Genomic DNA, 56,950 nt, shown 5'->3' with positions numbered 1-56,950 from the left:
TACGATTGGAGAGATCACCGGAACGGCGCTCGACATTGGCGAAGGTGCTGTCGATCGTCGTATTGGCCTCGTCGCCGGCGCGGGTGATCGCCTCGCGCATCGTTTCGGCCGCTTCCTGGGCGCGCTTCTCGGTTTCCGTCAGAACGCGACCGATATCGGCAAAGGAGGACTGAATGCCCTGGCGCAGATTGCCGGTGACCTGGTTGGAGCGCTGCTCGGCCCGCTCGAACACGGTCTCGATCATGCCGCCGAGCCCGCGCATGGTCTTTTCGATCTCGTCGGAGCGTTGGACCAAGCTGACGGAGAGGGCTTGCAGCGCGCCTTCACGCTCTTCGAGCGTTGAGGCGAGGTTGGATTGGGCGGCACCCAGAAGTTGTGAAGCTTGGGTCAGAACCTTGGAATGGTCGTCGAAGCGGCCGATGATGCTGCCGACCTGGGCCAGAGTCTGGCCAGAGATGTCGGAGAGGCGGTCGACCTTGCCTTCGAGAAGCCTGGTCGAGGCGCTGACCATTTCGGCAGCCTTGGTGGCGGAGTCGGCAAAGCGGGTCGTGGTTTCGCCGAGACGCCCGTCGACGCTCGTCAGCTGCTCGGCGGCGCGGTTCATCATCATTGCCATTGCCGCGCTGCTTTCCGACATGCGCTGAACCAGGCCGTTGACGTTGCCGACCAGGCTGTTCTCGATGGCGCTGACGGCGTTGGCAACATTCTCGGTGCGGGCGGCCACGGCGCTGGCGAGCGCTTCGTTCTCGGCGCGCAGGCGATCGGCGCTGAGATTGGCTGCAGCGGTGATGCGGGCAGCGGCCTGCTCGCCAGCATCGGTGTAGCGATCGATGATCGGGCGGGCCGTTTCATCGAGTATGCGGGTCAATTCGACAGAGCGGCCTGATAGCATCGAGTTGAGGTCGCGGGTGCGTTCCTCAAGCGTCGAGCGGATCGAGTTGCCACGCGCTTCGAGCGCCCGGTCGACATCGGAGAGGGAGGTATCGATCTCGCGGACACGCTCCTCGAGATTGGAGCGGATGGCGCTGCTGCGCGCTTCGAGCGCCCGCTCGACATCCGCCATGGTGGCGGAAATCTCGCTGCCGGCCCCCGACAGCGTCGTGCGGATGGCATTGCCGCGCGCCTCGAGAGACTGGCCGGCCTCCGACAGCGCCCTAGAAATGGCATTGACCTGCGTGCCGACAATCGTCTCGGCCTCGGCGACCTTGTTGACGATGGCATTGCCGGCTTCCGAGAAGGTCTGGGCGACGGCAGCGGCCTGGGTTGCCAGGCGGTTCTGAGCTTCGGCAACCCGCGTGACGATCTGCGACGAGCGCTCATCCATGGTGCGGGTGAATTCGTCGCTTTTTGCATTGAGATCCTCGGCGAACTGCTGGCCGGTCTTGCCGAGCAGTTCCGTGGTTCTCGTCGCTTCGCCTTCCATTCCCTGGGCTGCTTCGGCCACCGCGCTGCGCAGCGTCGAGGCGAGGCCGGCGGCCTTGCCCTCGATGGTGCGGTTGACGGCTTCGAGGCCGACGGTCAAAGCGCGATCCATGGTGGAGAGGCGTTCCTCGATGCGTTCGTTGCCGCGGTCCAGGGTTTCGCCGAGACTTGCCGTGCGGCCCTCGATGGCGCCTGCAAGCGTGGTCGTGCGGCTGTCCAGCGTCTCGGCCAGATTGGCGGTGCGGCTATCGATTGCCTGTGTAAGATTGGCGGCGCTGCCTTCGAGCGTCGCCGAGATGCGCCGGGTGGCGTCGTCACCGAGCGCGCCGAGCCGGGAAATGCCGTCGGTAAGCACGCCGGAGAGCTGGTTGTTGGCGGCCTCGACCTTTTCGGCAACGCCGCCGACGCCGTCACGGATGCGGGTCTCGATCGCCGTAAGGCCGGCTTCCATACGAGAACCGGTTTCTTCAAGACGTCCCGCAAGATTTTCAACCGACTGGTCGAGATGGGCCGAAAGGTTCTGGGCGGAGCTCGAAATCGTGTTCGCCGCCTCCTGGAAGCGGCCGGCAATCTGACCGGCGCCGGCACGCATGCGATCTTCCAATGTCTGGGCGCCGGCATCGATCGCCCGGCGAATCGAGGCTTCACGATCTTCAAGCGACATTTCGAGCATGCTGACGCTCGTCGCCACCGAAGTGCCGATGCTGGTCGCCTGTTCGGTGAGCGTATCGCTGATCTGCGCATGCGCCTGGCTCAGCGACAGCTCGATGGCATTGCCGCGATCCTCAAGCGTCGTGCGGATGCGCTCATGGGCAGAAGCGAGCCCGCCTTCGATGCGCGCCGCGGCCTCCTCGGCCATGCTCCCGAGTCGCGAATGGGCATCGCTGAGGCGGCCTTCGATGCGGCCGGTCAAGCCGCCGACGAGATCCTCGAAGCGGGCACCGCCCGCATCGAGAACGCCCGAAAGCGCCGCGCTGTGCTCGGAGAGGGCGGATTCAAGCCGCCGCTGATTGTCGGCATAGGCGTTGTGGATGGCGTCTGTCTTGTCGGCAAAGGCGCCGGCGACGCGGGCCTCTGCACTGGTGACGGCCTCCATGATCGCATTGCTGCGGGCTTCGAGGGCGCTGTCGAAGCGGCTCTGGTTGTCGTCGAGCGAAATGGCGAGCGCCATGGTCTTTTCATCGAGCGTATCGGTAAGCCGGTCATGGCTTGCCGTTACGGCACCGACGAGCGCGGCGGCGCGGTGTCCCAGGGCTTCCTCGAGGCGGACCTGACCTTCGTTCAACGAGGCTGCCAGCGCGCTGGCCTTCTGGTCGAGCACGCCGTTCAGACGTTCATGTGTGCCGGAGACCGCGTTGGTGATCGCATCGGCGCCTGATGTCAGCGTCTCCTCGAGGCGGCTCTGGCTCTCGTTCAGCGAAATGGCAAGGGCCATCGCCCGATCGTCGAGCGTCTCGGACAGGCGGTCATGGGTGGCGGAAACCGCATTGAGGAAGGATTCCGAGCGGCTCTCCAGCGTGTCCTGCAGGCGGCTCTGGCCTTCGTTCAAGGAGGCGGTAAGTGCCGATGCCTTCTCGTCAAGGGTTTCGGCGATGCGCTCATGCGTACCGGAGACGGCCTTGAGGAAAGCTTCGGAGCGAGCTTCCAGCGTGTCTTCGATCCGCGTCTGGTTCTCGTTGAGAGAGATTGCGAGCGCCATCGCCTTCTCGTCCAGCGTTTCCGACAGGCGGTCATGCGTGCCGGAAACGGCATTCAGCAGCGCCGACGACCGGGTCTGCAGCGTGTCCTCGATGCGGGCCTGGCCTTCGCTCAGCGAGATGGCAAGCGCCATCGCCTTTTCATCGAGCGTCTCGGAGAGACGGTCATGAGTGCCGGATACGGCATTCAGCAGGGCCGCGGAGCGGGTTTCGAGCGTATTTTCGATGCGTGCCTGGGTCTCGTTCAGCGAGTTGGCAAAAGCTGCCGCCTTACCTTGCAGCGTCTCGGCAAACCGGTCATGCGTGCCGGAGACGACGTTCAGCAGGCCTGCGGAACCGTTTTCCAGCGTTTCCTCGATCCGGGCCTGGCTCTCGTTCAAGGAAATAGCAAGTGCCATCGCCTTTTCATCAAGGGTCTCCGCAAGGCGCTCGCTCGTGCCGGACACGCTGTTCAACAATGCTTCGGCGCGGGTTCCGAGCGCGTCCTCGATCCGGGCATGGCGCTCGTCCAACGAGGTCGTCAGGGCCGCTGCCTTGGTATCAAGCGTTCCCGACAGCCGATCATGCGTGCCCGAGACGGCGTTGAGGAAGGCTGCGGAACGGGTCTCCAGCGTGTCTTCGATGCGGCTCTGGCTTTCGTTCAACGAGATGGCGAGCGCCATTGCCTTTTCGTCGAGCGTCTCGGAGAGGCGGTCATGAGTGCCGGAAACGGCGTTGATGATGGCGTCGGAGCGGGTCGTCAGCGCTTCCTCGAAGCGGCCGTGATGGGTGGTCAGCGCATCGATCAGCGCTCCGCCGCGCTCCGTCATGACGCTGTCGATACGCTCATGGGCTGTGCCAACCGCGTCCCGGATTTCTGCGGCGCGCGCTGTCAATACGCTGGTCAGTTCCTCGGCGCGGCCGCCGAAGGCCGTCGTGACCTGCTCGGTGCCAGCGGCAACGGCGGCGGTCAAATCGGTGGTGGTTGAGCGCAGGGTGTCGCGGAATTCGGCCGAGCGGGCCTGAAGATTGTTCTGCAGGTCGGAGGTGCCGGATGCAAGCGCCAGCGCGATGTCCGACGTGGCGCTCTGCAGCGCCGAGGTCAGCTCGCCGGTGCGGCTGGTGAGTGCGGTGGTGATTTCTTCGGTGCGGCTGCTGAGCGTGCTCTCCAGCACTTCATGACCGGTTGCGAGCGCCGCCGCGAGCGCCAGCGACTGGTCGGTCATCGAGGAGCCGAGCCGGTCGATGTTGGAGCTCAAAATGCCTTCGATCGAATCCGACCCGCCGGTCAGCGTTTCGTTGATGCGGGCGAGGCTCTCCATCAGCTTGGTGTCGAGCGAGCCGGTGCGCTTGTCGAAAGCGCTGGTGAATTCGGCGACACGCTCGTCAAAGGCGGTCGACAGCTGGGCAACGGTCGTCTGCAGGCGCTCTTCGAAGAAGCCGGAGCGCAGGTCGAGATCCATCACGGCGTCGTCGGCAGTGTTCTGCAGGCTCTGGCGGAAGGTTGCGCCCTTCTCATCGAGCGCGCTGTTCAGCTTTGAGAGCACATCGTCGAGCGTCCCGCTGATGGTGCGTTCGCCCGATGTCAGGCTCTCGTTGATCTCGCGGGTGCGGGCGATCAGGATCTCGTTCAGTTGATGCGTGCGCTCGTTCAGCGCCGCGTTCAGCTTCTCGGTGCTGCTGTCCATGGTCGAGGCGCGCGTCTCGAACTGGCTTAGCAGTTTTTCGCCGTGTTCGTTGAGGTTGACGGAGAGCGCCTCGAGGCGGTTGTCGAATTCGGTGGCGAGCGCAAAACCGGAGGCGTTGAGGGTCTGGAGCAGGCTGTCGGTCTTGGCGGCAAGCAGGCTGCCCATGGACTGCAGGGCGCTGTCCGATTTTTCCAGGATGGTCGCCGCCCGCGTGTCGATCAGCGAGGCGAAGGCTTCGCCCGATGTGGCGAGCCGCACGGCGATCTCTTCGGTCGCCAGCGACAGTTCTTCCTTCAGCTGGTCGTGGACGCTGCCGATCGAGGTGCGGATGCGGTCGGCATGGTTGACGATCGCCTCCCGCTCCGAACCGAGTTCATGGACAAGACCGCGCACACGCAACTCGTTGTCCGCATAGGAGCGTTCGAGAGCGTTGACTTCGGAATGGACCAGCGTTTCCAGCTCGGAAGCGCGCGCGATGGTGCGCTCGATGCCTTCGTTCATGGCCGAGACTTCGCGGCGCACCGCCTGGCCAACGGTCATGATGCGTTCGGAGGCGATGGTTTCCGGCTCCGCCAGGCGCAATGCCACCTCTGCCATCGAGCGGGCGGCGTTGCGCATGTCCTGGGCGCGGGAGATCATGATGGCGAAAGCATAGAACATCATCACCGGAATGATGATGCCGACCAGGCCGGCAATGACGCCGGGCAGGGCGACGAGATCGGCGATCGAGCGGATCTGCCAGATCTGCGGCGCATATAGCAGCGACATCAGGCCGAGGCCCGCCATGACCCAAAGCACGGAAAACAGGGTAGCGGTGCGCATGGCCGAGCGGCTGGAAGCGCCGTCGAAAGATTTCAGGATCGAGGCGGGCGTATTGCGGCTGGCATCATTGGCGGGCGCGAAGGACGAAGCCCTGGAAGCCTGCTCGGCCCCGGCGCCGCGGCGGCTGCGGCGCTGCGCTTCTTCCTGGGCTTGCTGATTGCGCGCATTCGATGGATCAGACACATTACCCTCCGGCGCCTGGGGCGCGTCGCCGCGGCGAGACGGCACGTTATCCTTGCCGAAGTCGATCTGGAGCGCCTCGTCCAACGCCTTGAACGCCTTGTCCTCGATCGACTCGTTATATTTGTTATTCGCCATTCGGTTACGCCTCGTTACTGTCGGCCGGCCCGGCAGCACATCCCCGGCTTCCACCTTGTCCGGGAACAACTTTGCCGTAACGGCCCTCCATCCCAACCGCGGACGGATAAGCATGTCATTTCAGAGTAGATAGCCGCTTTTTCAAACGGAAGGTATCAAAACACTACCATTATCCACTCACTCGGCAAAGGCGCGTACCATAAACCCGCTCCACCAGTATCGTAGTGACACATCTGGGCTCTGCACACAATTAATGAAGGCTTGAGATTCATGGCTCGTTAACCTGTTGTTAACATCTTTGAATCCGAGGCCCTGCTTAAAAACCAATAATTTAGGGATATTTAACGGATGTTAACCATATGGTGAGATTTCCGCGCCCGATGTGCCGGAATTTAACGCGATGGCCACCCTTCTGACGCAGAACTGTAGCAAGTGCGGACGATCTGAGACGGGAGAAATGGCAAATGGCGGCCCAGCTGGCAGCATTGAAGATCGTATTCGAGGCGCCTGATAATGCAAAGGGGTCGTGCCCCTCGAAGGTCCGGCCGATCGATCTTGTCCATCTCGCAAAGCAGACGATGGGCGACAAGTCTCTGGAAATCGAAGTCCTTCAAATGTTTGCGCGCCAGGCGCGGGCGTGCCTCCAGGACATGGCGAGCGGTGAGACCGTGCGTGTCGGCGCGGCCGCGCACCGGCTGAAGGGCGCGGCGAGTTCGGTCGGCGCATTCCGCGTGTCGCAGACGGCTGAGGTCGTAGAGGAGACCGGCGGCGATGCCAGCGCAATGGCGGCGCTCGGCGCTGCCGTCCTCGATGCCGAGAACTTCATTCTCAAGCTCTGCCGCGGCTGACCTCCAAGTCTTCTTTCGTTGATCGAACGAGACCCGTTGTTTCATTGCGGAACCACGGGTCTTTTTGCGACGTCCCAGATGACGCTTTGAAGACGGCGGGCGAAGGCCCGATCTGCGAGGTTATGGCGGATTTCCGAATGTTGACTGACGCGTCGAATTGTCGGAAGAAACTTCGCCCACCCATTTGAAGACCGGAAATAGTCCTGATGCCCAAACTTACCATCGTCGCCTTCGACGGCACGCGCTTCGACCTCGACGTCGACCAAGGCTCCACCGTGATGGAGAATGCCGTGCGCAATTCGGTGCCCGGCATCGAGGCCGAATGCGGCGGCGCCTGCGCCTGCGCCACCTGTCACGTCTATGTCGACGAGGAATGGACGGAGAAGGTCGGCCAGCCGGAAGCGATGGAAGAGGATATGCTCGACTTCGCCTTCGACGTGCGCCCGACCTCGCGGCTCTCCTGCCAGATCCGGATGAAGGCCGCTTATGACGGGCTCGTCGTGCACGTGCCCGAACGCCAGGCCTGAGGCGCCCCGCGTTTCGCGCCAGCGGATCGGCCCGAAAATCGGAACCGATTTTCGGAGTTGAATAACCGACACCATCACCCCAAAAAAGACGCCTCGCGCGCTGGTGCGAGCGAGGCGAGGCGGGCGCATTACCAACGGATGAGGGAGGAACATCCGCGGCTTCGGAACGCGCCAGGAGAACCCAGCGAGGAAAGTCCAGACGCCGTAGCTGAACTTTCGAATGTGTTCATATTAACGCGTTCCGGTTGAGTCTGCCAGGATGAAAAATTACCATTAAAACGCTGGGGAAGGGGCAAGTTTCGCACAAGTTTCGTTGCGCAGCTAAGTTTTTCCGCTCGGCACCAGTCCGAAAAAGCCTTATTTTCCGCCGGCTCGACCGTTGATTCGATTTCTCAGCAATCTCAGCATGCGCTTCTGGAAGTTGACCGCCTCAACCCGGTCGAATCGCGCCTGCAGCCGATCGTGCTCCTCTATGCCGCGAGTTGATTCGTTGGAGACGAGCTCCTGCATGGCCTCGCAGCTGCGCTGCTGCGGCAATGCGCGGATGGCGCGCTCCATGGCGCGGGCCTGATCTCTGGCGATCTCGGCGTGACGCTCCTCGTGGCGCTTGATGTCACTCGACAGTGCGTCCCATATCATCGACAGCTCCTTACTGGCGCCTCTGCGGCTATTCCAGCGCGGCAGGATGATCTGGGTGTGAACGGTGACCTTGACATTGCCGACGCGGCATCTGCCATTATCCTGGATATAGGTGGCCTCGCCGCCGAAGCGAATCTTGGTGGCCCCGGGATGGCGTGCCGACGAACCGCTCGCCGTCGGGCCGCGCCGGCCGAGTTCCCGGTCTAGCTCATCGGCGGTTTTGCCGCGGATGTCGAAATAGGAATAACTTTTCGATGCGATCACTTCAGCTGCCGCTGGACTGCTGAGAGAAAGAGCAATGGAAAAGGCGACAGGAAGGCACATATAACGCATTGCAAGCGGCATTCTGAAGGCAACCCATGTTGAAATCGGCAGGAGCTTGGGGCATAGCCACCATAAGCGCAATATCGGATGGCGGCTTTTTTCGTCATCAATAGGACAAGTTTGGTGACAGGGCTCGAAGGCAGTTTCTGGCGTGTCGGCCATGGCCGGGAAATCGAACTCGGCCGTCGGTCGGCGATCATGGCGATCGTCAATGTGACGCCGGACTCCTTCTCCGACGGCGGACGTTTTGAAACCGTCGATGCCGCCGTCGAACACGCATTGCAGGCGGTCAGCGACGGTGCTGCGATCGTCGACATCGGTGGCGAATCGACCCGGCCGGGTGCGGCGTCGGTCAGCCCTTCGGAAGAGCAGGCGCGGGTGTTGCCGGTCATCGAGGCGCTGCGCGGTCGCACCGAGGCGCTGATCTCGATCGATACCTATCGCGCCGAGACGGCGCGGCTGGCCGTCGGCGCCGGCGCCCATATTGTCAACGACGTCTTCGGACTGCAGAAAGATGCAGGTATCGCGGATCTGGTCGCGGCCACTGGGGCGGGGCTCTGCATCATGCATACCGGCCGCGACAGGGCCAAACTTGCCGATGTGATCGCCGACCAGGCGCATTTCCTCGAACGGTCGCTGGCGATCGCCGCCGCGGCCGGAGTCAACAGCGACCGGATCGTGCTCGATCCGGGTTTCGGCTTCGCCAAGGAGACGGCGGAGGAGAACCTGGAGCTGATGGCGCGGTTTTCCGAACTGTCGCGCTTCGGCCTGCCGCTGCTTGCCGGCACCTCACGCAAACGCTTCCTCGGCGCGGTCACAGGGCGCGAGGCGCCGGAGAGGGATGCGGCGACGGCCGCATCAAGCGCGCTGCTCAGGCTTCAAGGAGCTGCGGTTTTCCGGGTGCACAATGTCGCAATCAACAGGGATGCGCTTGCTATCGCCGATGCTATGCTCAATGCGCGCCAGGAATTCGAGAGGAAGCGGCCGACATGACGACCTACACGATCACGCTGCAGAACTGCGCCTTCTTCGCGCGCCACGGCGTGCATGACGAGGAGGAATTCCTCGGCCAGCGCTTCTTCGTCGATGCCGAGCTCGATGTCGTCGCGGGCGAGGCGCTGGAAAGCGATTCGATCAACGACACCGTCAATTACGGCATTGCCTTCACGGTGATCGAGGAGATCGTCACCGGCAAGCGACGCTATCTCATCGAAGCCCTGGCGCTCGATATCGCCAAGGGCCTCTGTCAGACGTTCCCGCAGGTGCGGCGGGCGAAGATCACGGTGCGCAAGCCGAATGCGCCGGTGCCCGGCGTGCTCGATTTCGTGCAGGTGAGTGTTGAACATTTTGCCTGAGGCTGCATCGCAATCAGCCACACTCGGCCTCGGCGGCAATATCGGCGATCCGGTAAAGGCGATGGCCGCGGCGCTACAGAGACTGGACGGGCGCGCCGACTGTCGTGTCACCGCCGTGTCGCGGCTCTATCGCACGCCGCCGTGGGGCAAAACCGACCAATCGTTCTTCTTCAATGCCTGCGCCGCCGTCGAAACCCGGCTCCCTCCAGAGGCGCTGCTCGACGTCTGCCTGTCGATCGAGCGCGAGATGAAACGCGAGCGTGTCGAACGCTGGGGGCCGCGCACGCTCGATATTGACGTGCTGACCTATGGCGACGTCGTCCAGCAGGCGCCGCGGCTGGAGTTGCCGCATCCCCGTATGACCGATCGCGGTTTCGTCCTGATGCCGCTTGCCGATATCGCCCCAGGCCTTCTCGTCAGGGGCCGGCCGGTAAGCGACTGGCTGCTCGACGTTGACGTGACCGGCATCGAGGTCGCCGATGACAGCGGCGACTGGTGGCGGAACGCCTAAGGCTCTAAAATGCGAAACGGCGGGAAACCCGCCGCTTCAAGAAAACCCGCCATGCAGTCCGTCTACTGAATGGAGCCAACCGCCATTTCGTCGACCTGACGAGTCAATGTCAGGCCGATAACCGGGATCATCTGGCTTTCGACCTTGACCGACACGGTGACGTTCATCGTCTTGTCGTCACGCACGCGAGCGATCATCGCGCCATTTAGCTTGGCGCGGTTGATGCCGACCACGACGGTATCCTCGGTTACGGCGCCGGAGACGACGTCAAGACCCTTGCCGGCGGCGCCGTCGAGGAACTTGCCCGTGTAGGTGGAGCCCGACTGCGAGATGACGGCGCTCATCGGCTGCTTGAAGACGCCGACGCGGCAGGTTCCATCGAGCTTGATGCCAGCAGTGCCGTCGCCGGTGGGTTCACCGGTCAGATTGCAGGTGAATTTCGTGCCCTTGTACTTGCCGGCGACGATCTCGCCGGGGCCCTTCCAGGAGCCAGTGACGGATTCGAAGAAGGCCTTGTCGCGGGTTGCGGCAGTGGCTGCCGGAGCGACGTCTGCGACAGGAGACAATGCCGCGGCGGCGAGGCCGCATAAGAAGAGAAACTGGCGCGAATACATGGATTTTCCTTGGCAAACACCACTCACGAACTGGTGCCAAGTTTTGCCGAAAAATGGTTAATCCTTCCTTTCGATTGTACCGAATGCGAAGGACCTGGATTTCTGTCGCGCCGCGCGGATCTTAGGATCCGGCGGCTACGGTGTTGAATCTGCTTAATTTCGCCAACTTCACCTACGGGAAGGTGAGAGCTACGGAATCGCCTCGTCAGTTAAGGATTGTTGCCGCGCGGCGACATTGAAGGTGTGAGATCGCCGATAAAATCGCCGATTCCCGGTCGCTTCACCGCACGAAAGGCAAGCGGGCGACAGAGATCCATCGCCGCGATTCCGATGCGAGCAGTCATCAGACCATTGATCACGCCCTCGCCGAGTCGGGCCGATAGCTTCGAGGCAAGCCCATGGCCGAGCACCTGCTGGACGAGACTGTCGCCGACGGCGATCGAGCCGGTGACGGCGAGGTGGGCCAGCACGTCACGCAGGAGGCGGAACATGCCGAGCGTGCCGGGGCGGCCGCCGTAGAGCTCGGCCATGGCGCGGATGAGGCGCACGGATTCGTAGAGGACATAAAGCAGATCGACGATCGCGCGCGGGCTGACGGCGGTGACGATCGAGACGCGCTTGGAGGCGTTGACGATGAGCGCCCGCGCTTTGCGGTCGAGTGGGGCCAGCAGCTCGCGTTCGGCCAAGGCGATCAGATGCGGGGGGTCGATGACCTCACCCTCGGTCGCCTTCAGCGTCGCGCGACCCTTCGATGTCTCGGGATTGGCCGCAAGAAGCGTGGTGAGGCGCGCAACGACCGCGCGCGCTTTCGCCGGCCGTGTATCGAGGATCGCCGCCTCTGCTTCCGCCTTGATCGCCTGAACAGCGGCAAGGCGCATCATGCCCGCGGTCTCGCGGATGACGAGGGCAAGCACGGCGAGGACGCCGATCGCCAGCACGCCAAGAGCTGCATAACCCAGCCAGTCGGCGCGGGTGAAGAGATCGCGGATCAGGCGGTCGGTCCAGAGGCCGATGCCGAGCGATAGCAGGATCCCGAAGGCGCCTAGCGCAATCTTGCCGAAAGAGGTGCGCCGCTTGCGCGGTGTTGCCACCGGCACTGCGCTCGCATCCCTGTCAGGATTGAAGGGATCATCGTCGTCGGGCGTCAAGATGATCTCGTCCGAGAAGCTTTCCGGTTTGCGCCGGCCTTGCTGTTGCCGACCATTGTCGCGCGGCACGGCAGCCTCATCCTCATAGGCGAAGGCGGCGGGTGGGCGGTGCGGCAAATCGGAGGGGGGCTTACTCATGCGAGACGGTCTCCGAACAGGAACTGCATGGCGCGGTCAAGGCGGATATGCGGCACCGACAGCTTGATGCCGCCGCCGGTCTCCTCGAGATGCGGCGGACGGAACCTGACGACGTTGACCTCGGGCAGGGTATCGGCGGTCTCGCCCGAGGCGATGTGATTGAACAGGCTTTCCGGATCCTGCGGCAGGTCTCCGGGGAAGATTGCGGTCTTTCTCTGGCCGTCGAATCGCTCGCCGGCAATGGTTTCGCCCTCCATCGGCGTGCCGACGATGACAGGCAGTTCATGGCCGTCGCGCTTGACCGATGCCTCGCGCGTGGCGCGCACGGAAGCGAGCGCCATCACGTCGATGCCAGCTCCGGCCATGCCGATGCGGGCGATGGCGCGATCGACGAGGCGGCGGGTCAGCGCATCGAGCCGATCATGGCTCTCATGATGGAGATGGTCGGCCTTGGTTGCGGCGACCAGCACACGGTCGATGCGGCGCCCCAGCAGCGACGAGAGCAGCGAATTGGTGCCCGGGCGGAAGCAGGCGAGCACGTCGGTCAGCGCGCGTTCCAGATCCTGGACGGCTTCGGGGCCGCGGTTCATCGCCTGCAGTGCGTCGACCAGCACGATCTGCCGGTCGAGCCGGGCGAAATGTTCGCGGAAGAAAGGTTTGACGACGACCGATTTATAGGACTCGTAACGCCGCTCCATCATCGTCCAGAGTGAGCCGCGATCGGGACGCGCGCCCGGCGGCAGGACGAGCGGGGCGAAGGTCAGCGCCGGCGAGCCGTCGAGATCGCCGGGCAGAAGCAGGCGCCCGGGCGGCAAGGTGGAGAGCGAGCGTTCGTCGGCCTTGCAGGCCTTGAGGTAATCGGCAAAGGCGGTGGCAAGCTCGCGGGCTGCCATCTCGTCGGCGCCGGCATTTATATCGGCGGCACGGGTCAGCGCCAACCATTCCCGCGACAGTTCGGAGCGCACGCCATTTTGCGCAAGCGCGATCGTTTCCTCGCTGAAGGTGCGGTAATCCTTGCCGAGCAACGGCAGGTCGAGCAGCCATTCGCCTGGATAATCGACGATATCGATCGACAGCCGGCCGGGCGAGAACAGGCGGTTCCAGCCGCTGGCGCTCTGATAATCGAGCGTGATGCGCAGTTCGGAAATGGCGCGAGTGGAATCCGGCCAGACGCGGTCCTTCACCAGCGCCCGGATATGATCCTCATATTGGAAACGGGGCACGGCGTCATCCGGCTGAGGCTCCAGCCGCACGGCTGAAACGCGGCCCGACTGCACCGGCTCGAACAGCGGCAGTCGGCCGCCATGCAGGAGATTGTGGACAAGCGAGGAGATGAAGACCGTCTTTCCGGAACGGAAGAGGCCGGTGACGCCGAGCCGTACGGTCGGATTGACGAGGCCGCTTGCCCTGTCGGCGAGATTGTCAAAGGCGATGCGGGCGTCGTCGGCGAGGGATGTCAGGCGTGGCGGCAAGGCGCAATTCCGGTTGATGACTGCCGGCAATATAGGAAGACTGCGCTGCTCGCAAAAGAAGCGGAGCGAAAGACTTCAGACGACGAGGAAATCGATAAGGCGCCAGCCGCTGGCGGAAGCGTCGAAATCGATAACGGCGAGACCTGCCGTCGGAAAGCCGGCGGGAAGTGCGTTCACCATGGCCTCGTGGCCGATCAGCGCCTCAAGCGCCTGCTCGATCGTCGGGTTGTGGCCGACCAGCATGACGGCGGCATTATCCTGCGCGTCGACGATTTCGACATAGGTATCGACGGTGGCATTGTAGAGCGCATCGACGTAACTCACGTCCAGTGCTACACCCATCGCCCGATGGACGGCATCGGCGGTATCGCGGCAGCGCAGCGCCGTCGAACTGATCAGAAGATCGGGACGGTAGCCCTTATCGGCGGCTTTGTCGGCGATAACCTCGGCATCGCCGTAACCTTTTTCGTTGAGCGGCCGGTCGAAATCGCGCTGTCCGGGTTCGGCCCAGGCGGCCTCGGCATGACGCAGGAGATAGATGCGATTGGGCGGAGGCAGCGGTACGGTCATGGGCAAATCCAGGATCGGCGGGTCTTTTCAGTAGCGGTTGCGATCATCCGCCGTCAACCGCCAGCCATGCCGCAACGGCCCAAAACGTGGCCGACAACACGGCGTTTTGAAGACCGAACGAAAATTGCGAACGCGAATAATCATGAGAAAATAGTCCGTTAGCCGAAAATTGTAACAGATTTAAAAATCTGTTTAGCTGTCGTATTTGGCTTGAATCGCGGCTAGCGCTTGGGATATACACCCCGCCAGATGAGATGTTCTTCAGGAGAATCGCGTTGAGTGAGAAGATCGATCTTAGCAATTACGTTCCCTCGGAAGAGGAAGAATTCATGAACGTAAACCAGCGTGCCTACTTCAGGGCAAAGCTGGTCGCCTGGAAAAACGATATCCTTAGAGAAGCGCGCGAAACACTCGACCATCTGGCCGAGGAAAGCGCAAACCATCCCGATCTCGCCGACAGGGCGTCGTCGGAAACCGACAGGGCGATCGAACTTCGCGCCCGCGACCGGCAGAGAAAATTGATCTCCAAGATCGACGCGGCGCTGCAGCGCATCGAAGACGGCACTTACGGCTATTGCGAGGAAACTGGCGAACCGATCGGTCTCAAGCGTCTCGACGCCCGTCCGATCGCGACGCTGTCGATCGAGGCGCAGGAACGCCACGAACGTCGCGAAAAGGTCTACCGCGACGAATGACCTTTCCCATGCAGAGATGGGACACATTCAGCGCCGCGATCCGATCGCGGCGCTTTTTGTTGAGCCATCTCCGGCGTGTCGAAGAGGCGGTTACGGGAAAGCGTCGGTCGCCAGAGCTTTCCAGAATGGCTCCCGCGCCGCCTGCGTGGCGAGATCGATTGTGACGAGGGTGCCATTCATGATCCGCCGCCGCATGATGTCGGCCCGCTCGGGTTCCGTTCGACAGAGGCCCCGATCGTGAAGAGCCTGCAGGCGGGAGCGTGACATCTTCAACTCGCCGGCCAGCAACCGGTCCAGGCGTAGGCTTGTTGGAAACGGGGCCGTCAGTTCGATTTCCAGGCTCGTCCAGCCTTCGGTCTCGTGCCGAATTTCCTTGGCGATCTCGAATTCGGCGAACTCGTCCACGCGCTGTGACTTGCGCCGCAGCGCATCAAGATTGAAGGTTTCCGCCCGAATCCAGTCCGGGTCGTTGGACTGCAGCGCGTCGAGAATCATCGGATCGACGTCTCGGATATTTCGGCGTTCGAAGATTGGTCGGTTCCACGTCCTGTCGCAGATCAGGCATTTGTAGATCAGCCAGGCGTCGAGCTTGCGACCGTTGGCATTGACCCGGATCTTGCCGCTGGATCGGAAAGCTCTGAGGCCCCCGCATCCGCCGCAGGCGATCCATGGCTGGGGCGCCGTCTTGGGAGTGATGGTCCATCGGACCCGAAGTGTCTTGCACATATCGTCTTGGTCTTCCATTCGGAAGTCCACCAAGATGGTGCATGAGAAAACCCTTGCGGGCGCGGTATGGCGATGTTGTGGGCGGCTGAAGAGCTGAGACAGCGGAGCTGCACATGGCACATTGTAACAATGCCAAACCGGTCTCTCGCCACCACCCGATGAACATGTTCGCATGCCGCCAGCGCGTCGCTTGCGACAATACGGGTGAAACTGGGGTGAGACCGGTATTTACTTAGGCAAAGTCTACCTCGAATGCGCCAACGCTCTTCAGCCTGATCGATAGCAAATGATCAGTGAGATAGGGAGTCCCCGAGGCATCGGTGACGTGAAAGCCGCAGCATTGCGGCTTTTATGCAACTTCATGACGAAGGCTGAGCGACGGCAACCGGATGTAAGCGCTGTCTTACTTGTCGCGATTGACACTCATTTCGCCGAAGATGCGGGCAACTTCTTTCTGCAGGTCGGTGTCGGCACCAGTGATGGGGGCAAGCTCGGGATCGCGGCGCGGCAGGTTGGCTGGCTGCGGTGCGGCCTGGCGAGGGGCCTGGTTTGCCGGGGCCGGCACGATGCGCTCGGCGGTCAGATTGTTCGACATTTCCTCTTCCAGCACCCGTTGGAAATCACGGCGGATCGCCGCTGCCGATTGCGCAGCCGCATCGTCCTCGGCCGTAGCGGCTGCGGCGCGGGGCGCCGGCATGTCCGGGGCAGAGACCTCGGGCTCGATGCGCTGCTGCGGCAGCACGCGCTGGCGGGCGGCATCCAGGATTTCGGCGGCGCTTGCGGTATCGCGGAACGATGCCGGTTGCACACCGGCGGGAGCAGAGGGACGCTCCGGCGCGCCCGCCAGGGGCGGGACAGCTCGTAGTGGTTGGTCGCGTTCGGCCGATAGAGGTGCCGTCGCGGGTTCTGGCGGAAGAGGGCTGGTGGCCACCGGCGGCGGCATGGTGGGTGGTGCCGGCGGCTCGGGACGCGGCCGCGGCTCCACGGCGGCAGGCGCAGCGAAGGAGGGCTCGGCGGCCGGCTCGGCGGCGGGGGTGACCGGCGCACGGGCGGCGGAAACAGGCGGCGTTTCCGGCCGCGGGACTGCAATCGGCCGCTCGGCGGCAGACTCCGGGCGTGAGAGGCTTTCCGGCTGTTCGGCCGGCTCCGGGAGGATGCGGCTTTCGATGACGATATCGGTCGGCCCGCCGATCATGATAAGATGCTCGACATCATCGCGGCGCACGAGCACCAGCCGGCGGCGGGCATCGACGGCTGCCGCATCCAGCACCTGCAGGCGGGGCTGACGGTTGCGGCCGCCGCGCACGAAGGGCGACGGAGCGCGGCCTCGCATCAGCCAGAGTGCCAGAATGAGCAGGAGGAGCGCCAAGCCGACGCCACCGGCCGCAAGCAGGAAACGGCTGCCATAGGCTGCGACAAGATCATCGAACATAGTTACTCACTCCATTTCACATTCGGCACATATTGACGACTTTTCCGTTCCTTAGGCAAGGGCAGCCGGTCCTGTCCAGCCATGCACGAAGGCGATTTCGTGTTATGCCGAATTGCAGCTGCCGGCTTGGCGCGAGCACTTGCCGCGGGCATCAGGCGCAGATGGCGCTCTTGCCTGTGAATTCAAGCGATCTTGCCGGCGACCGGTGTTTTTGCCGGCGTGGCAAATTGCTAAGAAGGAAAGAGCGCCTGATTCCCGCTTCTTGTTCGTGCTACGAGGTGGGAGGGGCTTATGCGAGGAATATATGACGAAACCGCGTCAGGTCGACGACTATAACGCACCGCTTGTGGATCGTGGGGGGCGTTCTGGCACGGTTTTGCGCATTCTTCTTCTGGCGCTCGTGCTGATCGCGGCCGCCGGGGCTTTTGTCGTCTTCAAGCGATCGCTCGACAACGAGATGGTGCTCGGCGGTCTCGGCGTTCTCGCCATGGTCGGCATCTTCTTCCTGGTATCTTCCGTTATCGGCTTCATCGAAGTGATGCCGCAGCGCCAGTCCGACAGCCTGGCGCGCACCTTCCTCAACAGCCACCCGGACGGCACGCTGATCACCGACGATAAGGGCCGGATCATCTATGCCAACGCCGCCTATGGCGCGCTGACCGGCGCGCGCAAGGCAACAGAAGTGCAGACGCTGGAAACGCTGCTGTCGCGGCACCGTGAATCCAACGAGGCGCTCTACCGGCTGGTCAATGGTCTGCGCGAGGGCAAGGAGGGTCGGGAGGAATTCCGCCTGCTGCGCGCCGTCGGGCCCGGCAGCAACAGCTCGGGCGCGCATTGGTACCGGCTGAAGGTGCGGCTGCTGCAGCCGGAGGATGATGGCGGCAAGCCGCTGCAGATCTGGCAAATCACCGACATCACCGCCGAACGCGACGATCAGGAGCGCTTCTTCAAGGAGCTGCAGAATGCGATCGACTATCTCGACCACGCGCCGGCCGGCTTCTTCTCCGCCGGCAGGAAGGGCGAGATCTTCTACCTGAATGCGACGCTTGCGGAGTGGCTGGGTCTCGACCTGACCAAGTTCCTGCCGGGCTCGATGTCGATCGGCGACCTGGTGGCGGGCGAGGGGCTGGCGCTGATCCAGTCGGTGCAGGCCGAGCCCGGCCTGAAAAAAACCGTGACGCTGGATCTCGATCTGCGTAAGACCAACGGCCAGAGTCTGCCGGTGCAGATCCTCCACAGCGTCACCTCGATGCGCGACGGCGCGCCGGGCGAAAGCCGGACGATCGTGCTGGCGCGTGGAAAGAGCAGCGAGAGCGGCCAGTCCGCTTCGGCTGCGGCCATGCGCTTCACCCGCTTCTTCAACAATACCCCGATGGCGATCGCCTCGGTCGACGGCGACGGACGCATCCTGCGCACCAACGCTCCGTTCCTGAAGCTGTTCTCCGGCATCGTCTCGCGCGACGACCTGGAAAAGGCGCCGTATCTCGAAACCATCGTGCAGGAGAGCGACCGACCGCAACTGGCCGCGGCGCTGACGGCCGCCAAGGACCGGCAGGGTGACATCCCGCCACTCGATACCCGCACGCCGACCGACGAGGCGCGCTATTTCCGCTTTTATGTCAACGCCGTCATCGATCAGAGCGACGAAGCGCCAGAAGAGGCGGCGATCGTCTATGCGGTCGAGGTGACCGAGCAGAAGGCGCTGGAAGCGCAGATGGCGCAGACGCAGAAGATGAACGCTGTCGGAACGCTCGCCGGCGGTATTGCGCATGACTTCAACAACGTCTTGACGGCGATCCTGCTTTCTTCCGATCATCTGCTGCTGCAGGCGCGTCCTTCCGATGCAAGCTTCGCCGATCTGATGGAGATCAAACGCAACGCCAACCGCGCCGCGGTGCTGGTGCGCCAGTTGCTTGCCTTCTCACGCAAGCAGACGATGCGGCCCTCGGTGCTGAACCTCACCGATGTCGTCGGCGACCTGCGCATGCTGGTCGATCGGCTGCTCTCGGGCACGAATGTCAAGCTCGATGTGCAATATGGCCGCGATCTCTGGCCCGTCAAAACGGACCTTTCGCAATTCGAGCAGGTGCTGATCAATCTCTGCGTCAATGCGCGCGACGCCATGCCCGACGGCGGAACGCTGACGTTGCGCACCCGCAATCTGACCGCTGCCGACGTCGCGGCCTTCAACTATTCTTACATGCCGGCCGAGGACATGGTGCTGGTCGAAGTCGCCGATACCGGTACAGGCATCGCGCCCGAGATCATGGACAAGATTTTCGAGCCCTTCTTCACCACCAAGGATGTCGGCAAGGGCACCGGGCTCGGTCTCGCCATGGTCTACGGTATCGTCAAACAGTCTGGCGGCTACATCCAGCCGGAATCCGAAGTCGGCAAAGGCACGACCTTCCGGGTCTTCCTACCGCGCCACGTCCCCGAGCCGGCGATTGCCGCGGAGGCGGGTTCGATCGACAACGCGATCAATGAAGTCCCAGCCGCCCCCGCGGTGGCCGCGCAGCAGCCGGAGGACCTGACCGGCTCGGCCGTCGTCCTTCTCGTCGAAGACGAGGAAGCGGTGCGCCGCGGCGGCAAGCGCATGCTGGAAACGCGTGGCTACACCGTGCACGAGGCGGGCTCGGGCGTCGAGGCGCTGAGCATCATGGAAGAGCTTGAGGGCAAGGTAGACATCGTCGTTTCCGACGTCGTCATGCCGGAAATGGACGGCCCGACGCTGCTGCGTGAGCTGCGTAAGAACTATCCCGATCTGAAATTCATCTTCGTCTCCGGCTACGCCGAGGACGCCTTTGCCCGCAACCTGCCGCCGGATGCGAAATTCGGGTTCCTGCCGAAGCCGTTTTCGCTGAAGCAGCTGGCTGTTGTCGTGAAGGAGACGCTGGACGGGTGAGGGAAGTGAGTGTTGAAGGGCACGCTGTGCCGTGCCGCACCCCCCTCTGCCCTGCCGGGCATCTCCCCCACAAGGAGGGAGATCGGCTGGGCGCAGCGGCTTCCCCAACCAAGTATCCATTGCAGCTTGGCGAAACGTTGATGTGAACCGAAGGTTTCGCAGCTTGTAATCTCCCCACCTGTGGGGGAGATGCCCGGCAGGGCAGAGGGGGGCTGGAACGGCACCACCTATCTGGGCAAGGCGGTTCCGGCCAGCCCCGTAGGCCTCACTCCCCCAGCGCCACGGCAATCTCTGCCGCCAGCCGCGCATTGTTTTCGACAAGCGCAATATTCGTTTTCAGGCTCTGGCCGTCCGTGAGATCGAAGATCGTCGAGAGCAGATACGGCGTCACCGCCTTGCCGGTCACTTCGTCGCGTTCAGCACTGTCGAGCGCGCGCTCGATATAGATCTCCATCTCTTCGCGCGGGATCTCGTCGGCTTCCGGCACCGGATTGGCGACGAGCATGCCGCCGTCGATACCGAGCTGTTCGCGCACCGTCTGGAAATTGGCGATGGCGGCCGGGCTGTTCAGAGACAGCGGGCTTGCTATGCCCGATGAGCGCGACCAGAAAGCCGGGAATTCTTCGCTCTCATAGGTGACAACAGGCACGCCGCGGGTTTCCAGCACTTCCAGCGTCTTCGGAATGTCGAGGATCGCCTTTGCGCCGGCGCAGACGACGATAACGCCGGTGCGCGCTAGCTCCTCGAGATCGGCTGATATATCGAAGCTTTCCTCGGCGCCGCGATGCACGCCGCCGATGCCGCCTGTGGCAAAGACACGAATGCCGGCGCGGGCCGCCGCGATCATCGTCGCCGCGACCGTGGTGGCGCCGGTGCGGCGCTCGGCGATCGCGAAGGCAAGATCGGCGCGCGACACCTTCATCACCTCGGTTGCCTTGGCAAGCTGCTCCAGTTGCGCGGCTTCAAGGCCGATATGCAGCGTGCCGTGGATGACCGCGATCGTCGCCGGCACCGCGCCCTGTTCGCGAATGATCGTCTCGACGCTGCGCGCCATTTCGATATTGCCGGGATAGGGCATGCCATGGGTGATGATGGTCGATTCCAGCGCCACCAGCGGCGCGCCGCGCTGCTTGGCGCTGGCGACCTCCTTCGAATAGGCGATCGGCAGAAGAGGGGAGATGGGCTTGGTCATGATCTTGTCCTGTGATCGGGAGAGCATGATAGCGAAAAGCGTGGCGGCTCTCGAACGGCATCATGCTCAACTCTTTAATTCAGTCGCTTCAATGTAGAATTCTGACCTCGGGAACAAGGGCAAGCGCCTCATTCAAGAGGTCCGGCGTCAGATTTTCGTTGACGGCGTGCCGCGACTGCACCGTGAGCGCTGCCGCCGCCGCGCCGTGGCGAATGGCCTCCTCAAGCGGCAGGCCTGATATCAAGGCGGCGAGCGTGCCGGCAGCAAGGGAATCGCCGGCGCCCGTAACATCGGCGACGGTATCGGCGATTGGCGGCTGCAGCGCCACGGCGCGGTCTTTGCAAATCGCAACGAGCTCGCGCCGGCCGCGGGTGACGACGGCGTTTCTGATGCCGATCTCGTTCAGGAGCGGCAGCCAGCCGCCCGAATCCTCCGGCTGCACGCCGGTAACGGCAGCGGCTTCGGCCTCGTTCAGGAACAGATAGTCGATATCTCCAATGCAGGGTTTCAGCCGGACCACCTTGGCCGGCGAGATGGCGATGGCCGCGACGGGTTTGGCCAGGGAGTTCGCCTTGGCGACAATCGCCGCGATCGTCTCTTCCGGCAGATTGGCGTCGACGAGAATGAAATCATGGGCGGCGAAGGCCTCGCGCACCCAGCGGATGGACAGGCGCCGCGGCACGAAGAACCGATAGAGATCCATGTCGGCAAGGGCGATCACGAGGTCGCCGTTGTTCTCGATGATCGCTGTGTAGCTCGGTGTCTTGCGGTCGAGGAAGACGAAGGGGCGGTCGTCGATGCCGGCGAAATCGGCAGCTTCGCCGACCATTTCGCCGAAGGGATCGCCGCCGCGCGGCGAGATCATCGTCACGTGAAAGCCCAGTCTTGCAAGGTTGCGCGCCGCATTGAAACCGCCGCCGCCCGGCTCCTCGAACCAGGTGCCGGGATTGCTGGCGCCTGGCGCCGTTTCGCGGGAGATGCGGCCACGCCTGTCGATATGGGCACCGCCGAGAACGAGAATCTTTTTCATCAACTCACCCGCTCTCATGACCCGCGAAGGGCGAATCGAAGCGTTCCGCCTGGCTGCGACAAAGCCGGCTTATATGGTCTAAGCCGTTGCTTTGCATTGATAAAACAAATGTAGAACACGGACCGTTTTGCCTTTTTCTTTCAAATGTTTGTACGCCTATTGCGGGAATGGAACAAATCGGGTACAAACTCGACATTGCTTGAGCGGCTTCAATAACCTAAAGGTGGATCGGATGTCTCAGAATTCATTGCGGCTGGTAGAGGACAAATCGGTGGACAAAAGCAAGGCGCTTGAAGCGGCACTCTCACAGATAGAGCGGTCGTTCGGCAAGGGCTCGATCATGAAACTCGGTTCCAACGAGAATGTTGTCGAGATCGAGACGATTTCGACCGGTTCGCTTGGGCTCGATATCGCGCTTGGCGTCGGCGGCCTGCCGAAGGGCCGCATCATCGAGATCTACGGGCCGGAAAGCTCGGGCAAGACGACGCTTGCGCTGCAGACCATCGCGGAATCGCAGAAGAAGGGCGGCATCTGCGCCTTCGTCGATGCCGAACACGCGCTCGATCCGGTCTATGCCCGCAAGCTGGGCGTCGATCTCCAGAACCTTCTGATCTCGCAGCCCGATACCGGCGAGCAGGCGCTTGAGATCACCGATACGCTGGTGCGCTCCGGTGCCGTCGACGTTCTCGTCGTCGACTCGGTCGCCGCACTGACGCCACGCGCCGAAATCGAAGGCGAAATGGGCGACAGCCTTCCCGGCCTGCAGGCGCGTCTGATGAGCCAGGCGCTGCGCAAACTCACCGCCTCGATCTCGAAGTCGAATACCATGGTGATCTTCATCAACCAGATCCGCATGAAGATCGGCGTCATGTTCGGTTCGCCTGAGACAACGACCGGTGGCAATGCGCTGAAATTCTATGCCTCCGTGCGCCTCGACATCCGCCGCATTGGCTCGGTCAAGGAGCGCGAAGAAGTGGTCGGCAACCAGACCCGCGTCAAAGTCGTCAAGAACAAGATGGCGCCTCCCTTCAAGCAGGTCGAGTTCGACATCATGTATGGCGAAGGCGTGTCGAAGACGGGCGAACTCGTCGATCTCGGCGTCAAGGCCGGTATCGTCGAGAAGTCGGGCGCCTGGTTCTCCTATAACAGCCAGCGTCTTGGTCAGGGCCGCGAAAATGCCAAGACCTTTCTGCGCGACAATCCGGATCTCGCTCGCGAGATCGAGCTGGCGCTGCGCCAGAATGCCGGCCTGATCGCCGACCGGTTCCTTCAGAATGGCGGTCCGGATGCCGATGACGGCGATGCTGCCGTGGAAATGTAATTTTCGCGCTTGAACTTGTTCTGATATCTCAGCCGGCCGCATTCCCTCATCAGAATGCGGCCGGTTTTGTTTGTCGGCTGGACAGTGGCGGAGGTGAACGTTAAAAGCCGATGGATTTGAAATTATCTGCCTCCGGCAGCATTGAAGGGCATAGAATGAGCGGCGTGAACGATATCCGGTCGACCTTCCTCGACTATTTCAAGAAGAACGGCCACGAGATCGTTCCGTCCAGTCCGCTCGTGCCGCGCAACGACCCGACGCTGATGTTCACCAATGCCGGCATGGTGCAGTTCAAGAACGTCTTCACCGGCCTTGAGAAACGTCCTTATGCGACGGCGACAACCTCGCAGAAATGCGTGCGCGCCGGCGGCAAGCACAACGACCTCGACAATGTCGGCTATACCGCGCGTCACCTGACCTTCTTCGAAATGCTCGGCAATTTCTCCTTCGGCGACTATTTCAAGGAGAATGCAATCGAGCTTGCCTGGAAGCTCGTGACCGAAGGTTTCGACCTGCCGAAGCATCGCCTGCTGGTGACCGTCTATTCCGAAGACGAGGAAGCCGCAGCGCTGTGGAAGAAGATCGCCGGTTTTTCCGACGACAAGATCATCCGCATCCCGACCTCCGACAATTTCTGGCAGATGGGCGATACCGGCCCCTGCGGCCCGTGCTCGGAAATCTTCATCGACCAGGGCGAGAATGTCTGGGGCGGTCCTCCTGGTTCGCCTGAGGAAGACGGCGACCGGTTTCTGGAATTCTGGAACCTTGTTTTCATGCAGTTCGAGCAGACGGAGCCGGGTGTTCGCAATCCGCTGCCGCGTCCGTCGATCGACACCGGCATGGGCCTGGAGCGCATGGCCTGCATCCTCCAGGGCGTTCAGAGCGTCTTCGATACAGATCTTTTCCGCACGCTGACCGGCACCATCGAGGATACGATAGGAGTCAAGGCGGAAGGCAGCGCCAGCCACCGCGTCATCGCGGACCATCTGCGCTCCTCGGCCTTCCTGATCGCCGATGGCGTGCTGCCGTCGAATGAGGGTCGCGGTTACGTGCTGCGCCGTATCATGCGCCGCGCCATGCGGCATGCCCAGCTTCTCGGCGCCAAGGAGCCGCTGATGTACAAGCTGCTGCCGACGCTGGTGCAGGAGATGGGCCGCGCCTATCCGGAACTCGTGCGCGCCGAGGCGCTGATCTCGGAGACGCTGAAGCTCGAAGAAGGCCGCTTCCGCAAGACGCTGGAGCGTGGCCTGTCGCTGCTCTCGGACGCGACCGCTGATCTCGACAAGGGCGACATGCTGGATGGCGAGACCGCCTTCAAGCTTTACGACACCTACGGCTTCCCGCTCGACCTGACGCAAGACGCCCTGCGCGCTCGCGAGATCGGCGTCGACATCGCTGGCTTCACCAATGCCATGGAGCGCCAGAAGGCCGAAGCCCGCTCGCACTGGGCCGGCTCCGGCGAGAAGGCAACCGAAACCGTCTGGTTCGAGCTTAAGGAAAAGCATGGCGCAACCGAGTTCCTCGGTTACGACACAGAAGCCGCCGAAGGCGTGGTGCAGGCGATCGTTAGGGACGGCGCCGTTGCTGCGGAGGCCAAGGCCGGCGATAAGGTGCAGATCGTCGTCAACCAGACGCCGTTCTACGGCGAATCCGGCGGCCAGATGGGCGATACGGGCGTGATCTCATCCGACCACGGCAAGATCGAGGTATCGGACACGCAGAAGAGGGGCGAAGGCCTGTTCGTGCATCTGGGCACTGTCATCGAAGGCGTGGTCAAGGATGGCGATGCTGTCGCGTTGACGGTCGATCACGCCCGCCGTTCGCGACTGCGCGCCAATCATTCGGCGACGCACCTGCTGCATGAGGCGCTGCGCGAAGTGCTGGGTACCCACGTGGCTCAAAAGGGTTCGCTGGTTGCGCCCGAGCGTCTACGCTTCGACGTTTCGCATCCGAAGCCGATGACGCCTGAAGAGCTGAAGATCGTCGAGGATATGGCAAACGAAATCGTGCTGCAGAATTCGCCGGTCACCACGCGGTTGATGAGCGTCGACGATGCGATCGCCGAAGGCGCGATGGCGCTGTTCGGCGAGAAATACGGCGATGAGGTGCGGGTCGTCTCGATGGGCACAGGCCTTCATGGCGCAAAGAGCAACAAGCCTTACTCGGTCGAGCTTTGCGGCGGCACGCATGTGTCGGCGACCGGCCAGATCGGCCTCGTTCGCATCCTTGGCGAAAGCGCCGTCGGCGCCGGCGTTCGCCGCCTTGAGGCGGTGACCGGCGAATCGGCGCGCGAGTATCTCGCCGAACAGGATGATCGTGTGAAGACGCTCGCGGCCTCGCTGAAAGTTCAGCCGTCGGAAGTTCTTTCGCGCGTTGAGGCGCTGATCGACGAGCGCCGCAAGCTGGAAAAGGAATTGGCCGATGCCAAGCGCAAGCTCGCCATGGGTGGCGGGCAGGGCGGCTCGGGCGATGCCGTGCGCGAGGTCGCTGGAGTGAAATTCCTCGGTAAGGCCATGGCCGGCGTCGATCCGAAGGACCTAAAGGGTCTTGCCGATGACGGCAAGGCCAGCATCGGTTCCGGCATCGTGACGCTGATCGGTGTATCCGAAGATGGCAAGGCGAGCGCTGTCGTTGCGGTGACGCCGGATCTCGTTGAGCGTTTCAGTGCTGTCGATCTGGTGCGTGTTGCCTCAGCCGCCCTCGGCGGCAAAGGCGGCGGCGGCCGTCCCGACATGGCGCAGGCTGGTGGTCCGGATGGATCGAAGGCCGATGAAGCGATCGAGGCAGTGGCTCTGGCGCTCGCCGGTTGAGTTTGACGGTTCATTCCTAAGCCGTAAGGTCGGCTTCCGCCTTAGCTTGGTGGTGAACGTTCTTGATTCGGCGTTCTCCAAGACCTCCCTCATTCCTGTGTCCTCAGGGCTTCGCCCGAGGGATGTCACATGAATCCAGTGCGCCCAAGTCTTTGGGCGTGACAGAGTTTTTCTTTAGATACTGGTTCATTCACGGCGCGGACGCGCCGTGGCTGGATTCCTGTGACGGGCACGGGAATGAGAAGGTGAGGCAGCGTAGTCGGCAATAGCGATGCTTCTCCTGCCGCGTAGCATTGGCGCTCCGCAGCCAGCAATTCCGCAAGATTTGTCAAATCGATATATGGTTCTCTGCAGCCGATCGATTTGCATGAGGTTTGACATGAATGGCGAAACGGCATGGGCGCTCTATGAAAGCCGTCTGAGACGGGTTTCTGCCTATATTCACGACCACCTCGACGAGGAGCTTGATATGGAGCGCCTGGCTGAGATCGCCTGCCTGTCGAGCTATCACTGGCACAGGATCTACCGGGCGATTTACGGCGAGACGCTGGCGGCCACCGTCAAGCGGCTGAGGTTGCATCGCGCGGCGGGCGAGATCGTCGGCACGGAGCTTGCCGTTAGTGAGATTGCGAAACGATCAGGCTATCCCAATCTCCAATCCTTCAATCGCATTTTCAAGTCGGTCTACGGCATGCCGCCGGCCCGTTATCGGAAAGAGGGAAGCCACACAGCCTTTAAACCCTCACCTAACGGAAAGACCCAAACCATGTTCGACGTTACCATACGTGAGATCGCGCCGACCGAGCTGATCGGCGTCGCCCATACCGGCTCTTATATGCAGATCGGCAAAGCCTTCGAGACATTGTTCGGTACGCTTTACGCCCGCGGCCTCGCCAGGCCCGACATGAGGATGATCGGTGTCTATCTCGACGATCCCGATATCGTGCCGGCCGAACAGCTGCGCTCGATCGCCTGCGTCACCGGCGTTTCCGCGGGGTCGGCCGAAGCGCCGTTCGAGCGAAGCAGGATCGACGGCGGCACCTATGCCGTGCTGCGTCACAAAGGTCCCTATGCCGACATGCACACGGCTTATCAGTGGCTTTATGGGGAATGGCTGCCCAAATCAGGACGGCAGTTGAAGGACAGCGTTATGTTCGAGGAATATCTCAACAACCCACGCGACGTGCCGCCGACCGAGCTGATGACGGATATCCATATGCCGCTTGCCTGAGGGCTGACATCCCGGCGCGGCGCGGCGATGACGATCAGGCGGCCTGCATCGTCTTGCCGGCCTCGTCGTCCAGTGCTTTGGCGCGCTTATAGGCGTCACGCTCGCTGACGCGGCCGAAGTAATCGACGAACGCCTGGCGTTTTTCGATGGAACCGAAGCCGAGGCCCCAGCCGATATGCGCGCCGACATAGACGTCGGCGGCGGTGAAGCGCTCGCCGGTGACATAAGTCGAGCCGGAAACGGCCATTTCGAGCGTGTTCATGACGTCGCCGAAACCGCCGCAGCCGGCCATGCGGAGGCGTTCTGCTGGAATTTCGAAGCCGAGCGCCTTCATCGTCACCGCCGATTCCAGCGGGCCGGCGGCAAAGAACATCCAGCGGTAGTAGCGGGCGCGCTCTTCCTGCTTGGGGGCCAAACCTTTTTCGGGGAAGGTCTCGGCGAGATAGGCACAGATCGCTGCGCATTCAGTGACGACGGTGTTGCCATGGCGGATCGCCGGCACCTTGCCCATCGGATTGACACGGAGATATTCCGGCGCCTTCATGCTTTCACCGAAGGTCAGGAGTTCGGTGCGGTAGGGCTGGCCGATCTCCTCCAGCATCCAGCGCGCGATGCGGCCGCGCGACATCGGGTTTGTGTAGAATACCAATTCTTCGGTCATGACATCCTCCTCCTGTTGCGTCGCTCGGAATCAATAGCGCGGGGAGGTCTTTGTGCAACCCCCGATCTTCAAAGAGCCTTGCGGTACTGGATGAAGCCTGAGCGCTCGGCGATCTTGTCGTAGAGCCGCCTCGCCGTGGCATTCGTTTCATGCGTCATCCAATAAAGCCTGCCTGCGCCGTTTTGACGGGCAAGATCGGCGACCGCATCGATCAGCGCGGCGCCGGTACCGAGCCCGCGCTGGCTGTTTTCGACATAGAGATCCTGCAGGTAGCACGTCCATTGCGGCAGCCAGCAGGAGCGGTGAAAGATGGCATGGACGATGCCGACGAGGCGGCCGTCTCCATCGAAGGCGCCGAGCGCATGCATCGGTTCGCTGGGATCGTGGAAGCGGCCCCAGGTGAGATCGGTGGTTTCGGGTGGGATGACCACTTCGTAGAAGCGCTGATACGCCTCCCACAGGGTTTCCCAAGCGGCGCGGTCGGATGGTTCCAGCGGGCGTACGGTCGCCGTCATCAGCTGTTCTCCCAAAATGAAACGGCGGGGAAATCCCCGCCGTTTCGATGCTATCCCGAAAGAGGAGGCTTACGCCATCGCCTTCTGCAGGTTCTGGTCGATCTTGTCGAGGAAGGCGGTGGTCGACAGCCACGGCTGGTCGGGGCCGATCAAGAGCGCCAGGTCCTTGGTCATGAAGCCGGATTCGACGGTATCGACGCAGACCTTTTCGAGCGTCGAAGCGAAGCGGCCAAGCTCGGCGTTGTCGTCGAGCTTGGCGCGATGGGCGAGGCCGCGGGTCCAGGCGAAGATCGAGGCGATCGAGTTCGTCGAGGTTTCCTGGCCCTTCTGGTGCTGGCGGTAATGGCGGGTAACCGTGCCGTGGGCGGCTTCGGCTTCCACCGTCTTGCCATCCGGCGTCAGCAGCACCGAGGTCATCAGGCCGAGCGAGCCGAAGCCCTGGGCAACCGTGTCAGACTGGACGTCGCCGTCATAGTTCTTGCAGGCCCAGACATAACCGCCCGACCACTTGAGCGCCGAGGCGACCATGTCGTCGATCAGACGGTGTTCATAGGTGATGCCGGCTTCCTTGAACTGATCCTTGAATTCTGTCTCGTAGACTTCCTCGAAGATGTCCTTGAAGCGGCCGTCATAGGCTTTGAGGATGGTGTTCTTGGTCGACAGGTAGACCGGCCATTTGCGCATCAGGCCGTACATCATCGAGGCGCGGGCGAATTCGCGGATCGATTCATCGAGGTTGTACATGGCCATGGCGACGCCGGCGCCCGGCGCGTTGAAGACTTCCTTCTCGATGACGGTGCCGTCTTCGCCGACGAACTTGATCGTCAGCTTGCCCTTGCCGGGGAACTTGAAGTCGGTGGCGCGGTACTGGTCGCCGAAGGCGTGGCGGCCGACGACGATCGGCTGGGTCCAGCCGGGAACCAGGCGCGGCACGTTCTTGCAGATGATCGGCTCGCGGAAGATGACGCCGCCGAGGATGTTGCGGATCGTGCCGTTCGGGCTCTTCCACATTTCCTTGAGGTTGAATTCCTTGACGCGGGCCTCATCCGGCGTGATCGTCGCGCACTTGATGCCGACGCCGTACTTCTTGATGGCATTGGCGGCGTCGACGGTCACCTGGTCGTTGGTGGCGTCGCGGTTTTCGACGGAGAGGTCGAAATAGTCGATATCGAGGTCGAGATACGGATGGATCAGCTTATCCTTGATGAGCTGCCAGATGATGCGCGTCATTTCATCGCCGTCGAGATCGGCGACGGGATTGGCGACCTTGATCTTGTTCATGTATCTGCCTCGTTCGAGCTTGAAGGGGACAAGCGTCCCGGGTGGGTGACCTGATGAGGAGCGCTATAGCACTGTGAACCGGGAACGCAAAGCTGCAACGGGTTTCACAATGCGTTTTTGCCGGCATTGCCAAGCGCTGAAATCTGGCTAGTGTCCGCGTTGATTTGCCCGCCCCGGAACATTCGATCATGAAGACAATCGCCGTTGTTATCGCAAGCCTTATCGCCTTTTCAGGCGCCGCCCACGCGGCCGATGCCACGGCTCCCGTGAAGGAGATCATGGACGCAACCAGGAGCAACTGGGCCGACAACAATAGCGACTGGACCGACATCTTCGATGCGAGCCGGCTCGACCAACTCTACAGCAAGGACTTCATCGCAAAATATCAGGCGGCTGCGCAATTTCCCGCCGGCGACGACGACGACGGCATATCGCCCTTCGATTACGATGTCATCGTCAACGGCCAGGATGCATGCCCGCTGGAGGATCTGACGATGGCGGCTGCGCCCCCGGTCAACGGGACGACCGAGGTCACGGTGCGCTTCAAGAAATCCGCCTGCGCGGACACTCCTGACGCCAAGGACTACACAACCGTTCGCTTCGAGGTGGTCGAGGAGGCTGGCCAAGCCGTCATCGATGATATCGTCACCGAGAATATCGAAACGCAGGGCCGCGATTCCCTGAAGGCGACGATGGCGCTGATTGCCAAGGGCCAATAGGCGCGCGACAGTCGCGAGCGTCGAGATTCGATCGCGGGCGATTTGCTTCGCCCGGCATGGCATTATCTGTCGATCCTTCCGCGGCATGAGGAGGCCTGCATTTGTTTTCCGGTTTTCAGGCTCGCGACTGGCTGCTTGCCAATGATCCGGCGCTTTCGCGTCTGCGCATGGCCCTGCGGGTGACGCTGACGATCGTTTTCTCCTTTTTGGTCCTTCTTGCCATCCACATGCTCATCCTGTCGTTGCCGACCGCGGCCTTTGGCCTCGGCATTGTGCTGTCGATCGAAGGCGGCGTGGCGGTGCGCGACAAGGGCAATTCCCGCCAGTTGGTGACGCGGCTCTTCGGCTGTGTGGCAAGCCTCGCCGTCGTCGGCATTGCCGCGGGGCTCGAGGATCGCCGCTTTCTCTCCGATCTCGTCTTCCTGGTGGTGATCGCGCTCGCATCGGCGGGACGGGTGTTCGGGCCGCGCGGTTTTGCCATCGGCATGTTCGCCTTCACCTCCTATTTCATGGGCGCCTATTTCCGGCCTCCGCTTGCCGAGCTGCCTGAAGTGGCGATCGGCCCTGTCGTCGCGGTGCTCGTCGGCCATCTGGTCAGGGCGGTTCTGCTGCCCGACGATTGGCGGCGCGATCTGTTGCGTTCGCTCGAAAGCGTCAGGGGTCGGATCAACCAGATCCTCTTCAAGCTCGCCGCCATCGCCGGCGGCGCCGAGATCGGCGAAGCCGACCGGCAGGAACTGCGCCAGCTGGAAGACCGGCTGAAGGAAGTGGTGCTGATGGCGGAGACCTTCATCCCGCGGCCGCCGGCCGGTGTTTTCGACGGCGCCGCCGACCCAGCCGCCGAACTGGCGATCCGGCTTTTCGACGCTCATCTTGCCGCCGAGAGCGCGATCGTGCTGAGCTTCCAGAGCCCGCCGCCTTTTGCGCTCGTCCATGCCGTTATCGAGGCGGATACGGCGGAAGTTGCAAGATTTGAAGGGATGGCCGACGCCATCAGGGATCAGCCGCAGGGAGAAACCCTGCGGGCCCTTCTCTGGCTCGGCGAGGCGCGGCAGCAGTTGACGCAGGCGATCGGCGAGGGGCAGGCCTCCGGTTTCTCCGAGATCGACGCGATCAAGGATACGGCGCAATCCCAGGCGATCGACTTTTCTTTCGCCAATCCTCTGCTGCGTTCGGCACTGCAGATCACCATCGCGTCGGCGATCGCCATGAGCTTCGGCCTGCTCTTGTCACGCGAACGCTGGTTCTGGGCGGTGCTTGCTTCCTTCCTCGTCTTTACCAACACCAATTCGCGCGGCGACACTGCGATGAGGGCGCTGTCGCGCTCGCTCGGCACCGTGTTCGGGATTGCCATCGGCCTTGTGCTGGCAACGCTGATTTCAGGCGAGCCCGATATTGCCATTCCGGTTGCCGCCGTCTGTATCTTCCTCGCCTTCTATTTCCTGCAGGTTTCCTATGCGACGATGACCTTCTTCATTTCGATCGTGCTCTGCCTGGTCTACGGCATGACCGGCGTATTGACGCTCGATCTGTTGAAGCTGCGCATCGGCGAGACCATGATTGGGGCTGCGGCCGGAACGGCGGTCGCCTTCATCGTCTTTCCGACACGCACGCGTGGCGCGCTCGATTCCGCGCTTGCCCGTTGGTTCCAGGCGCTGCGCGAGCTGCTGGGCGCAATCGGCGAGGGCAAGAGCGGTTTCGAATTGATCGCATTGTCGCAGAAGATCGATGCCTGCTACCGCGACGTGACGGTGGCGGCCCGCCCGCTTGGCTCCTCCTGGTCGGTTGTGACGCGGCCCGGTCAGATCCGCCAGACATTGGCGATCTTTCTTTCCTGCACCTATTGGGCACGCGTCCTAGCGAGGAGCCATGAAGCACCGCCTGCCGACGATGATCAGAGGAGGTTGATCACGGCGGATCTGGCGCTGGTCGATGATGCGGCGTCACGCGGTTCTGCTTGTTTCTTTATCAAGCGCAAGGCGTCGCGAACCGCAGGGCGGCATTTGCCAGTGTCGCGAGAGGGCGCCCGGGTGGGGCTCGAGATGGTCGGTTCGGCGCTGGAAAGGCTCTATCCGCAGGCCGACACCTTGCCGTTTGCGTCGGGCGAGGCTATTGCGCGCTCGAAACAGGGATAAGACCATGGCAGGCACGAACAGCGAGCGTCAACTTCTGGCCGAAGGGCCGGCCATTATTCTGGTCGAGCCGCAGATGGGCGAGAATATCGGTATGGTGGCGCGCGCCATGGCGAATTTCGGCCTGGCCGAACTGCGTCTCGTCAATCCGCGCGACGGTTGGCCGAACGAGAAAGCGCAGGCGACGGCCTCCAAGGCGGACCACGTGATCGAGGGCACCAAAGTCTATGACACGTTGGAGCAGGCAATTGCCGATCTCAATTTCGTTTACGCCACGACGGCGCGCAGCCGCGACAACTATAAACCGGTGCGCTCCCCGGTCTTTGCCGCGCAAACGCTGCGCACAAGGTTCCGGGCGGGCGAGGCAACGGGCATTCTCTTCGGCCGCGAGCGTTGGGGGCTGACCAATGAGGAAGTGGCGCTGGCGGACGAGATCGTGACCTTTCCGGTCAATCCCGCCTTCGCCTCGCTGAATATTGCTCAGGCCGTGCTTCTGATGTCCTATGAATGGATGAAGTCCGGCATGGAGGATCTGGAAGCGGTGCCGTTCCAGGCGCTCGAGCAGCGGCCTTCCACCAAGGAGCAGCTCTTCGGCCTGTTCGACCAGCTGGAAGAAGCGCTCGATTCACGCAACTATTTCCATCCGCCCTCGAAAAAGCCGAAAATGGTGGACAACCTTCGCGCTGTTCTCTCCCGCCGGGCCTTCACGGAACAGGAAATCAGCGTGCTGCGCGGCGTCATCTCCTCCCTCGATCGCTTTTCGCGTAACAGTCCGCGTAAAGGCGGTTTCACCAGATCCGGCAAGGAAGCGCCAACCGATGACAGCGCCGACCAATGAGCTGAAATCCGTCCTCGTCTTCGATTCAGGCATAGGCGGGCTGACCGTGCTGCGCGAGGCGCGCGTGCTGATGCCGGAGCGCGGCTTCGTCTATGTCGCCGACGATGCCGGATTCCCTTATGGTGGTTGGGAAGAGCAGGCGCTGAAGGAGCGCATCATCGGGCTCTTCGGCAAGCTGCTTCAGGATTACGATCCCGAAGTCTGCATCATCGCCTGCAATACCGCCTTCACGCTTGTCGGCGCCGACCTGCGCGCGGCCTTTCCCCAAATGACCTTCGTCGGCACCGTGCCGGCGATCAAGCCGGCGGCGGAGCGCACGCGTTCGGGCCTGGTCTCGGTGCTGGCGACGCCGGGTACCGTGAAGCGAGCCTATACGCGCGATCTCATCCAGTCCTTCGCGCAGCAATGCCACGTGCGGCTTGTCGGGTCGGAAAACCTTGCGCGCATGGCCGAAGCCTATATTCGCGGCGACGCCGTCTCCGACGAGGCCGTGCTTGCCGAGATCGACCAGTGCTTCGTCGAGAAAGAGGGTTACAAGACCGATATCGTGGTGCTTGCCTGCACGCACTATCCGTTCATGGCCAATCTCTTCCGCCGTCTTGCGCCCTGGCCGGTCGACTGGCTCGATCCGGCCGAGGCAATCGCGCGGCGCGCCCGCACGCTGGTGCCGCTGGTTGCCGATGCGGTGCATCCGGACAATTTCGACTTTGCAGTCTTCACATCAGGCAATCCCGATTTTGCCACGCGACGATTGATGCAGGGATTCGGCTTGAGAGCGTAAGCGGAATTGTCCTGTGGGTTGGCGAAATCCGGTCCTGAAAAACTGCGCATTCTTTGATAGACGGGGCTTTGCCGTTTCGGAAGAATGGCACTTCATTCATGTGAGTCTCTTCGCCGCGAGGATCAGCATTGCAGGTTGGCATCGATATGGGATTGGCGTCCGGCGCTCCGGCGACGCTCGATATCGAGGAGTTGCTGGCGACGCGCCTGCTCGTGCAGGGCAATTCCGGGTCGGGCAAGTCGCATCTCCTGCGCCGCTTGCTCGAGCAGTCTGCACAATGGGTGCAACAGGTCATCATCGATCCCGAGGGTGATTTCGTCACGCTTTCCGACAGGTTCGGTCACATCGTCGTCGACGGCGAGCGGACCGAGGCGGAGCTGGCAGGCATTGCCAACCGCATTCGCCAGCATCGCGTGTCCTGCGTGCTGACGCTCGAAGGTCTCGATATCGAGCAGCAGATGCGCGCTGCCGCCGCCTTCCTAAACGGCATGTTCGATGCCGATCGCGAATATTGGTATCCCGTCCTCGTCGTCGTCGACGAGGCGCAGATGTTTGCCCCCTCCGTCGGCGGTGATGTTTCGGAAGATGCGCGCAAGATGTCGTTGGGCGCGATGACGAACCTGATGTGCCGCGGCCGCAAGCGCGGTCTTGCCGGGGTGATCGCGACGCAGCGGCTCGCCAAGCTCGCCAAGAACGTCGCGGCCGAAGCCTCGAACTTCCTGATGGGCCGCACCTTCCTCGATATCGATATGGCGCGCGCCGCCGATCTGCTCGGCATGGACCGGCGCCAAGCCGAGATGTTCCGCGATCTGAAGCGCGGCAATTTCGTCGCTCTCGGTCCTGCGCTGTCGCGCCGGCCGCTGCCGATCCAGATCGGCGCAGTGGAAACGTCGGCGCGCTCCTCCAGCCCGAAACTGATGCCGCTGCCGGATGCGCCCCAGGATGTCGAAGATCTGATCTTCACCCCCGATCCGGAAGAGTTCCAGCGCCCGCTGGTGCGCCGCACGCCGCCGGCGCCGCGGCCGACGACCGATATCCTGGCAGAACTCTCACGCTCGGCGCCGGCGGCGTCGCCTGCACCTGTCGAGGCGAGGGCGAGCCAGGTGGAGATTTCGGCCGAGGAACGGGAAGAGCGCCTTGCCGGCGTGTTTGCCGAAATACTCGACGATCCCGCCTCCGCCTTCCGCACCGATTCCGTGCTCTACCAGGATTTTCTCGTGCGGCTGCGCATGCGTCGCGTCCCGGGACCGCCGATTTCGCTGCCGGATTTCCGCCGGCGCGTGGCGATCTCCCGCTCCGGCGTCGATGCCGCGACAGCCGCGAGCGACGAGTGGGCGACGGCGCTATCGTTGTCATCAAGTGTCACCGACGACCTGCAGGGTGTTTTCCTGATGCTCGCCAAGGCCGCCGTCTGCGGCGAACCGTGCCCTTCGGACGCCCGCATCGCCCGCGCCTACGGAACCCATTCGGCGCGGCGCGCCCGCCGTCTGCTCGGTTATTTCGAGGAGCAGGGGATCGTCGTTGTGCATACGGATTTCTCGGGCAAGCGCATCGTGGCTTTCCCCGACATGAATTGCCAGACCGCGCCGGGCGACGCCAACGCGCCCGATACCGGCGATCAGCCCTTGGCTGCGGAATAGTAGCGCTTTCGAGCTTTGGCGCAGTTGACATTTTCATGACGGGCCTCTAAAGACCGCGCCAAGCACCGGGCAGCAATGTCCGGTGTTTCATTTGACATGTCCCGTGGATCGTTTCTGTTCGCGTAACCGAAACATCCTGTCAGGTCTCGGCAGAGGTCAGAGGAGGGCGTGTTTCCTTCGCGCGGTTTGGCAACAGGCCGCCATAAACCTTTGAAAGGAAATACGATGAGCAAGCGCGAATCGTCCAAGTACAAAATTGACCGCCGTATGGGCGAAAACATCTGGGGTCGTCCGAAATCCCCGGTGAACCGCCGCGAATACGGCCCGGGCCAGCACGGCCAGCGCCGCAAGGGCAAGCTTTCGGACTTCGGTGTGCAGCTGCGCGCCAAGCAGAAGCTCAAGGGTTACTACGGTGACCTGCGCGAGAAGCAGTTCCGCGCCATCTTCGCAGAAGCGGCCCGCCGCAAGGGCGACACCTCGGAAAACCTGATCGGTCTGCTGGAATCGCGCCTCGACGCGATCGTCTATCGCGCCAAGTTCGTTCCGACGGTCTTTGCTGCCCGTCAGTTCGTCAACCATGGCCACGTCACCGTTAACGGCGTACGCGTCAACATCGGTTCCTACCGCTGCAAGGCTGGCGACGTCATCGAAGTTCGCGAGAAGTCGAAGCAGCTGGTGACCGTTCTGGAGGCCGTCAGCCTCGCCGAGCGTGACGTCCCCGACTATATCGAAGTCGATCACAACAAGATGGTTGCTACCTTCGGCCGCGTCCCGACGCTCAGCGACGTTCCGTTCCCTGTTGTCATGGAACCGCATCTGGTCGTCGAATTCTATTCGCGTTAAGAAAACCCAGGCGTTTTCGCATATGGAAAAGCCGCTCTTTCGGGCGGCTTTTTTGTTATCCGGAGAGAGGCGATGGCGGATTTGCAGGCGACCCTCGATAGCATCTACAGCGATATCCTGCCGCGTATCGGCGAGGGCAAGGTCGCCGACTATATTCCCGAGCTTGCCAAGGTGGACCCGCGGCAGTTCGGCATGGCGATCGTCACCGTCGATGGCCAGGTCTTTCGTGTCGGCGATGCCGATATCGCTTTTTCGATCCAGAGCATATCCAAGGTCTTCACGCTGACCTTGGCGCTCGGCAAGGTCGGTGAGGGACTGTGGAAGCGCGTCGGGCGCGAGCCATCGGGATCGGCCTTCAATTCGATCGTGCAACTCGAACACGAGAGCGGCATTCCCCGCAATCCCTTCATCAATGCCGGCGCGATCGCCGTCACCGACGTCGTCATGGCGGGCCATGCGCCGCGCGAGGCGATTGGCGAGCTGCTGCGTTTCGTGCGGTATCTCGCCGACGACGAGTCGATCGCCATTGACGACAAGGTGGCGCGTTCCGAGACGCAGACCGGATACCGCAATGTTGCGCTTGCCAACTTCATGCGTGCCTATCGCAATCTCGACCATCCCGTTGACCACGTGCTCGGAGTCTATTTCCATCAATGCGCGCTCGCGATGAGCTGCGAGCAGCTGGCCCGGGCCGGGCTGTTCCTGGCGGCGCGCGGCAGCAATCCGATGACCGGTCATTCCGTGGTCTCGCCGAAGCGGGCGCGGCGCATCAATGCGCTGATGCTGACCTGCGGCCATTATGACGGCTCGGGCGACTTTGCCTATCATGTCGGTCTGCCCGGCAAGAGCGGCGTCGGCGGCGGCATCTTTGCGGTAGCGCCCGGCATTGCCTCGATCGCGGTCTGGTCGCCGGGGCTGAACAAGGTCGGCAATTCGCAGCTTGGCGCCCTGGCGCTTGAGATGCTTGCGGCCCGCACCGGCTGGTCGGTTTTCGGCGATTGAGGCTGTGTTGCCGGATGAGTTTCTGCTAAGGCAGGCAGACCTTCGATAGGACGGAGCAATGAATATCGCAGCCAACATCGCTGATGATCCGGAAATTGGCGAAATCGACGACGGCGCCGGTCCGGCGCTCTTTGCCGATGCGCCACGTTCGGTTTCCTTCAACAAGCTGCGCAAGCGCCTGCTCAGGCAAGTACGTCAGGCTTTCGATGACTTCGACATGCTGAAGGGGCAGAAGCGCTGGCTTGTCGGCCTTTCCGGCGGCAAGGATTCCTACGGTCTCTTGGCGCTGCTGCTTGATCTGAAATGGCGCGGGCTGCTGCCCGTCGAGATCGTCGCCTGCAATCTCGACCAGGGACAGCCCAACTTTCCAAAGCATGTGCTGCCGGACTATCTGACGAAGATCGGCGTCCGGCATCGGATCGAATATCGCGACACCTATTCGATCGTGAAGGAGAAGGTGCCGGAAGGCGCCACCTATTGCTCGCTCTGTTCGCGGCTGCGGCGCGGCAATCTCTACCGCATCGCGCGGGAGGAGGGCTGCGACGCACTGGTGCTCGGCCATCACCGTGAGGACATTCTCGAAACCTTCTTCATGAATTTCTTCCACGGCGGACGGCTTGCCTCGATGCCGGCAAAGCTTCTGAACGACGAGGGCGACCTGATGGTGCTTCGGCCGCTCGCCTATGCCGCCGAGGACGACCTTGCCAGGTTCGCCGCCGCCATGCAGTTCCCGATCATCCCCTGCGATCTCTGCGGCTCCCAGGACGGGCTGCAGCGCAATGCGATGAAGGACATGCTCGCCGATATCGAACGGCGCATGCCTGGACGCAAGGACACGATGCTGCGAGCGCTTTCGCACGTGAACCCGTCGCATCTGCTCGATCCGAAACTCTTCGACTTTTCCAGCCTTGGTGTCACCGATCCTTCATAAAAGGCCGGCTAAGCAGGCTGGCTCTTTGCATGAAGGACAGCAATTCGCATGACTATTTCAGATCAGGATATTCTCTTTCTCGTCGAATGCGTAAAGGAGGCGGCGCGTGCGGAGATCATGCCGCTTTTTCGCAACCTTGGCGACACGGATGTTTCGGAAAAAACCTCGGCAACCGATCTGGTGACGCAGGCGGATCTGCTTGCCGAACACCGGATCACCGCGGCCCTGAAAACGCGCTTTCCCTCGGCACTCGTCGTCGGCGAGGAAGCCTATGACGCCGACAGATCGGTGGTGCCGGCGCTTGCCGATGCCGAGCTTGCCTTCGTCATCGATCCTGTCGACGGCACGTTCAATTTCGCCGCCGGACTTCCCGTTTTCGGAACGATGCTTGCGGTTACCGTCAGCGGCGAAACCGTCGCCGGCATCATTCACGATCCCGCTCTCGGCGACACGGTGACGGCGATCAAGGGGGCGGGCGCCTTTCTGATGCGCCGGGATGGACAATCGAGCAGGCTGAGGGTGGCTGAGCCTGCCGCCTTGAACCAGATGGTCGGCGGCATGTCATGGGGCCATATGGAAGAGCCCGATCGCTCGCGCATCTGCGCCAACATGGCAAAGGCGCGGATGACCTTCGCTTTCAACTGCTCGGCCTATGAATATTGGATGGTCGCATCCGGCAAGATGCATTTCATTGGTCATGCGAAGCTGATGCCCTGGGATCACCTGGCCGGCGTGCTCGCGCACCAGGAGGCGGGCGGCCACACGGCGAAATTCGATGGCACACCCTATCGTCCGGGCGAGACGACCGGCGGCATCATTTCTGCGCCTGATAGGGAAAGCTGGCAGCTGATCCAGCGCGAGATCGTAGGCATCTGATATCAGGCCTCGGCCGAAGTGAGAGGATTTGATATGACAACAAGCGTTGACGTGACCGTTCTCGCCGATCTCCTGCGCCGCGCGGCAAAGGCCGAGATCCTGCCGCGCTTCCGCCGGCTCGGCCGGGATGAAGTGCGCGCCAAGAGCGAGGCGACCGATCTTGTCACCGAGGCCGACGAGCAGGCCGAGCGGATGATCAAGGCGGAAGCGCAACAGCTCTGGCCGGACGCGCTGTTCCTCGGGGAAGAGTCGGTCGCGGCCGACCCGACGCTGCTTGGCAGGCTTGCCGATGCCGATCTCGCGATCGTGGTCGATCCGGTCGACGGAACGTTCAACTTCGCCGCCGGCATTCCGGCCTTCGGCGTCATGGCCTCTGTCATTTCAGGCGGCGAAACCATTGCCGGCATCATCTACGATCCTATGGGCGACGACTGGGTGATGGCGGAGAAGGGCGGCGGTGCTTGGCTGCGGCGGCCGGATGGCGAGGCGCAGCGACTGCGTGCGGCCGAGCCTGTCGCGCTCGATCAGATGGTCGGCATGGCTTCGACCGGCTACCTGCCAGTGGAGAAGCGCGCCGAGGTCCTTGGCAATCTCGCCAAGGTGCGCTTCCTCACCAACTACCGATGCGCTGCTCACGAATACCGTACCCTTGCCGGCGGGCACGTCCATTACCTGATGTACAACAAGCTGATGCCTTGGGACCATCTTGCCGGCACGCTGATCTCGCAGGAGGCCGGCGCCTATGCGGCCCGCTTCGACGGCTCGCCCTATTTACCGCAGCATCTCGACGGCGGACTGCTGATTGCGCCCGACAAGGCATCGTGGGATACGCTGCGGCGTGAGGTCGTTACCATCTAAAGCCGATGCGACCGGCCGTCGTAAAGCCGGTCGCAAATGACAATTTAGGCGTAGAACTTTTCCATCAGAAAGTTTTCCAGGCCTTGTCCGCGCTTCTCGACGGTTTGCCGGGTTATCACGCGAAATCCTTTGCGTTCAAAGAACGGACGAGCAGTTCTGCTTGCTTCCGTATATATTCGGCGAAATCCCAGCTTGAGAGCTTCTTCTTCGACCCTGCCCAGCAGGCAGGTTGCTACACCGACCCCTTGATAGCGAGGGTGCACGAACATCATGTCGAGGCACCCGTCGCTGGTGAGATCCGAAAAACCCACGGGGTTTCCGGCGATCTCTGCCATCCAGGCCGGCCTGCTCATCCTTCGTTCCGCCCATAGGGCGCGATCCTCCACCTTTGCCCAAGCTTCGATCTCAGCGGCGGAATAGTCTTTCGACGAGACTTCCCGGATGGAGCGTAGAAAAATCTCGATCGTGGCGTCCACGTCATCTGGCCCATAAGGCCTGATCAGAATTCGCTCGTTCATCGAGAATGCCTTGAGTTGATCCGGTGCTCCTGCCTCAGAAGTGAGCCGCGCCCGGATCGAGTTGCGGATTGTCACCGGGATGGGTGAAGAGCTTGCCGTTCTCAGCCCACAGCGTGGCTGCGATCGTCACCAGACCGAACAGCGCGAATCCGCCGAAGAGCGGCTGCACCGTGCCGTTGAACATCTGGCCGACCAGGCCGCCAAGGATGGCGCCGAAGGTCGTCGAGACAAAGCCGGTGATGGCGGTCGCCGTGCCGGCGAGATTGCCCATCGGTTCGAGGCTGATGGCGGTGAAATTGGTGGCGATCACCGCAAACATCATCAGAACGATAGTGAAGATGCTGTAGGCGGTGGCGAAGTCCGGCTTGCCCGCCAAGGCGATGACGAAGCCGAGAGCCGACAGCGCCGTGAAGATCAGCAGCGCGGCGTGCGAGATGCGGCGCATGCCGAATTTGCGAACGAAGAAGCCGTTGGCGAAATTGGCGACGGCAATGCCGCCGGCTGTCGCCGCAAAGGCGATCGGCAGCCAGTCGCCAAGGCCATAGACTTCGCCGAAAACCTGCTGCACGGAAATCACATATGCACTGATGACGCCTGTAAACATGGTCAGACCGATCATGTAGCCGCAGGTGATGCGGTTGGTGAGCACGGTCTTGAAGCCGTCTGCGACAGAGCCGACCGACAGCGGCAGGCGTTCTGCCGGGGGCAGCGATTCCTTCAGCCGCAGAAGAGCCCAGACGAACAGGATGCTGGCGACTGCGCCGAGCAGGATGAAGATCCAGTGCCAGTTGGCATAGAGGATGATAAGCTGGCCGACCGAAGGGGCAACGATCGGCACGATCATGAATACGATCATGACATAGGACATGACGCGGGCCATTTCGCGGCCACCGAAGCAGTCGCGGACGATGGCCATGGTGGTGATGCGCACGGCCGCACCGCCCACGCCCTGAATGAAGCGCATGAGGAGTAGCATTTCGAAGCTGCCGGTTGCGGCAGCGGCAAACATCGCGACCACGTAGCAGGCGAGGCCCCCGAGCAGGATGTTGCGGCGGCCGAAAGTGTCGGAAAGGCTGCCGAAGAATATCTGCGAGAAGCCGAAGCCGAGGAAGAACACGCCGATGATGAGCTGCGCGTCGTTGGTGTTGGTGACGCCGAGGGAATGGCCGATATTAGGCAATGCCGGCAGCATGCTGTCGATTGCCATGGCAATGCTGGCGGTCATGATGGCGATGGTGACGACGAATTCGCCGAAGCCCATGCCGATGCGGCGGGAACCCTGGTTTTCCTGGTGCGGTTTATGCGGCGGCGTCATGCGGTGAAATCCTGGATGCGGAAGGGACCGGCCGCTCAAACGGCCGGATTGTGCTGATGGAAGAGGCGGCCCTTTTCGGCGATCAGCACGAAGACGAGCCCGATGATCGAGACGATGAAATAACCGGCGACCATCGGCAGCGCCGTGCCGTCGAAGGCCTGGCCGATGCCGGCGCCGATAAGGGCGCCGCCGACCGTGCTCATGAAGCCGAGAACGGAGGAGGCGGTACCGGCGACGTGTCCGAGCGGCTCCATGGCAAGCGAATTGAAGTTCGAGCCGATCCAGCCGAACTGGAACATGGCAAGGCCGAAGAAGGAGATGAACAGCGCAAACGGCATCGGCTCGGAGCTTGCCATCTGGACGATCAGCCAGATGGTGTTGATGGCGATGAAGCCGAGGAGCGAGCCGTGTGACAGGCGGCGCATGCCGAGTTTGCCGACAAAACGTGAATTGAAGAAGGACGACAACGACATGAAGATCGCCACGCCGGCAAAGGCGAAGGGGAAATAGACGCCGAGGCCGTAGATGCCGACATAGATCTGCTGGGCGGAATTGATGAAGCCGAACAGCGCGCCGAAGATGAAGGTGCTGGCGATGGTGTAGCAGAGCGCCACGCGGTTGGTCAGCACCAGCTTGAAGGCACCGAATATCGAGCGGGCGGTGAAGGGGCGGACATTCTGCGGATGCAGGGTTTCCGGCAGGCGGACATAGGCCCAGACGCCGATGGCCGTTGCCATTGTGGCGATGAAGAGAAAGATCAGGTGCCAGTTGCCGAAGAACATGACGACCTGGCCGGTGCCGGGCGCAATCACCGGCACGATCATGAAGACCATCATGATGAGCGACATGACCTCCGCCATCTGCCGGCCGCCATAGATGTCGCGGACGATAGAGATGGTGATGACGCGGGTGGCGGCCGAACCGACGCCCTGGATGAAGCGAAGCACCAGCAGGCCGGCGAAGGAGGGAACGAAAACGATTCCGATGGCGGACGTGATATAGACGACGAGACCGATCAGCAGCGGCGTGCGGCGGCCGAAACGGTCGGAGAGCGGACCGTAGAACAGCTGGGCGCAGCCGAAACCGAGCAGATAAGAGGAGACGACGAACTGCCGGTGATTCTCGCTTTCGACGCCGAGGCTCGCGCCGATCTGCTGCAGCGCCGGGAGCATGATGTCGATGGCAAGCGAGTTGATGGCCATCAGGAAGGCGGCAAGCGCGATGAACTCACGCTTGCCCATGGGCAGGCGGCCCGCGGACACGGCTTGTGATGAATCTGTCACAATGAAATTCCCATAAACAGGCCAAGGCGCTGCTCACCGCAGCGCCTCGGACTCGAGAAACAGATTTGGAAACCGGGCGGACGTCCGGTGACCGGTCAGGCGGCGCCGCGAACGGTGACGCCGTTTTCCTGGAGATGCTGCTGCAGTTCACCGGCCTGGAACATTTCCCGGACGATGTCGCAACCGCCGATGAATTCGCCCTTTACGTAGAGCTGCGGGATCGTCGGCCAGTTGGAATAATCCTTGATGCCCTGGCGGATTTCCGAATCGGCGAGCACATTGATGCCCTTGTAGTCGACGCCGATGTAATCGAGAATCTGCACGACCTGGCCGGAGAACCCGCACTGCGGAAACTGCGGCGTGCCCTTCATGAAGAGGACGACGTCGTTGCTCTTGATTTCGTTGTCGATGAATTCGTGAATGCCGCTCATGGGATCTGATTCCTTTCAACAGGCGAGTTAAAGGCCCGCCGTTTCAATCGTTTCCCTTAGATAGCATGTGACAGCAGGAATTCCAGCCGCCCGAACAAAAAAAGACCATCTGGTCAGACCACTTTGCGATTGTTGCTGTCGCATTACGGTCGGAAGTTTGCCTCGCGTCTCAGACGCGACGCTGACGGCTGCGGCCGGCGGCGGTGCGGCGCTTGCTGACCTGTTTGCGGGCGGGCTTGCGCTTGGCCGTAGCCGTCTTCCGGACAGCCGTCGTCGTCGCGGCGGGGCGCGCCTTGCGCCTCTTGCGTTTCGTCGAGACGCGACCTGTGGTTTTCTTCAGGATTTCCTTCAGCACGCTGTCGACGACACCCGATATCAATTCTTTTACAAGATCGGCCACAAAACCCCTCCGTTTGCGCTGAAAACGACGTGCCTGCTATTGAATTCCGGATGAGTTCGGTTAGCAAGACGGCTTTGAAATCATACCTGCTTTTTCGCGATGTCGGCGGCCAGCAGGCGGTTTGCAGCAATATGCCGGCTATTTGCCCGGCCGGAACAGCGGTATGACATTGATAAAGAAGCGGGTCGTCCTGCATTTCCCGGGCTTCGAGCCGCTCGACGGCCTTGCCCATAGGGCGCGGTACGAACGCTCTGCCAGACAGAGTGCTGCCGTCTGGGGCTACTCGGTCGAAATTGGTGCGCCGGAGGCGGGAAGCGATCCTCTCAGCTTCGAGGTCACGACGGGCAGCGCGGGAGCCTACGAAACGGCACCTGCGGCGGAGCCCGGTTCCGCCGGCTGGCGGACGAAGAGCCGGATCCACATGGTTGATCACGACATGTTCGTGCGTCGGCTGCGCGGCCGCAACACGCTGAGCCGGATCATTGCAGGCTTTCGGAGCTGCGCCGAGATCATGCTGGAAGGTGGCATGCGGGGATATTTCAGGCATGCGTGGCGTTTCGGCCTGTTCTTCCTCTTTCCGTTCCTGCTGACGGCGCTGGCGATCGCGCTGACGGCCGAGATCGTTTTCCTGCCCTATAGTCTCGGCTTCTCCGCCTGGCACGTGCTCTGGAGTGGGCCACTGGCGCTCTGCTTCTTCATCTTCGCCTTCCTGCCTTTTTCCGAGCGTTTCCATACGCTGCATCTTTTTGCCGATTGGGAAATGGCAGTGGCGCTCGGCCGTATGGATCGGGCCGACTTCAACGACTGGCTGGAAGAGCGGGCGACTGCGGTGCGCAAGGCGCTCGCCGAGGAGGCGGACGAGTACGTGATCTCCTCGCACAGCATGGGATCGAGCGTCGCCGCCCATGTCATCGGCATATTGCTTGAAAGGGAGCCGGAGATTTTCAAGGGCAGGCGCGTCGTGTTTGCCACGCTTGGCAGCGCCATTCTGCAATGCGCCCTGTTGTCATCGGCAACATTGCTTCGCGCTCGCGTTGGCCTGATCGCCCGCTGTCCGGAGATCTCCTGGTTTGACGTGCAATGCCTGACGGATTCGATCAACTTCTACAAGGTGCCGGTCGTTGCCGTCTCCGGCCATGCAGATGCGCCGCCGGCAAAGATCCTTCTTATCCGCGTCAAGCAGATGCTGACGAGCGAACATTACCGGAAGATCCGCAAGGACCAACTGCGGGTCCATCGGCAATATGTGCTCGGCCCAGATCTCAAGGCGCCCTTTGATTTCACCCTGATGACGTCAGGACCGATGCCGGCCTCGGTCTTTGCCTCTCCGGAGCAGAATAAGCTGCCGGCTTGAAGGCTGGGCGCCAGCGGTGTTGGCTGGTTACGATATTGCCGTTCTGATCCCGCCAAGGCCAGCAGGCGCCCAAGAGCCGAGGACGTTACTTTACGGCGCTCCAGCGCTTGCATTCAGACGGTGTACGAAATCCGCAAAGAAGGCTGAGGCATGAATGGCTCTGCGGTGCACGGCGATCGTCTGGGGAATTTCAGAGAACGCTCCCTCCACCAGCCTGAAGCCGGAAATTCGCTCCGAACTCTGAACGAGGAATTCGGTCAATCCCGCGGCCGCGTCGCATTGCGACCCGACAAGGAGATCGATGGCAGCTGCCGGGCTGTCCGTATACGAGACAGTGGCCTTTTCAAGAATACGCTCGAGCTGCTTCGTATAGGCGGCGCTTCTTGCGGAGGCTATCCGCAGTCCTTCAGCATCGACGTCTCCGACCGTTCGAAGCGCTGAGTCCTCCGGCACCAAATAGGTCGCTCTGACGGAGATGTAGGGAGGTGAAAAGGAGAACCGGTCGGCTCTCGATGCATCCGAGGCAATAAAAGCAATGTCCCACTCGCCGCGGTCCGCAGCGGCGAGGATGTCGGCGGCCGAGCTGTACTGAATCAGCGAGAGGCCGCGATCCAGTTGCTCGGCAATTTTGTGACCGATCCGGGCGCTTGGACCGACCAAGGTGCCCGCCTGATCGTCCCACTGGACCAACGCTGTATTCGACATGTTGACGGCGGCCCGGATCACACCCGCGGGCGCTATCTCGGACAGAACTTTCTTCCGCGTCGACATCGGCGCGAACTCCCTAAGATGCAAACCGGGCTGCGAGCGCCTCCGATCCTCTCGCAAGGAGGGCGACGTCTACGCCAACGGCGGTGAACAACGTCCCGAGCGAAATGCAGCGGGCTGCAAACGTCTCGTCCGGCGTGAGGATGCCTGCCGGTTTTCCAAGAATTTTCAGGCGTCCGATCGCGTCTTCAATGGCCGCGACCACCTCGGGATGCCCCGGTTGGCCGGGATGACCGAAACTGGCCGCTAGGTCGGCGGGGCCAATGAAGACGCCGTCGACGCCTTCGACCGCTGCGATGGCCTCGAGCTGACCGAGTGCCTCTCGGGTCTCGATCTGCAGAAGCAGGCAGATCTCCTGTTCGGCAATGCGCGCGTAGTTCGGCACGCGCCCGAAGCGGGTGGCGCGCGTTAGAGCGGAGACCCCGCGGCCCCCGTGCGGCGGATACCGTATGGCGGCGACCGCCGCCTTCGCTTCCTCTTCGTTCTGAACATAGGGAACGAGGAGCGTTTGGACGCCGATATCCAGAAAGCGCTTGATCAACACGGGATCGTTAAATGCCGGGCGTACGACCGGGGAAACGTCGTAAGGCGCGACCGCCTGCAATTGCGGTAGGACGGTGAGGACGTCGCTCGGAGAGTGCTCTGTATCGAACAGCACCCAATCGAAGCCCGACGGCGCGACGATTTCTGCCGCGTAGCTTCCGGGAAGGCCGCACCAGAGACCGATCTGGCTTTCGCCGGCTCTCAGTTTCCGTTTGAAGTGATTGACGGGAAGTTCCATCGGCGCCTCACACAAACGAGACGCCGATGGAGCCGACCGGACCATAGTCGGCTTGGATGACATCGCCCTTGACGATGTCCACAGGGCGGGTGAACGAGCCGGCAAGAACGATCTGGCCCTTCTTCAAACCGCCTCCGACGGCATGGAGCTTGTTCACGAGCCAGGCGATTCCGGCGGCCGGATGCCCCATGATAGCGGCGGAAACACCCGATTCCTCGATGATGCCGTTTTTTGAAAGCGTCGCGCCGACCCAGCGGATGTCGATGTCCATCGGCCGGATGATACGGCCACCCACGACGATCGCTCCGAAGGCGGCGTTGTCGGCGATCGTATCGGTGATGGCTCTGGGCACTTCGGTTCGGTAGTCGATGATCTCAAGCGCAGGAACGACAAATTCAGTCGCGCGCATGACATCATAGATCCGAGTGCCCGGTCCCTCGAGATCCTCGCCCATTACGAAGGCGAGCTCCACTTCGAGACGAGGCTTGATGAAGAGTTCCGCTCTGATCTGCGCTCCGTCGTTAAAAAGGGCGTCATCCAGAATGACGCCGTAGTCGGGCTCCGTCATTTTCGAGGCCATCTGCATCGCCCGCGATGTCAGTCCGATCTTATGACCCGCAATCCGCGCCCCCTTTGCAATCCGGGCCTGCGCCCAGAGTGCTTGGATCTCGTAAGCGTCTTCAAGTTCCAAATTCGGATATGTCCTGCTCGGCTGGACGATGGGCTTGCGTTCGGTTTCTGCCTTCAGCAGTGCGTCGGCTGCCGCCTGGCGTTCCTTTTGCGTAATCATGATTTGGCTCTGTTGGTCTCGTTATTTGATCGGGGGACGCGGCAGGATGGCCTCGCCTGGCTCCATGACGTAGGTGTAGTCGAGCGAGAACCACGGGCCAGTGACGTCCGTGTCGGACGGGTGCGGCTCGTCATGACGGACAAAGTCGCCTGTCAAAGCCGCGGTGACGCCGAACTGCACATCGGAATTAATGTTCGGATCGCTCGGGTCGAAGACCTGGGAAATGAGGGTTTTGTATCCCTCCTTGAAGATCAGGGCGTGCAGATGCGCAGGTCGGTAAGGGTGGCGACCTTGCGCCTGGAGAAGCCGACCGGCGACTCCGTCGACAGGGATGGGATAGCCCACCATCTTGACCGTTCTAAACCAGAATCGACCCTCGTCGTCCGTAGTGAACTTGCCGCGCAGGTTCATTTCCGCCTGATCAGGATCCTGGTTCTCGTAAAGGCCGACAGGCGAGGCGTGCCATACGTCGATCTCGGCGCCTTGGATGGGCTTGCCTCCTCGATCAACCACCTTCGCGTGGACAAACAGGGGTGTTCCCGGCGTTTCCGACCGGATGATGGTTCCGCCGTTTTCCACCCGCGGAGAGTTGAGCCGCCAGAACGGCCCGAGTAGCGACTGTGAAGTCTCGGTCTGCCCGTTGTCGCCGTTGTTGAGCAGGCACACAAGGGACGAGACGCCAAGCGATCCGGCGATGAGCACGAATTCGTTGTGGCTGTCGGTCTGCAGCTGGCCAATTTCGTTGAGGATGGCGGTCGCTTCGCGAAACTCGACTTCCGACAGCCTGACTTCCCGCACGAATGCGTGGAGGTGCTTCACCATTGCAACGAGTATATCCCGCAACCGTGGATCTTCCGTGCGGTTCATCACGGCGAGGACGGCCGGCGTCAACTCGCTTTCCGTTCTTATTGCCATAAGGCTACCTCCCAATGAGGTTCGACTATCAGAATAATCGATTATTTGTCAAGCTGTCACTATGCGCTCAATGCTGGCTGCCAATGAAAGCATGGCCAGAAGGATGCCGTAAGCACTGGAAATGACGTCATTAAAAGGCTTCTGAAGGCGAGAGATGGGAAGCTCGACACTTTTCTAAGTTGACATAAATAATCGTTTATTATACCGATAATCGAAACTTGCGCTGGATTGCTGGAGGAAGAATGGACACAGCCGACGACAGCTCTCTTGGGCCGTTAACAGAAGATGTGCCGTCAACCGGCTTTCTCGACGATGGTAAGAACACCATCGGCAGCCAGCTCGCATCGCGCCTTCGGGAGGCGATCATCTCCGGTGAGCTGGAAGCGGGCAGCAAGATCAACCTCGACAAGGCGCGGAAGACTTTCAACGTCAGCCTGAGCCCGTTGCGGGAGGGCTTGGCCCGGCTCATTTCAGACGGCCTGGTCGAGTTTCAGGACAACAGAGGCTATCGCGTCGCCCCGATCTCGCTGGCTAATCTGGAAGAGGTCACGAGCCTGCGCGAGGAGCTCGAGGTTTTTGCGCTGCGTGAATCCATGCGTCTTGGCGACGTCGAATGGGAGGGCAACATTATGCGTGCGCTTCATCGTCTAAACCGCTCGGAGCGCGACGCTGCGCGTCCCGAAACGCTGGAGCAATGGGAGGCGCTTCACCGCGAATTCCACCTCACCTTGATCTCGGGCTGTGGCAAACCTCTGCTACTTCACTTCTGCAGTCTTCTGCTGAATCTCAACGACCGATATCGCCGCGTCTTCTTGATCCGTACGTCGGGGGACCGCAATGTAGGGCAGGAGCACAGCGAGATTGCCCAGGGAGCGGTCGCGCGTGATGTCGACTATGCCTGCGAGAAGCTCCGCCAGCACATCCATCGCACCGGCACCAATCTGCGCAACCATCTCGCGGCGAAGGGGATCGCGTGATGGCCGCCGTAACATCGAAATCGGCGCCACTGATTGGCGTCGCGCACTTCTCAGCGATATTGCTGTCTCCCATAGAATTTGCGAAGGCCGCTGCGCGCGCGGGATTTTCCAGGATCGGGCTCAGACTGAATCCGGCGTTCCCTGGTGCGCCGTACTACGAGTTGCCTGTCGGTGGTTCGGCTGCACGCGAGCTGAAAGCCGTGCTTGCCGGTGAAGGCATCGAGGTTTTCGATATCGAGTTCTTCGTAATCGACCCCTCGTTCGACGCGTCGTCGGTGGAGGCCACCGTCGCTGCGGCTGCGAACATTGGAGCACGCCGGCTCAGTGTCTGCGGAGATGATCCTGATCAAGCCAGATTGGCATCGAACTTCTCGGATCTCTGCGGCCTTGCGGACCGCTACGGCTTGGCTGTCGATGTCGAGAACATGGGTTGGCGGGTGATTAAAACCTTTCAGGACAGCGTCAATCTTGTGAAGGCGAGCGGTGCCCGCAATGCAGGCGCCCTCGTCGACGGAGTACATTTCTTCAGGAATGGCGGTACGCTCGCCTCGCTCCGAACCGAGATTGGCAGGGTAAGGCACGTTCAGTTGTGCGATGTCACTGGACCAGCGCCGGTGACACCAGAGGAGATGATCACTGAAGCTAGAGGCGGGCGGTTCGCACCGGGGGAGGGTGAATTGCCATTGAAGGAACTCGTTGCAGCGGTCGATAGCTCGGCGGCGATCTCGGTGGAAGTCCCACTCGCAGGGTCTGCCCCGCCTGAGACGCATTTGAAACATCTGTACGACAGGGCCGAAGAATTATTCGGGCCGGATCGCTGATCCGGCGCCGGCAAGGCGTGAGCCGCGCCGGAGGGAGGAAGTCAACATATGGGCTATACGTTCGATTTTGGTGCGGTCTTCGACCGCGCCCCGGAGTTGTTTTGGGGTTCGCTTGGGACGCTCGGTCTCGCAGTTGCCGGAATGATCCTTGCGCTCACGATCGGTATTCTCGGCGTCGCTGCAAGAACGTCCAAGAACAAACTTGTCCGAGCTCCGGTGATTGCCTTTATCGAGATCGTTCGAAACACACCGTTCCTGGTGCAGATATTCTTTATCTACTTCGCCCTTCCGCTTATGGGCATCCGTCTAAACCCTACGGCTACTGCCATCATCGCGCTGGGGATCAATGGCGGCGCCTATGCGATTGAGATCATTCGAGGCGGCGTGGAAAGCGTGAGCAAGGGGCAGGTCGAGGCAGGCTTTGCGTTGGGGTTGCATAAGGCCGATGTCTTCCGGCTGATCGTTTTGAAGCCGGCTCTGCGGGCGATCTATCCGTCCCTGACCAGCCAGTTCGTGATGCTGACCTTGACGACTTCGGTCTGCACTTCAATCGCCGCCTACGAGCTGACCTCGGCGGCGCAGCGGATCGAATCCGACACCTTCCGAAGCTTCGAGGTCTATTTCAGCGTGACCGCAATCTACCTGGTCATCTCGAGCCTGATGATGGGCATCTTCGCCCTTATCTCCCGTTCCTACTTCAACTACCCGACCCGATAGGAGGCGTTCATGGGTCCCATCGGCGAAAACGAGCTGTTCTTCCTCTTGCAGGGTCTGAAGTGGACTGTGCTGCTGGCCATCACCGGCTTCCTCGGCGGAGGCATATTCGGAATCCTGATCGCTCTGGTGCGCACGTCGCAGAACCGTGTCGCACGCTTCGTATCGTCGGGCTACATAGCGCTCTTCCAGGGCACGCCGCTCCTGATGCAGCTTTTCGTCGTCTACTACGGCGTCGCGCTTTTGGGCGTCGACGTCAATGCATGGATCGCTGTGGCCATAGCGTTCACCCTGCATGCGAGCGCTTTCCTGGGCGAGATCTGGCGCGGCTCGATCGAGGCCGTTCCGAAGGGACAGACCGAAGCCGCGAACGCGCTCGGGCTGCATTACGTCTCCCGGATGAAGGACATTGTCCTGCCGCAGGCGCTGAAGATTTCGATGCCTGCAACCATCGGATTTCTCGTTCAGCTCATCAAGGGCACATCGCTCGCAGCAATCGTCGGCTTCATCGAGCTGACCCGTGCCGGACAGATCATTTCGAACCAGACCTACCGCCCACTGCTCGTCTTTGGGATCGTCGGAATAGTCTATTTCATCATTTGTTGGCCTCTCTCCCACATCGGGAGCGGCCTCGAAAAACGGATGGCAAAAGCTGCCCGCTAACCTTGCTTCGCTCGAAGCAAAGACCACAGAGGAGGAGAATGGAATGTATAGCAATCGCAGACAATTTCTTGGAATGGCCCTGGCTACGGCCGCCTTCGCCACGGTGGGCGCTGCTGCGGCCGCCGCGGCGACCGTCGAGGAGATCAAGTCCAAGGGCACGATCGTCGTCGGCATTCAGGGCGACAACGCGCCATGGGGCTTCGTCGACTCGAGCGGCAAGCAGGACGGGTTCGACGCCGATGTCGCGACACTCTTCGCTAGGGAACTCGGAGTTAATGTCCAGTTCCAGCCGCTCGCCGTCGCCAACCGCATTCCGGCCCTGACCACCGGAAAGGTCGATATCTTGTTCGCCACGATGGCAATGACGGAAGAGCGCGCCAAATCGATCCAGTACAGCAAGCCATACGCGGCGAACACGATCTCACTTTATGCGGCAAAGGCCGATACCGCGAAAACGCCTGCCGATGTTGCCGGGTGGGAAATCGGCGTGCCGAAGTCCAGCTCGCAGGACAAGGCCATTACCGATGCTGTGGGATCGACGGCGACCGTCCGCCGCTTCGACGACGACGCCTCTACCATTCAGGCGCTGGTCTCCGGACAGGTCAAGGCCGTTGGAGGCAACATGTTCTATGGACAGCGGCTGGATGCCGCCAGCCCAGGCACCTACGAGCGCAAGATCGACTTCCTTACGACTTACAATGGCGTCGGGACGCGACTGGGCGAGAAGGACTGGAACAAGGCCGTCAATGCCTTCCTCGACAAGATCAAGGCTAACGGCGAACTTGCGGCCATCACCAAGAAGTGGATGAAGATCGATCTGCCGACGTTCCCGGAGTCGATTCCCAACATCCCGTTCACCGTCAAGTAAAGCATACATGGAGGGCGCCATGCTCAGTTCCGCTAATGATCAGTCGACATTGATATCCCTCGAAAAGGTTGGGAAATGGTACGGCTCCTTCCATGCGTTGAAAAACATCAGCCTGTCGGTTCGCAAAGGTGAGAAGATCGTCCTTTGCGGGCCATCGGGTTCCGGCAAGTCGACGTTGATCCGCTGCATCAACGCTCTCGAGTTGATCGAGGAAGGCAGGATCATCGTCGAGGGGCAGTCGCTCGACGGCACGAGCAAGGCGGTTGACGCCATTCGGCGCGAAGTCGGGATGGTGTTCCAGAACTTTAATCTGTTCCCGCACATGACCGTTCTGCAGAACTGCGCGCTGGCCCCCATGAGGGTCCGCGGAACCAGCCGGGCCGACGCCGAGAGGCTGGCGAGAAAGTACCTCGAACGGGTTCGAATCCTTGATCAGGCGGAGAAATATCCCGCGCAGCTCAGCGGAGGGCAGCAACAGCGTGTCGCCATTGCCCGGGCGCTCTGCATGGAACCCAAGGCGATGCTGTTCGACGAACCCACATCGGCGCTCGATCCGGAAATGGTCAAGGAAGTGCTGGACACGATGATCGGACTCGCACGCGACGGCATGACCATGATCTGCGTCACCCATGAAATGGGCTTCGCCCGTCAGGTTGCAGACAGGGTCATCTTCATGGCTTCCGGCGAGATCATAGAGGAGGCCGAGCCCGAGGTCTTCTTCAAGTCTCCGAAGCATGAGCGCACCAAGGCCTTCCTTGGCGAGATCCTCGCACATCACTGAGCCGATTGGGTTTTTGAGATGAACAATAACAAATTCCTCGTCGGTCTCATCGGGGCCGACATCCAGATGTCGAAGTCACCCGCACTGCACGAAATCGAGGCGCGGCACCTAAAGCTGGATTACCATTATGAACTCGTCGATTTCGCCGAGCGCAGTTTACCCGCTTCTGCGCTGCCTGAATTGCTCGTAGAGCTCGAAGACCGCGGATTCGCGGGAAGCAACATCACGCACCCCTGCAAGCAGACGGTCATCGCTCATCTTACCAGCCTGTCGGAGGACGCCGAGATGCTCGGAGCGGTCAACACGGTTGTGCTTCGGGACGGAAAGCGGATCGGGCACAATACGGACTGGTATGGCTTCTACAAGAATTTCGAGCGCGGCATGCCCGGTGTCGCCAAAACGCATGCCGTCCTGCTCGGAGCCGGCGGCGCAGGGGTGGCGGTCGCGCACGCGGCAATTAAGCTCGGTATCGAGATGCTCTCGATCTTCGACCAGGACACAAATCGCGCCGCCGCGCTTGCCGATCAGCTCAACCGGCGCTTTTCAAGAACCTGCGCGCAACCGGTCAGGGAAGTCGGTGCGGCGCTCGCTTCAGCCGATGGGCTGATTCACGCGACGCCGACGGGCATGCGAAGTCATCCGGGTCTCCCGATCGAACCGGAATGGCTTCACCCACGTCACTGGGTCGCCGATATCGTCTACATGCCGCTCGTGACGGAACTTTTGGCCCTGGCAGAGAAGAAGGGGTGCAGGACCTTGCCGGGCGGCGGCATGACCGTGTTCCAGGCCGCGGCTGCCTTTGAACTATTCACGTGTGTAAAACCGGATGCGGAACGCATGTCGCGTCACTTCGAAGAATTGTGCCGAGCTCCAGCCTGACCGGGAGGACATGCCTTGCCGCACATTATCATCGACTACAGCCGAGGTGCTGCCGAACGGGTGGCGATCGACGAATTGACCAGAGCGGTCCATCGTCGAGTGCGCGACGGAGGCCTGGTGAAACCCACAGCCGTGCGGACGTTTGCCAGGGAGGCGACCTTCTCCTGCGTCGGCGACGAGCATCCGGACAATCACTTCATCCAGATAATCGTGCGCATGGCGCCTGGCCGGCCGGCAGAAACGAAGCGGCGGCTGTTGAAGGCAGTCCTCGAAGCCGCGTGCGATGTAGCGGCCCCCGCGCTGCAAGCGGGCCGGCTGGGGCTGCGGGCAGATCTTTACGAATCCGATCCGGACTTCGCATTCCAGCAAATAGCGTTCGCCTGAGCCTGGCAACGCCCTCACAAGGACAATTACAATGAGTTTGATCTACGTTCTCAACGGCCCAAACCTCAATTTGCTCGGCAAGCGTCAGCCTCGCATCTATGGTCACGAGACGCTGGCCGACGTCGAAGCAGACTGCCGGAAACTGGCCTCGGAACTCGGCCACGAGATCCGATTCCACCAGAGCAACCGTGAATATGAAATCATCGACTGGATCCACGAAGCGCGCGAAGACGGAGCCGGCATCGTCATCAATCCGGCCGCATTCACGCACACGTCGCTGGCAATTCTCGACGCCTTGAACACATTCGAAGGTCCCGTCATCGAGATCCATATCTCCAACGTGCATAAGCGTGAAAGCTTCCGTCATCATTCTTTCGTTTCCCACCGCGCCGATGGAGTCATCGCCGGTCTTGGTACGGAGGGCTATCAGCTCGGAATCCGCCGAGTCGCGACGATGCTCAAGGTGCCGAAGAAGGAGTGACAATGGCTCCCGCAGTCAGACTGGCGGTCCTCGGAGCGGGGCTTATCGGAAGGCGTCACATCAAACACGTGCTGGACGAACCGATGGCAGAGCTTATCGCTATCGTCGATCCGACCCCGGCTGGAGAGGCGATCGCAAGCGAGGTCGGCACCAAATGGTTTTCGAGCTTCGCTGAACTGGTCGCCGCGGGGCGCCCCGACGGCGTCATCATCGCGACGCCCAACCAGATCCATGTCAGAAACGGCTTTGAGGCCGTAGAGGCCGGCATCCCGGCCTTGATCGAGAAGCCAATCGCCGACGATATTGCCGCTGCGAGAAGCTTGTTCAGATAGCCGAGGCCAAAGGCGTTCCGCTGCTGACCGGACCTCATCGCCGACATAATCCGATGATGCAAAGGGCTAAACAGATTATCGAAAGCGGAGAGCTCGGGCGAATACTGGTCGTAAATGCAATGTTCTGGCTATTCAAACCGGAGGAATACTTCGACACTTCCTGGCGGCGCGAACGCGGCGCGGGACCAGTCTTTCTCAATCTGATCCGACATCGACAACCTTCGTTACCTGTTTGGAGATATCGCTGCCGTCCAGGCATGCGAATCCAACGCAGTTCGCGGAAACGCCGTTGAGGAGACCGCGGTGATCCTCATCGAGTTCAAGAACGGAATTCTCGGCACTGCTTCCGTTTCGGATTCCGTTGTCGCACCATGGAGTTGGGAAATGACGACCGGCGAAAATCCCGCCTATCCTAAAACTGGGGAGGCCTGCTACATGATCGGCGGCACTCACGGGTCGCTGTCGGTACCGTTACTCGAAATGTGGAGCAATCCCAGCGAGCGGAGTTGGACGGAACCATTCGAATGCAATCACGCCGAAGTCGAGAATGAAGACCCGCTCATCTTGCAGATACGCCAGCTTTGCAGGGTCATCAGAGGCGAAGAAGCGCCGCTGGTCAGCGGACGTGAGGGACTGGAAACCTTGAAGGTTATCGATGCCGTGAAGCGATCCGCCGCAGCGGGCAAGCGTATCTGCCTGACCTAGATGTTTGGTCCCGGCATTTGGTGGAGCGGATTGATGATAAAACGTTCGGGCTGTGAAGCCCATGCCTTGCATATGAACTCGTAGGGTGTGAGACCCTTGAGGGTCTTGAGCCTGCGGCCGAAATTGTAAGCGGCGACAAAGTCGGCAAGATGCTGGCGCAGTTGATCGTGGCTTTCATAGTAGAAGCGTCTGACGGTGGCATCCTTGATGGTTCGGTTCATTCTCTCAACCTGACCGTTGGTCCATGGATGCTTTACCTTGGTGGTGCGGTGCTCGATATCATTGGTGGCGCAGGTGTA

Annotated in this window: 53 protein-coding genes and 1 pseudogene (1 of these 54 cut by a window edge); 31 read left to right on the top strand and 23 right to left on the bottom strand. The window is 61.6% G+C overall.

Going from position 1 to position 56,950, the window contains the following annotated elements; all coding sequences use genetic code 11:
- On the bottom strand, nt 1–5,926 hold the 5' portion of the coding sequence (locus B5E41_RS25065) for an apolipoprotein A-IV repeat region-like domain-containing protein (protein WP_088396504.1). It extends 1,049 nt beyond the left edge of the window; 5,926 of the gene's 6,975 nt are visible here — the first part of the coding sequence; it begins with the start codon at nt 5,924–5,926; the stop codon falls past the left edge of the window.
- 464 nt (nt 5,927–6,390) lie between these two features.
- Between B5E41_RS25065 and B5E41_RS25060 the strand changes: the two genes are divergently transcribed.
- The gene (locus tag B5E41_RS25060; protein ID WP_064802974.1) at nt 6,391–6,774 is read left to right on the top strand and encodes an Hpt domain-containing protein; all 384 of its coding nucleotides are present in this window, start codon (nt 6,391–6,393) and stop codon (nt 6,772–6,774) included.
- 206 nt (nt 6,775–6,980) lie between these two features.
- The gene (locus B5E41_RS25055; protein WP_011425597.1) at nt 6,981–7,301 is read left to right on the top strand and encodes a 2Fe-2S iron-sulfur cluster-binding protein; all 321 of its coding nucleotides are present in this window, start codon (nt 6,981–6,983) and stop codon (nt 7,299–7,301) included.
- 357 nt (nt 7,302–7,658) lie between these two features.
- Here B5E41_RS25055 and B5E41_RS25050 read toward each other — a convergent pair whose 3' ends face one another.
- Entirely contained in the window at nt 7,659–8,285 is a 627-nt protein-coding gene (locus B5E41_RS25050; protein ID WP_064802972.1) for a DUF922 domain-containing Zn-dependent protease, read from the bottom strand.
- 102 nt (nt 8,286–8,387) lie between these two features.
- On the opposite strand from B5E41_RS25050, the gene folP reads away from it, so the two are divergent.
- The 3 genes from folP to folK are packed head-to-tail and all read left to right on the top strand — an operon-like array spanning nt 8,388 to nt 10,130.
- A complete protein-coding gene (gene folP / locus B5E41_RS25045) occupies nt 8,388–9,257 on the top strand; it encodes a dihydropteroate synthase (protein WP_088396545.1) in 870 nt (289 codons plus the stop codon).
- A complete protein-coding gene (gene folB, locus B5E41_RS25040) occupies nt 9,254–9,619 on the top strand; it encodes a dihydroneopterin aldolase (protein WP_008525873.1) in 366 nt (121 codons plus the stop codon). Before folP ends, folB begins: the two co-directional genes overlap by 4 nt.
- A complete protein-coding gene (gene folK / locus B5E41_RS25035) occupies nt 9,612–10,130 on the top strand; it encodes a 2-amino-4-hydroxy-6-hydroxymethyldihydropteridine diphosphokinase (RefSeq protein ID WP_088396503.1) in 519 nt (172 codons plus the stop codon). Before folB ends, folK begins: the two co-directional genes overlap by 8 nt.
- Before the next feature lie 62 nt (nt 10,131–10,192).
- Here folK and B5E41_RS25030 read toward each other — a convergent pair whose 3' ends face one another.
- The 4 genes from B5E41_RS25030 to B5E41_RS25015 form a co-directional block, all read right to left on the bottom strand.
- Nucleotides 10,193–10,744 carry a hypothetical protein gene (locus B5E41_RS25030; protein WP_064802969.1) on the bottom strand — a complete coding sequence of 184 codons (552 nt, stop codon included), beginning with the start codon at nt 10,742–10,744 and terminating at the stop codon, nt 10,193–10,195.
- A gap of 209 nt (nt 10,745–10,953) precedes the next feature.
- Entirely contained in the window at nt 10,954–12,030 is a 1,077-nt protein-coding gene (locus tag B5E41_RS25025; RefSeq protein ID WP_088396502.1) for a YcjF family protein, read from the bottom strand.
- The gene (locus B5E41_RS25020) at nt 12,027–13,502 is read right to left on the bottom strand and encodes a YcjX family GTP-binding protein (protein WP_088396501.1); all 1,476 of its coding nucleotides are present in this window, start codon (nt 13,500–13,502) and stop codon (nt 12,027–12,029) included. Before B5E41_RS25020 ends, B5E41_RS25025 begins: the two co-directional genes overlap by 4 nt.
- Before the next feature lie 75 nt (nt 13,503–13,577).
- Entirely contained in the window at nt 13,578–14,072 is a 495-nt protein-coding gene (locus B5E41_RS25015) for a SixA phosphatase family protein (protein WP_064802963.1), read from the bottom strand.
- Between the two features lie 275 nt (nt 14,073–14,347).
- Between B5E41_RS25015 and dksA the strand changes: the two genes are divergently transcribed.
- Complete coding sequence (gene dksA, locus B5E41_RS25010) at nt 14,348–14,767, top strand: RNA polymerase-binding protein DksA (protein ID WP_008525884.1); 420 nt, start codon at nt 14,348–14,350, stop codon at nt 14,765–14,767.
- A gap of 90 nt (nt 14,768–14,857) precedes the next feature.
- On the opposite strand, the gene B5E41_RS25005 is transcribed toward dksA, so the two are convergent.
- Nucleotides 14,858–15,493, bottom strand: coding sequence for a DUF1062 domain-containing protein (locus B5E41_RS25005; RefSeq protein WP_085859629.1), 636 nt, complete (start codon nt 15,491–15,493; stop codon nt 14,858–14,860).
- Nucleotides 15,494–15,896: 403 nt separating this feature from the next.
- Nucleotides 15,897–16,925 (bottom strand): flagellar biosynthetic protein FliO, encoded by a 1,029-nt coding sequence (locus tag B5E41_RS25000; protein ID WP_088396500.1) that lies wholly within the window; start codon nt 16,923–16,925, stop codon nt 15,897–15,899.
- Between the two features lie 304 nt (nt 16,926–17,229).
- Here B5E41_RS25000 and cckA point away from each other — a divergent pair, with 304 nt between their 5' ends.
- Nucleotides 17,230–19,830 (top strand): cell cycle histidine kinase CckA, encoded by a 2,601-nt coding sequence (gene cckA, locus B5E41_RS24995; protein WP_088396499.1) that lies wholly within the window; start codon nt 17,230–17,232, stop codon nt 19,828–19,830.
- Nucleotides 19,831–20,095: 265 nt separating this feature from the next.
- Here cckA and B5E41_RS24985 read toward each other — a convergent pair whose 3' ends face one another.
- A complete protein-coding gene (locus B5E41_RS24985) occupies nt 20,096–21,022 on the bottom strand; it encodes a pseudouridine-5'-phosphate glycosidase (RefSeq protein WP_088396544.1) in 927 nt (308 codons plus the stop codon).
- An 88-nt stretch (nt 21,023–21,110) separates the two neighbouring features.
- The gene (locus tag B5E41_RS24980; RefSeq protein ID WP_088396498.1) at nt 21,111–22,055 is read right to left on the bottom strand and encodes a carbohydrate kinase family protein; all 945 of its coding nucleotides are present in this window, start codon (nt 22,053–22,055) and stop codon (nt 21,111–21,113) included.
- 229 nt (nt 22,056–22,284) lie between these two features.
- Between B5E41_RS24980 and recA the strand changes: the two genes are divergently transcribed.
- The 3 genes from recA (at nt 22,285) to B5E41_RS24960 (ending at nt 27,414) form a co-directional block, all read left to right on the top strand.
- The gene (recA, locus tag B5E41_RS24975) at nt 22,285–23,373 is read left to right on the top strand and encodes a recombinase RecA (protein WP_088396543.1); all 1,089 of its coding nucleotides are present in this window, start codon (nt 22,285–22,287) and stop codon (nt 23,371–23,373) included.
- 155 nt (nt 23,374–23,528) lie between these two features.
- Nucleotides 23,529–26,183, top strand: coding sequence for an alanine--tRNA ligase (alaS, locus tag B5E41_RS24970; protein WP_088396497.1), 2,655 nt, complete (start codon nt 23,529–23,531; stop codon nt 26,181–26,183).
- A 379-nt stretch (nt 26,184–26,562) separates the two neighbouring features.
- Nucleotides 26,563–27,414, top strand: a complete 852-nt coding sequence (locus B5E41_RS24960; RefSeq protein ID WP_088396496.1) for an AraC family transcriptional regulator — start codon at nt 26,563–26,565, stop codon at nt 27,412–27,414.
- A gap of 34 nt (nt 27,415–27,448) precedes the next feature.
- Here B5E41_RS24960 and B5E41_RS24955 read toward each other — a convergent pair whose 3' ends face one another.
- The 3 genes from B5E41_RS24955 to B5E41_RS24945 form a co-directional block, all read right to left on the bottom strand.
- The gene (locus B5E41_RS24955; protein ID WP_088396495.1) at nt 27,449–28,075 is read right to left on the bottom strand and encodes a glutathione S-transferase family protein; all 627 of its coding nucleotides are present in this window, start codon (nt 28,073–28,075) and stop codon (nt 27,449–27,451) included.
- Nucleotides 28,076–28,143: 68 nt separating this feature from the next.
- Nucleotides 28,144–28,590: a GNAT family N-acetyltransferase gene (locus B5E41_RS24950; protein ID WP_088396494.1), complete on the bottom strand. Its 447-nt coding sequence runs from the start codon at nt 28,588–28,590 to the stop codon at nt 28,144–28,146.
- Between the two features lie 69 nt (nt 28,591–28,659).
- Nucleotides 28,660–29,871: an NADP-dependent isocitrate dehydrogenase gene (locus tag B5E41_RS24945; RefSeq protein ID WP_088396493.1), complete on the bottom strand. Its 1,212-nt coding sequence runs from the start codon at nt 29,869–29,871 to the stop codon at nt 28,660–28,662.
- A gap of 188 nt (nt 29,872–30,059) precedes the next feature.
- Here B5E41_RS24945 and B5E41_RS24940 point away from each other — a divergent pair, with 188 nt between their 5' ends.
- The 10 genes from B5E41_RS24940 to B5E41_RS24895 all read left to right on the top strand — a co-directional run bounded on the left by B5E41_RS24940 (nt 30,060) and on the right by B5E41_RS24895 (nt 40,491).
- Nucleotides 30,060–30,590, top strand: a complete 531-nt coding sequence (locus B5E41_RS24940) for a hypothetical protein (RefSeq protein WP_088396492.1) — start codon at nt 30,060–30,062, stop codon at nt 30,588–30,590.
- Between the two features lie 95 nt (nt 30,591–30,685).
- On the top strand, nt 30,686–32,725 hold the full coding sequence (locus B5E41_RS24935) for an FUSC family protein (protein ID WP_088396491.1): 2,040 nt from the start codon (nt 30,686–30,688) through the stop codon (nt 32,723–32,725).
- Between the two features lie 4 nt (nt 32,726–32,729).
- A complete protein-coding gene (locus B5E41_RS24930; RefSeq protein WP_011425575.1) occupies nt 32,730–33,560 on the top strand; it encodes an RNA methyltransferase in 831 nt (276 codons plus the stop codon).
- Nucleotides 33,541–34,341, top strand: a complete 801-nt coding sequence (gene murI / locus B5E41_RS24925; protein WP_088396490.1) for a glutamate racemase — start codon at nt 33,541–33,543, stop codon at nt 34,339–34,341. The genes B5E41_RS24930 and murI overlap by 20 nt, the downstream gene beginning before the upstream one ends.
- A gap of 128 nt (nt 34,342–34,469) precedes the next feature.
- Nucleotides 34,470–35,981, top strand: a complete 1,512-nt coding sequence (locus B5E41_RS24920; RefSeq protein ID WP_088396489.1) for an ATP-binding protein — start codon at nt 34,470–34,472, stop codon at nt 35,979–35,981.
- Between the two features lie 225 nt (nt 35,982–36,206).
- A complete protein-coding gene (gene rpsD, locus B5E41_RS24915; RefSeq protein ID WP_011425572.1) occupies nt 36,207–36,824 on the top strand; it encodes a 30S ribosomal protein S4 in 618 nt (205 codons plus the stop codon).
- Between the two features lie 72 nt (nt 36,825–36,896).
- Nucleotides 36,897–37,826, top strand: coding sequence for a glutaminase (locus tag B5E41_RS24910; RefSeq protein WP_088396488.1), 930 nt, complete (start codon nt 36,897–36,899; stop codon nt 37,824–37,826).
- Between the two features lie 58 nt (nt 37,827–37,884).
- Nucleotides 37,885–38,757, top strand: coding sequence for a tRNA 2-thiocytidine(32) synthetase TtcA (gene ttcA / locus B5E41_RS24905; RefSeq protein WP_088396487.1), 873 nt, complete (start codon nt 37,885–37,887; stop codon nt 38,755–38,757).
- 48 nt (nt 38,758–38,805) lie between these two features.
- Nucleotides 38,806–39,633, top strand: coding sequence for an inositol monophosphatase family protein (locus B5E41_RS24900; RefSeq protein WP_088396486.1), 828 nt, complete (start codon nt 38,806–38,808; stop codon nt 39,631–39,633).
- Nucleotides 39,634–39,666: 33 nt separating this feature from the next.
- The gene (locus B5E41_RS24895; protein ID WP_088396485.1) at nt 39,667–40,491 is read left to right on the top strand and encodes an inositol monophosphatase family protein; all 825 of its coding nucleotides are present in this window, start codon (nt 39,667–39,669) and stop codon (nt 40,489–40,491) included.
- A gap of 44 nt (nt 40,492–40,535) precedes the next feature.
- Here the strand turns inward: B5E41_RS24895 and B5E41_RS24890 are convergent, their stop codons facing one another.
- From B5E41_RS24890 to B5E41_RS24870, 5 genes are all read right to left on the bottom strand, one after another.
- Entirely contained in the window at nt 40,536–41,009 is a 474-nt protein-coding gene (locus tag B5E41_RS24890) for a GNAT family N-acetyltransferase (protein ID WP_088396484.1), read from the bottom strand.
- Nucleotides 41,010–41,043: 34 nt separating this feature from the next.
- Complete coding sequence (locus B5E41_RS24885; protein WP_088396483.1) at nt 41,044–42,324, bottom strand: multidrug effflux MFS transporter; 1,281 nt, start codon at nt 42,322–42,324, stop codon at nt 41,044–41,046.
- Between the two features lie 35 nt (nt 42,325–42,359).
- Nucleotides 42,360–43,565 (bottom strand): multidrug effflux MFS transporter, encoded by a 1,206-nt coding sequence (locus B5E41_RS24880; protein WP_088396482.1) that lies wholly within the window; start codon nt 43,563–43,565, stop codon nt 42,360–42,362.
- A gap of 137 nt (nt 43,566–43,702) precedes the next feature.
- Nucleotides 43,703–44,038, bottom strand: coding sequence for a Grx4 family monothiol glutaredoxin (gene grxD, locus B5E41_RS24875; RefSeq protein ID WP_009994514.1), 336 nt, complete (start codon nt 44,036–44,038; stop codon nt 43,703–43,705).
- Between the two features lie 169 nt (nt 44,039–44,207).
- Nucleotides 44,208–44,438 (bottom strand): hypothetical protein, encoded by a 231-nt coding sequence (locus B5E41_RS24870; RefSeq protein WP_088396481.1) that lies wholly within the window; start codon nt 44,436–44,438, stop codon nt 44,208–44,210.
- A gap of 163 nt (nt 44,439–44,601) precedes the next feature.
- Between B5E41_RS24870 and B5E41_RS24865 the strand changes: the two genes are divergently transcribed.
- Entirely contained in the window at nt 44,602–45,792 is a 1,191-nt protein-coding gene (locus B5E41_RS24865; RefSeq protein WP_088396480.1) for a hypothetical protein, read from the top strand.
- Nucleotides 45,793–45,882: 90 nt separating this feature from the next.
- Here B5E41_RS24865 and B5E41_RS24860 read toward each other — a convergent pair whose 3' ends face one another.
- From B5E41_RS24860 to B5E41_RS24845, 4 genes are read right to left on the bottom strand one after another with little or no spacing between them, the layout of a single operon-like run.
- Nucleotides 45,883–46,563, bottom strand: coding sequence for a transporter substrate-binding domain-containing protein (locus tag B5E41_RS24860; RefSeq protein WP_088396479.1), 681 nt, complete (start codon nt 46,561–46,563; stop codon nt 45,883–45,885).
- A 13-nt stretch (nt 46,564–46,576) separates the two neighbouring features.
- Nucleotides 46,577–47,341: a 4-hydroxy-2-oxoheptanedioate aldolase gene (gene hpaI, locus B5E41_RS24855; RefSeq protein ID WP_088396478.1), complete on the bottom strand. Its 765-nt coding sequence runs from the start codon at nt 47,339–47,341 to the stop codon at nt 46,577–46,579.
- Nucleotides 47,342–47,348: 7 nt separating this feature from the next.
- Complete coding sequence (hpaH, locus tag B5E41_RS24850; RefSeq protein WP_064802904.1) at nt 47,349–48,131, bottom strand: 2-oxo-hept-4-ene-1,7-dioate hydratase; 783 nt, start codon at nt 48,129–48,131, stop codon at nt 47,349–47,351.
- 21 nt (nt 48,132–48,152) lie between these two features.
- Complete coding sequence (locus tag B5E41_RS24845; RefSeq protein WP_088396477.1) at nt 48,153–49,046, bottom strand: dioxygenase family protein; 894 nt, start codon at nt 49,044–49,046, stop codon at nt 48,153–48,155.
- A gap of 242 nt (nt 49,047–49,288) precedes the next feature.
- Between B5E41_RS24845 and B5E41_RS24840 the strand changes: the two genes are divergently transcribed.
- From B5E41_RS24840 to B5E41_RS24795, 10 genes and pseudogenes are all read left to right on the top strand, one after another.
- A complete protein-coding gene (locus B5E41_RS24840) occupies nt 49,289–50,023 on the top strand; it encodes a GntR family transcriptional regulator (protein ID WP_064802900.1) in 735 nt (244 codons plus the stop codon).
- Nucleotides 50,023–50,844 carry a sugar phosphate isomerase/epimerase family protein gene (locus B5E41_RS24835; protein ID WP_088396476.1) on the top strand — a complete coding sequence of 274 codons (822 nt, stop codon included), beginning with the start codon at nt 50,023–50,025 and terminating at the stop codon, nt 50,842–50,844. The genes B5E41_RS24840 and B5E41_RS24835 overlap by 1 nt, the downstream gene beginning before the upstream one ends.
- A 48-nt stretch (nt 50,845–50,892) precedes the next feature.
- Nucleotides 50,893–51,561 (top strand): amino acid ABC transporter permease, encoded by a 669-nt coding sequence (locus B5E41_RS24830; RefSeq protein ID WP_064802896.1) that lies wholly within the window; start codon nt 50,893–50,895, stop codon nt 51,559–51,561.
- Nucleotides 51,562–51,570: 9 nt separating this feature from the next.
- Nucleotides 51,571–52,221 carry an amino acid ABC transporter permease gene (locus B5E41_RS24825; RefSeq protein WP_088396475.1) on the top strand — a complete coding sequence of 217 codons (651 nt, stop codon included), beginning with the start codon at nt 51,571–51,573 and terminating at the stop codon, nt 52,219–52,221.
- Between the two features lie 43 nt (nt 52,222–52,264).
- Nucleotides 52,265–53,089 carry a transporter substrate-binding domain-containing protein gene (locus tag B5E41_RS24820; RefSeq protein WP_088396474.1) on the top strand — a complete coding sequence of 275 codons (825 nt, stop codon included), beginning with the start codon at nt 52,265–52,267 and terminating at the stop codon, nt 53,087–53,089.
- A gap of 19 nt (nt 53,090–53,108) precedes the next feature.
- Nucleotides 53,109–53,870 (top strand): amino acid ABC transporter ATP-binding protein, encoded by a 762-nt coding sequence (locus B5E41_RS24815; RefSeq protein ID WP_088396473.1) that lies wholly within the window; start codon nt 53,109–53,111, stop codon nt 53,868–53,870.
- Nucleotides 53,871–53,888: 18 nt separating this feature from the next.
- Nucleotides 53,889–54,749 carry a shikimate dehydrogenase gene (locus B5E41_RS24810; protein WP_064802889.1) on the top strand — a complete coding sequence of 287 codons (861 nt, stop codon included), beginning with the start codon at nt 53,889–53,891 and terminating at the stop codon, nt 54,747–54,749.
- Between the two features lie 15 nt (nt 54,750–54,764).
- Complete coding sequence (locus tag B5E41_RS24805) at nt 54,765–55,133, top strand: 5-carboxymethyl-2-hydroxymuconate Delta-isomerase (RefSeq protein WP_088396472.1); 369 nt, start codon at nt 54,765–54,767, stop codon at nt 55,131–55,133.
- Nucleotides 55,134–55,164: 31 nt separating this feature from the next.
- Nucleotides 55,165–55,614 (top strand): type II 3-dehydroquinate dehydratase, encoded by a 450-nt coding sequence (gene aroQ, locus B5E41_RS24800; protein ID WP_088396471.1) that lies wholly within the window; start codon nt 55,165–55,167, stop codon nt 55,612–55,614.
- A gap of 2 nt (nt 55,615–55,616) precedes the next feature.
- Nucleotides 55,617–56,651: pseudogene (locus tag B5E41_RS24795) on the top strand (Gfo/Idh/MocA family protein).
- Here the strand turns inward: B5E41_RS24795 and B5E41_RS24790 are convergent.
- A partial coding sequence (locus tag B5E41_RS24790) for an integrase core domain-containing protein (protein ID WP_141098807.1) occupies nt 56,648–56,950 on the bottom strand: 303 nt, incomplete at its 5' end. The pseudogene B5E41_RS24795 and the gene B5E41_RS24790 sit on opposite strands and share 4 nt — an antisense overlap.

It is taken from the genome of Rhizobium esperanzae, assembly GCF_002204185.1.
Lineage (GTDB): Bacteria > Pseudomonadota > Alphaproteobacteria > Rhizobiales > Rhizobiaceae > Rhizobium > Rhizobium esperanzae.
This window is presented reverse-complemented; position numbering and strand designations above follow the sequence as displayed.

Excerpts from the sequence above, each read along its gene's own strand:
- B5E41_RS25060 (WP_064802974.1), top strand. The coding sequence starts at position 6,391 with ATGGCGGCCCAGCTGGCAGCATTGAAGATCGTATTCGAGGCGCCTGAT.
- B5E41_RS25055 (WP_011425597.1), top strand. The coding sequence starts at position 6,981 with ATGCCCAAACTTACCATCGTCGCCTTCGACGGCACGCGCTTCGACCTC.
- B5E41_RS25050 (WP_064802972.1), bottom strand. The coding sequence starts at position 8,285 with ATGCCGCTTGCAATGCGTTATATGTGCCTTCCTGTCGCCTTTTCCATT.
- folB (WP_008525873.1), top strand. The coding sequence starts at position 9,254 with ATGACGACCTACACGATCACGCTGCAGAACTGCGCCTTCTTCGCGCGC.
- B5E41_RS25030 (WP_064802969.1), bottom strand. The coding sequence starts at position 10,744 with ATGTATTCGCGCCAGTTTCTCTTCTTATGCGGCCTCGCCGCCGCGGCA.
- B5E41_RS25025 (WP_088396502.1), bottom strand. The coding sequence starts at position 12,030 with ATGAGTAAGCCCCCCTCCGATTTGCCGCACCGCCCACCCGCCGCCTTC.
- B5E41_RS25015 (WP_064802963.1), bottom strand. The coding sequence starts at position 14,072 with ATGACCGTACCGCTGCCTCCGCCCAATCGCATCTATCTCCTGCGTCAT.
- B5E41_RS25005 (WP_085859629.1), bottom strand. The coding sequence starts at position 15,493 with ATGTGCAAGACACTTCGGGTCCGATGGACCATCACTCCCAAGACGGCG.
- B5E41_RS25000 (WP_088396500.1), bottom strand. The coding sequence starts at position 16,925 with ATGTTCGATGATCTTGTCGCAGCCTATGGCAGCCGTTTCCTGCTTGCG.
- cckA (WP_088396499.1), top strand. The coding sequence starts at position 17,230 with ATGACGAAACCGCGTCAGGTCGACGACTATAACGCACCGCTTGTGGAT.
- B5E41_RS24985 (WP_088396544.1), bottom strand. The coding sequence starts at position 21,022 with ATGACCAAGCCCATCTCCCCTCTTCTGCCGATCGCCTATTCGAAGGAG.
- recA (WP_088396543.1), top strand. The coding sequence starts at position 22,285 with ATGTCTCAGAATTCATTGCGGCTGGTAGAGGACAAATCGGTGGACAAA.
- alaS (WP_088396497.1), top strand. The coding sequence starts at position 23,529 with ATGAGCGGCGTGAACGATATCCGGTCGACCTTCCTCGACTATTTCAAG.
- B5E41_RS24960 (WP_088396496.1), top strand. The coding sequence starts at position 26,563 with ATGAATGGCGAAACGGCATGGGCGCTCTATGAAAGCCGTCTGAGACGG.
- B5E41_RS24955 (WP_088396495.1), bottom strand. The coding sequence starts at position 28,075 with ATGACCGAAGAATTGGTATTCTACACAAACCCGATGTCGCGCGGCCGC.
- B5E41_RS24950 (WP_088396494.1), bottom strand. The coding sequence starts at position 28,590 with ATGACGGCGACCGTACGCCCGCTGGAACCATCCGACCGCGCCGCTTGG.
- B5E41_RS24945 (WP_088396493.1), bottom strand. The coding sequence starts at position 29,871 with ATGAACAAGATCAAGGTCGCCAATCCCGTCGCCGATCTCGACGGCGAT.
- B5E41_RS24940 (WP_088396492.1), top strand. The coding sequence starts at position 30,060 with ATGAAGACAATCGCCGTTGTTATCGCAAGCCTTATCGCCTTTTCAGGC.
- B5E41_RS24930 (WP_011425575.1), top strand. The coding sequence starts at position 32,730 with ATGGCAGGCACGAACAGCGAGCGTCAACTTCTGGCCGAAGGGCCGGCC.
- murI (WP_088396490.1), top strand. The coding sequence starts at position 33,541 with ATGACAGCGCCGACCAATGAGCTGAAATCCGTCCTCGTCTTCGATTCA.
- rpsD (WP_011425572.1), top strand. The coding sequence starts at position 36,207 with ATGAGCAAGCGCGAATCGTCCAAGTACAAAATTGACCGCCGTATGGGC.
- B5E41_RS24910 (WP_088396488.1), top strand. The coding sequence starts at position 36,897 with ATGGCGGATTTGCAGGCGACCCTCGATAGCATCTACAGCGATATCCTG.
- ttcA (WP_088396487.1), top strand. The coding sequence starts at position 37,885 with ATGAATATCGCAGCCAACATCGCTGATGATCCGGAAATTGGCGAAATC.
- B5E41_RS24900 (WP_088396486.1), top strand. The coding sequence starts at position 38,806 with ATGACTATTTCAGATCAGGATATTCTCTTTCTCGTCGAATGCGTAAAG.
- B5E41_RS24895 (WP_088396485.1), top strand. The coding sequence starts at position 39,667 with ATGACAACAAGCGTTGACGTGACCGTTCTCGCCGATCTCCTGCGCCGC.
- B5E41_RS24890 (WP_088396484.1), bottom strand. The coding sequence starts at position 41,009 with ATGAACGAGCGAATTCTGATCAGGCCTTATGGGCCAGATGACGTGGAC.
- B5E41_RS24885 (WP_088396483.1), bottom strand. The coding sequence starts at position 42,324 with ATGACGCCGCCGCATAAACCGCACCAGGAAAACCAGGGTTCCCGCCGC.
- B5E41_RS24880 (WP_088396482.1), bottom strand. The coding sequence starts at position 43,565 with ATGGGCAAGCGTGAGTTCATCGCGCTTGCCGCCTTCCTGATGGCCATC.
- grxD (WP_009994514.1), bottom strand. The coding sequence starts at position 44,038 with ATGAGCGGCATTCACGAATTCATCGACAACGAAATCAAGAGCAACGAC.
- B5E41_RS24865 (WP_088396480.1), top strand. The coding sequence starts at position 44,602 with ATGACATTGATAAAGAAGCGGGTCGTCCTGCATTTCCCGGGCTTCGAG.
- B5E41_RS24860 (WP_088396479.1), bottom strand. The coding sequence starts at position 46,563 with ATGTCGACGCGGAAGAAAGTTCTGTCCGAGATAGCGCCCGCGGGTGTG.
- hpaI (WP_088396478.1), bottom strand. The coding sequence starts at position 47,341 with ATGGAACTTCCCGTCAATCACTTCAAACGGAAACTGAGAGCCGGCGAA.
- hpaH (WP_064802904.1), bottom strand. The coding sequence starts at position 48,131 with ATGATTACGCAAAAGGAACGCCAGGCGGCAGCCGACGCACTGCTGAAG.
- B5E41_RS24845 (WP_088396477.1), bottom strand. The coding sequence starts at position 49,046 with ATGGCAATAAGAACGGAAAGCGAGTTGACGCCGGCCGTCCTCGCCGTG.
- B5E41_RS24840 (WP_064802900.1), top strand. The coding sequence starts at position 49,289 with ATGGACACAGCCGACGACAGCTCTCTTGGGCCGTTAACAGAAGATGTG.
- B5E41_RS24835 (WP_088396476.1), top strand. The coding sequence starts at position 50,023 with ATGGCCGCCGTAACATCGAAATCGGCGCCACTGATTGGCGTCGCGCAC.
- B5E41_RS24830 (WP_064802896.1), top strand. The coding sequence starts at position 50,893 with ATGGGCTATACGTTCGATTTTGGTGCGGTCTTCGACCGCGCCCCGGAG.
- B5E41_RS24825 (WP_088396475.1), top strand. The coding sequence starts at position 51,571 with ATGGGTCCCATCGGCGAAAACGAGCTGTTCTTCCTCTTGCAGGGTCTG.
- B5E41_RS24820 (WP_088396474.1), top strand. The coding sequence starts at position 52,265 with ATGTATAGCAATCGCAGACAATTTCTTGGAATGGCCCTGGCTACGGCC.
- B5E41_RS24815 (WP_088396473.1), top strand. The coding sequence starts at position 53,109 with ATGCTCAGTTCCGCTAATGATCAGTCGACATTGATATCCCTCGAAAAG.
- B5E41_RS24810 (WP_064802889.1), top strand. The coding sequence starts at position 53,889 with ATGAACAATAACAAATTCCTCGTCGGTCTCATCGGGGCCGACATCCAG.
- aroQ (WP_088396471.1), top strand. The coding sequence starts at position 55,165 with ATGAGTTTGATCTACGTTCTCAACGGCCCAAACCTCAATTTGCTCGGC.